We start from the raw sequence: 57125 nt of genomic DNA, 5'->3' as shown, positions 1-57125 counted from the left end.
TCAATCTGGTTCCGCCGCTGCCGGCACGCAGCGGCGGCCATGTGCAGGCGGGCGTGGATGTTCTGAAGGGCACGCCGCAGAAGAACGCCGACGTGCGCCTGGATCTGGTCGCCAGCGAAGCCGACGCGGGACTGTCGGTGATCGCCCAGCGCAACTGGAACAGCGGCATCGACTACAACGGCGACGGCTATACCGAGATCACCCGCAAGAACCTCAAGGTCGGTGGCCTGCAGGCCTGGTATGCGCCCACTCCGGGCACGCGCCTGCGGTTGGACCTGCAGGTGACCGATGAGAGCCGTCGCGGTGGCAACCGCCTGGACCAGCCCGAACACCTGGCCAACATCGCCGAATCGCTGGACACGAACTACCGCCGCGGCAGCCTGTCATGGGACCAGGAGGTAAGCGGCGACGTCGACTTCCGCCTGGCGTATGCCTTCGCCGACATCGACCGCGACAGCTTCTATGGCGGACTCGGCGACGTGGTCACCGATCCGTCCGCACCCGGCTACGATCCTTCGCAACTGGACCCGAACGTACCGGGCAGCGCCGCATCACGCTCATGGCGCCAGTACGGTCGCACCCACAACCCGCTGCACTACATCGACAGCCAGTTGAACTGGCGGCTGGGTGCACACACGCTGGCGTTCGGCGTTCAGTACAAGCATGAGGGCCTGCGTGACGACAATCGCGATGGTGCCGGCCAGCGCCTGGCCGTGCTCGAGGATGCAACCTTCCACAACCTCGGCGCGTTCGTGCAGGACGAATGGAGCGTACGCGAGGACGTCGACCTGGTGCTGGGCGCGCGCGTGGACAAGAGTTCGGAACTGGACAGCGCCGTGTTCTCACCGCGTATCGCCCTGGCCTGGCAGGCCACGCCACGGCTGAAATGGCGAGCGGGCATCGCCACCGGCTTCCGTGCGCCGGAAATCTTCGTCGAGGATGTCCACGTCGATACCCTCGGCGGCGAGCAGGTGCGCGTGCGCAACACCCGTGGCCTGAAGGAGGAGCGCGCGCTGACCACCCTGTTCGGGTTCGACTGGCGCTCCGACCCGGCCGACCCGGTATGGAGCTGGGATGCCACCGCGTCCTACGCACGCATCCGCGATACCTTCGCGCTGGGCGAGATCCAGCGCGGCGATGATGGCCAGCTGACGCAGCTGCGCTACAACGCCTCCGGCTCGAACGTGCTGGGCGTGGAAACCAACCTCGGCTGGCAGCCCTCCCCGCAGTGGCGGCTGACTGCCGGCGCATCGTGGTACCGCTCGCAGTTCCGCGAGCCGCAGCGCATCTTCGACGACACCGCCGACGGCGGCGTCACCGTCATCGACAGCCGCGACTATCTGAAAACCCCGCGCTGGACCGGCCTGGCCCAACTCAGCTGGATGCCGGCCGAGCCCTGGGAGACGTTCCTGGCGCTGCGCCACACCGGATCGATGCCGGTGCTCAACAACCGGCTGGGCGAGCTGCATCGCACCCGCGCCTTCCTGGTCACCGACCTGGGCGCGCGCTGGCATCGCCATCTGGGTGCGCAGGCACAGCAGGAAGTGTCGGTGGCGGCGGGGGTCAAGAACGTGTTCGACCAGCGGCAGAAGGATCTGGAAAGCGGCGCGCTGCGCGACAGCGATTACGTGTACGGTCCTCGCTTCGCCCGCTCGTGGTACGTCAACCTGCGCTATGCGTTCTAGCTGGCTGCCCGCGCTGTTGCTGGCACTGGCATGGCCGGCAGTGGCTGCCGACCTGCATGCGCAGGTCTCCGCCTCGCTGATGCGGCCCGAGCCACGTGCCCTGCGCCCGATGCAGTGGTCGCCACCGCCAACGCTGATCGCGCTGTACTTCGGCGCCGACTGGTGCGCGCCCTGCCACGCTTTCGTGCCGACCCTGCGCGGCGTGCGCGACGCGCTGCGCGAGGCCGGCGCCGATACCGAAGTGGTGTATGTCAGCCTGGATGAAAGCGAGGCGGCGTTGCGGCGCTACATGCACCTGCAGCAGATGCCGTGGCCGGTGCTGGACCCGCGTCGTGCGCAGCGCATGCCAGCGCTGCAGGCATTGGCGGGCCCGGCCCCGCCCAACCTGGTGCTGATCGATGCGCAGGGCACGGTGCTGGCCAATGGTTGGCAGGGGCGCCATTACCGCGGGCTGCAACCGGTATTGCAGGAATGGTGGAAGCGGGCATGTGCGCAACAGCAGGCGCACTGCCCCGATGACGGCGTTCAACCCCGGTAGCGCCGGGCCATGCCCGGCGAAATGCGTGAGGCGGCAACGCGTCCGCCGGGCATGGCCCGSCGCTACCGTTCGGCGGAACCGCCCTCGGCCTTGCGCACGAATGCGTCGAACAGCGCCAGTGTCTGTTCGCTGACGTGGTGCTCGATGCCCTCGGCATCACGTCGCGCGGTATCCGGGTCCACGCCCAGCGCCAGCAGGAAGCGCTCCACGGTCTGGTGGCGTTGGCGGCTGGCATGGGCCAGCGCCTCGCCCTCCGGGGTCAGGAACACGCCGCGGTACGGGCGCTGCACCACCCAGCCATCGCGGGCCAGCCGGCGCAGCATCTTCGCCACGGTCGGCTGGGCCACACCGAGGCGGGTGGCGATGTCGACCTGGCGGGCCTCGCCGCCGTCGGCCAGCAGGTCGGAGATCAGCTCGACATAATCCTCCACCAGCTCCATCCGGTGTGCTTCGCGCACTTGCCGGAAGCTCTCGACCTGGCGCTCGGCCTCGATCAAGGGGGTGCTTTTCAGCGATGTCGAATCGTCCGTCTTGCCCACGCGTGTGCCTGTCCTGCAGTTGTCATCCGGGTGCGAACCTGAATTCTGGACCAGTGACGCAGTAAAGACGATTGTTTCACATTGCTATGCGATATAGCAGTGGCTATATTGGCAGCCATGAACACTGTCGCGCCCACCGACTCTCCGGCCTCCACCGCGGCCAGCCTGGGTGCGCTCAACGCGTCGATCGCCGTACCCGAAAAGGGCCACTGGTGGTTCCGGCTGCTGGCCTTCCTGGGCCCCGGCTACATGGTGTCGGTGGGTTACATGGATCCGGGCAACTGGGCGACCGATCTCGCAGGTGGCTCACGCTTCGGCTATCTGCTGCTGTCGGTCATCCTGATCTCCAACCTGATGGCGGTGATCCTGCAGGCGCTGTCGGCACGGCTGGGCATCGCCACCGGCATGGACCTGGCGCAGGCCTGCCGTGCGCGCTACCCCAAGCCGGTGAACCTGGCGCTATGGGCGTTGTGCGAAGCGGCGATCATCGCCTGCGACCTGGCCGAAGTGATCGGCACGGCCATCGCGCTGAAACTGTTGTTCGATCTGCCGCTGCTGTGGGGCGCGGTGATCACCGCGCTGGACACGCTGCTGGTGCTGCTGTTGATGAACCGCGGTTTCCGCGCGCTGGAAGCCTTCGTGATCGCACTGCTGCTGGTGATCTTCGGCTGCTTCATGGTGCAGATCGCGCTGGCCGCGCCGCCGGTGATGCAGGTGCTGGGCGGTTTCATTCCGCGCGCGCAGGTGGTCACCGATCCGCATGCGCTGTACATCGCCATCGGCATCATCGGTGCAACGGTGATGCCGCACAACCTGTACCTGCATTCTTCCATCGTGCAGACCCGTGCCTATCCACGCACCGATGAAGGCCGTCGCAGCGCGCTGCGCTGGGCGGTGACCGACAGCACCTTTGCCTTGACCCTGGCGCTGTTCATCAACGCCAGCATCCTGATCCTGGCGGCGGCGGTATTCCATGCCAACGGCCGCTTCGATGTGGAAGACATCGAGCAGGCGCACCAGTTGCTGGCACCGATGCTGGGCGTCGGCCTGGCCTCGACATTGTTCGCAGTGGCACTGCTTGCTTCCGGCTTGAACTCCACGGTGACCGCGACACTGGCCGGGCAGATCGTGATGGAAGGGTTCCTGCGCCTGCGCCTGCCGCCGTGGCTGCGGCGGCTGATCACCCGCGCGCTGGCGATCATTCCGGTGGTGGTGGTCATCATGCTGTTCGGCGACCAGGGCGCGGTGAAGCTTCTGGTGCTGAGCCAGGTGGTGCTGTCCATGCAGCTGCCGTTCGCGATCATCCCGCTGGTACGCATCGTGACCGACAAGGTGACGATGGGCGCGCTGGTGGCGCCGCGCTGGCTCGGCGGCATCGCCTGGGTGATCGCGCTGGTGATCGTGGTGCTGAACGTGAAGCTGCTGGTGGATACGTTCGCAGCCGGTTGATCCGCGCGGTGGGAATCCGCCGGGCATTGCCCGGCGCTACCGCTGGCGACCTGCAGTAGATCCACGCCATGCGTGGATGTGGCATTACCGGCGCTACAGGAACTCCGCGATGGCCGCTTCGATCTGCTGCGGCGACTGGAAACCCGGCATGCGCATGCGCTCGTCACCGTCCAGGAACAGCGACAACGTAGGGGTCTGCCGCAGGCCCAGCTCGCGGAAGAACGCCTCGCCCACCACCTCCAGCTGCACCCGCAGCAGGGTCGTGCCCTGCCCTGCAGTGCCGCTGGCCACCCGCTGCAGCGACATGTCCAGCATCCGGCAGCCCGGGCACTGGTCCTTGTGGAAGTCCACCAGCACGCGTGGATGGTCGGCCAGCAACTGCTGGAACTGCTCAGGCGTGGTGGCGTCGATGATCTGCATCGGTGGTACTCCAGTAGTGATCCAGGACCGCATCGGTCCAGGTATCGATGGCCGCGGCATGCCGCCGGCCATGTGGCATCTGTTCGATCTCCAGCGGCGGGTAGCCACTGTGGAAATAGCGGATCAGCCGGTGCACCGCACCGCAGTAGTACTCCTGCCCCCACTGCGTTTCACCGGTGCCGAACACCGCCACCTGCCGCGGCCGCTGGCCGCGCTCGGCGATGCCTGCCACCCAGGCCTTCATCTCCGACGGTGTGCGCCCGGCGTTGTCGGTCCAGCAGCCCAGCAGCACCAGGTCAGCCTCGTCCACCGGCAACGGCGGGGCCTGGCGCAGGTCGTCGGCCTCCTGCCAGTGCACGGCGTGGCCTGCGGCCCGGCAACGCGCGGCGATGTGGCGGCCGAGCTCACGGGTGTTGCCGCTGAGCGACGCCACCACGATCAGGATGCGCAGCGCCGGGCCGCGCTCAGAGGTCGTCGAAGCCGTTGTCGACGTTGGTCTTCTTGTAGCTTGCATTGCGCATCTCGAAGAAGTCGGTCTTGGTCTCGGTGAAGTTGTCGGCGTAGGCCTTGATCCACGGCATCACGTTGTCGGCGGTGTCGCTGTACAGGCGCTCGATGCCGAGCATGCCGGCCATCTTGTTGGCGCGGTACTTCACGTAGCGCACCATCTCGTCCACGTCGATGCCATCGATGCCATCCAGCACCTCCGCCGACCACTGGGTTTCCAGTTCAATGGCGTGTTCGAACGACTGGTGCACGTAGGCGGTCAGCTCGTTGGTCTGCAGTTCCGGGTTCTCGCCGATGATGGCGCGGATCAGCTCGCTGATGAACTTGGTGTGGGCCAGTTCGTCACGGTTGATGAAGCTGATGATCTTGCCGGTGCCGTTCATGCGGTTCTGCCGCACCATGTTGTAGAAGTACGCGAAGCCGGAATAGAAGTTGATGCCTTCCAGGATCGAGGACTGGATCAACGACTTCAGCAGGGTTTCGGCGGTCTTCTCGCGCATGAAATCGTCATAGGCCCCCATGATCGGCGCGTTGCGCTTGATGATGGTGGGATGGGTGCGGGCGATCTCGAAGATGCGGTTCTGGTTGGGCAGGTCGGTGATCGAGGCCAGCACGTAGCTGTAGCTCTCGTTGTGGATCACCTCCTGCTGGCCGATGATCGCCGCGTTGGCGTGCGCGGCCGGATCGGTGATGTACTCGGCGACGTTGTAGATGAAGCGCGTCTGCGGCGAATCCAGCGTGGCCAGCAGGCCGATGATGGAATCGTAGGCGTTCTTCTCGCGCGCGTTGAGCTCGCCGTACTGGCGTGCATCCACCTTCATGTCCACTTCGTCGGGGATCCAGAAGTTGGTCGACAGCTCCTTGTAGGCGCGATAGAACGACGGGTACGGAATGTCGTTCCAGTTGAGGATGCCGCTGGTGCGGCCGTTGATGATGCCGGTGCTGCGGTTGGGGTGGCGCGGTTCGAGGATCTTGATGCGGTCCAGGGGTGTTGCCATGGTCTTTCCTGCAGAGGTAGCGCCGGGCCATGCCCGGCGGAAGGTAAGGTGCGGTGGCCGCGCGCTGCGCTCGCCGGGCCTGGCCCGGCGCTACCGCGGTTGGAGCGCAGCGATCAGCTCGAGCACCACTCGCATTCGCTGATGTCGATGTCGTTGGAGCGCACGTAGTAGGTGGTCTTCAACCCTTCCCGCCAGGCACTCAGGTGCAGCTCCAGCAGGGTGCTGGCGCGGATCGTGCTGGGCACGTACAGGTTGAAGCTGATCGACTGGTCCACATGGCGCTGGCGGCGTGCGTTCTGCCGCACGCTGGCGAACTGGTCGACCTTGTAGGCACCCTTCTCGTAGTACGGCCAGGTGTCCAGCGACAGGCCAGGCGCGGCCACCGGTCGCCGGAAGTCCTTCTTTTCCTCGTAGTAGAACGCGCTGTAGATCGGGTCGATCGACGCGGTGGAGCCGGCGATCTGCGCGGTGCTCATGTTCGGCGCCACCGCCAGCAGCCAGCCATTGCGCAGGCCGTTGGTCGCTACCTCGCGCGCAAGACTGTCCCAGGCCGCGCCACTGTAATCGCGGTCACGGAAATAGTTGCCGTTGTGCCAGTCGCTGCCGGCGAACATCGGATAGCTGCCCTTCTCCTTGGCCAGCTGCGCGCTGGCCTGGATGGTCAGGAAGTTGATGCGCTCGAACAGGCGATCGGACAGTTCCTCGGCCTCGGGCGATTCCCAATGGATCGCCTGCTGTGCCAGCAGGTGATGCCAGCCGAACGTGCCCAGGCCGATGGCGCGATACTTGCGGTTGGTGATGGTGGCCTGCGGCACCGGCAGCGCATTGAGATCGATCACGTTGTCGAGCATGCGTACCTGGATCGGAATCAACCGTTCCAGCACATCCTTGGCCAGCAGATCCTCGGGGGCGGTGATGGCACGGCCGAGGTTGATCGACGACAGGTTGCAGACCACGAAGTCGCCCGCGCGGCGGGTGGTGACGATCTGGTCGCCGCTGACGATCTCCTGGATCATCCGCGTCGGGCTCATGTTCTGCAGGATCTCGGTGCAAAGGTTGCTGGAATAGACCATGCCCGCATGCTTGTTCGGGTTCTTCCGGTTCACTTCGTCGCGGTAGAACAGGAACGGGTTGCCGGTTTCCAGCTGGCTGAGCATGATCCGCTTGAACAGGTCGATCGCCTTCACCGTGCGACGGCTGATGCGTTCGTCGGCCACCAGCTCGGCGTAGCGGTCACGGAAACTGCCCTGCCCTCGCTTCTCGTCGTAGAAATCCTGCAGGTACCAGCCCTTGGCCTGCTTCACCTCGTGCGGATCGAACAGGTACCAGTCGGCACGGCGCTCGACGGCCTCCATGAACAGGTCCGGCACGCAGATGGCGGTGAACACATCATGCGCACGCAGGCGCTGGTCGCCGTTGTTCAGGCGCAGGTCCATGAACGCCTCGATGTCGCGGTGCCAGATGTCCAGGTACACCGCCACTGCACCCTTGCGCTGGCCGAGCTGGTCGACCGACACCGCCGTGTTGTTGAGCTGCTTGATCCACGGCACCACGCCGCCGGACGAGTTGGGCACGCCGCGGATCGGCGCGCCACTGCTGCGCACGTACCCCAGGTACGCACCCACGCCCCCACCGTGCTTGGACACGCGGGCGATATCGGTGTTGGAGTCATAGATGCCCTGCAGGCTGTCGTCCACCGTGTCGATGAAGCAGCTCGACAGCTGGCCGCCGACCTTGCCGGCATTGGCCAGGGTCGGCGTGGCCACGGTCATGTACAGGTTGGACAACGCCCAGTACGCCTCGCCCACCAGCTGCATGCGGCGCACGCGGCCGCTCTCACCAGCCCCGCCCTCGTTCTGCATCAGGTACAGGGCAATGGTCAGCCAACGTTCCTGCGGCAGCTCATACACCTCGCGGCTGCGATCGGTAGCCAGGTAGCGCGTGGCCAGCAGGTACAGCCCGTTGTAGGCGAACAGACGATCGCGCTCGGGGTCGATCATCTCGCCGGCCTGCTGCAGCTCTTCCTTCGAATAGCAGCGCAGGATGTCATTGCTGTAGATGCCGCGGTCGGCCAGGCTTTCCTGCAGGCCCACGTAGGAACCGTACTTCAGGCTGACATCGTAGAAGCGGTTGCGGCTGGCGCGCTTGTAAAGCCGGCGCAGATACAGGCGTGCAGCGAACTGTTCCCACTGCGGCGCGACAAGGTCGACGCGCGATTCCGCTTCGCGGATCAGCAGATCCACCAGATCATCGGCACTGATGCTGGGCTTGCGTTCGACCATCGCCAGCACCACGCGGCGATAGTCGGCCACATCCAGCTGCGGCAGGTCGGCGTGGGTGGTGTCGATGCTGCGCAGCAGGCGCGCCGCATCGAACGGCAGGCGACGATTGCCGGCTTCCTTGGTGATCCAGGTCGGCACGCGCTCGCCGCTGGCGCGCATGGCGTCGCCGGCGCCGGCCAGGTCGGCCACGCGGAAGGTACTGTCGGTCATGGTGGTGGAACTCCAGGCTCGTGCGCGCGTCGGCGTCCGATGCCATGGCGGCCCTGCACGCGATACCGGCGCACGGGGCGAACGGGTGAAGTGCCAAGGGGCGGGAACACAGGTCGTCGGCATCTGCCTGCGCCTGCGGCCGGTATCCGGGCCGTGGGGGCGACCTGCGTCCGCACGGTGGCGGCCGCGTCGACACGGCAAGCCTTCAGGGGCGGGCCGCGGGACGTTTGCTGCATGTCCGGCGGCGGCGGCTGACCGGGAGTGACAGCCACAACATAGTGGGGATATTCCGAGCCGTCAACACAAGATGCGGTGATCGCGCGCCAACGCGACCATCGGTCGCAGGATGCCGTGTTGCACGTGCGCGGCCTTGTCGACGCTGAGCGCATCCCCAGTTCGGTACAACTTCAACTTTCATTGGAACACCGCCCATGCGCGCTGCCCTGTACTCCTCCTTCGGCGATCCAGCCCAGGTCCTCGCCGTTGCCGATGCCCCCCTGCCCGAACCCGGTCCCGGCGAAGTACGCATCCGCACCGTGCTGGCCTCGATCCACAACCACGATCTGCTGACCGTGCGTGGCCTGTATGGCTACAAGCCGACGCTGCCGGCGATCGGCGGCAGCGAAGCACTGGGCGTGGTCGATGCGCTCGGCGAAGGCGTCGACGGCCTGCAGATCGGCCAGCGGGTTGCCGCCGCCTCGGTGCACGGCACCTGGGCCGAAGCGTTCATCGCACCGGCGCGGATGGTGATCCCGATGCCGGACGCGATCGCCGATGAAATGGCCGCACAGCTGATCGCCATGCCGCTGAGCGCGTTGATGCTGCTGGAATTCCTGCACGTCGAGCAGGGCCAGTGGATCGTGCAGAACACCGCCAACGGTGCCGTCGGCAAATCGCTGGCGATGCTCGCAAAGGCGCGCGGCGTGCACGTGGCCAACCTGGTGCGCAATGCCGAGGCCGTGGCGCAACTGCAGGCACTGGGCATCGATCACGTGTTCGATACCTCGGTGGACGGCTGGAAGGACCGCGTGCGCGAAGCCACCGGGCAAGCGCAGGCCGCTGCTGCAGTCGATTCCATCGGTGGCGATGCCAGCGGCGACCTGGTCGACCTGCTCGGCCACCACGGCACCCTGGTCTCTTTCGGTGTGATGAGCGGCGAGCCGATGCGCATTCCCGCCGGCGGCCTGATCTACAAGGAAGCCACGGTGAAGGGCTTCTGGGGCAGCAAGGTCAGCCAGGCAATGGCGGTGGAAGACAAGCGGCGGTTGGTGGGTGAACTGCTGAAGCGTGCGGCCGGGGGTGAACTGACCCTGCCGGTGGAGCAGATCTTCGCATTGGACGACATCGCCCAGGCGGCGAAAGCCGGCGCCGGTTCGGGCCGCAATGGCAAGGTGCTGCTGCGCGCCTGATGCCCACGGGGTCGGATCCCTTTCCGAAAGGGAAGGGCTCTGACCCTGCAGGAGCGTGCGGACCAACGGTCCGCACCCACCGAGATGGTCTGCCCCACCAAGGCCGCCGACTTTCGTTAAGAACCTGTGATGTATAACTGAATGCGCTTTCGTCATTGGAAGGCGCACTCACCCGCGTGCGGTACTGGCGGCTCCTCCACCGTTTGGCGTAGTCGCTTCCATGTATCGCACCACCCTGCTTTCCAGCGCGGTCGCGCTGGTCCTCGTCGCTGGCACCGCCAGCGCCGCTGAAACCGCCGACACCGGCAAGGACAGCACCACCCTCGGCACCGTGCTGGTGACCGGCTCGAACATCAAGCGCAGCGACACCGCCGGCCCCAACCCGGTGCAGGTCGTCACCCGCGAGCAGATCCTGCAGACCGGCCGCTCCACCCTTACCGACGTGCTGCGCAACCTGTCGGCCAACGCCGGCAACAGTTTCGACGAGCAGTACACCGGCAGCTTCGCTGCGGGATCGGCCTCGATCGGCCTGCGCGGGCTGTCACCGAAGAACACGCTGGTACTGGTCAACGGCTACCGCGTGGCCAACTTCGGTTTCGCGCTCAACACCCAGGACACCTTCGTCGACCTCAATGCGCTGCCGATCAGCGCGGTCGAGCGCATCGAAGTGCTGAAGGATGGCGCCTCGGCGGTGTACGGCTCGGACGCCATCGCCGGCGTCATCAACATCATCCTGCGTCGCGACTTCCAGGGCGTGGAAGTCGGCGGTGGTTTCGGCACCGCCACCCAGGGCGGCCTGAACGAGCGCAAGGCCAACCTGCTGGCCGGCTTCGGTGACCTCGAGCAGCAAGGCTGGAACGTGCTGTTCGGGCTGGACCTGCTCAAGCGCGACCGCCTCGACGCCGACCAGCGCGCGTACACCCGCGACGGCGATTTCCGCGACAAGCCCGGTGGCCGCCTCGCCGGCTGGTCCACCGCCGGTGGCAACTGGCTGTCCAATCCGCGCGCACCGCAGCCGTTCTCGCCCTGCCCCGAGGGCAGCGAGCTGCGTCCCTACAGCGACTTCGGCAGCACCCTGCCCGGCCAGGCCTGCGCCTTCAACGCGCAGCCGTTCAAGACCCTGCAGCCCGGCGCCGAGCGCCTGCAGGCATCGTTGAGCGCGACCTATCGCTTCAGTGACAGCGTCGAAGCCTTCGCCGACGTGCTGTACAGCCACAACAAGGCCGACCAGATCTTCAGCGCCCCGCTGACGGTCGGCCCGGGCCTGCGTGCCTACAATCCCGCCACCGGTACGCTGACCGATATCGCCGCTGTCCTGCCGGTCGGCCATCCGAACAATCCGGGCAGCACGCCACTGCCGTTCGAGTACACCTTCTTCGATCTCGGCCCGCGCCTGAAGGACAATACCCAGGTGTTCTACCGCGCCCTGGCCGGCGTGCGTGGCACCGGTGAACGCTGGGACTGGGAAGTGGCCGCACTGACCTCGCAGAGTGCGCAGCGCGAGTACGTGGACAACTTCGTTGACCGCTACGCCTTCCAGCAGATCCTGCGCGACGGCAGCTACAACTTCCTCGATCCGTCCAGCACGCCGGGCGCACTGGACGATCTGCGCCTGCAGACCAAGCGCCCGGGCTGGTACAAGCTGCACTCGCTCAACGTCAAGGCATCGACCTCGTTGTGGGAACTGCCGGCGGGTGCGATCGGCTTCGCCTGGGGCGCGGAATTCCGCAAGGAATCGCTGGACGCGCGCACCAGCGCGCAGGTGCTGTCCGGTACCGAACTGCGCCCGGCGATCAACATCGTCGACGGCGAGCGCCAGGTCAGTGCCGCCTATGCCGAGTTCAGCGTGCCGCTGCATCGCACGCTGGAGCTGCAGGTGGCGGGCCGCGGTGACCACTACGATGACTTCGGCAAGGCATTCTCGCCGAAGTTCGCGCTGCGCTGGCAACCGCTGGACAGCCTGCTGCTGCGTGGCTCGTTCTCGCGTGGTTTCCGTGCACCGTCGCTGCCGGAGATCGCACCGGGGCAGACCATCAGCTACGGCTCGGTGGTCGACCCGTTCGATCCGCTGCAGCCCGGCGGCAGCCGCGGCGTGACCAACCTGCGCACCGGCAATCCGGACCTGAAGGCCGAGCGCTCGCGCAACCTCAACGTCGGCGCCGTGTGGTCACCCGATGCCGATTCCAGCATCGGCCTGGACTGGTACCGCATCGAACAGGACAACCTGGTCAAGCCGGACAGCGCGCAGTTCATCGTCGACAACCCGGGCCTGTTCCCCGGTCGCGTGCAGCGCGATGCGCAGGGCCGCATCCAGATCATCACCAACCAGTACGCCAACCAAGGCGAGCTGACCACCTCGGGCATCGACCTGGAAGCCAACCGTACCTTCCGCACCGACGGCTGGGGCAACTTCACCCTGGCTGGCAGCTGGACCCACCTGCTCAGCTTCAAGCAGCCGCTGGTGGCCGGCCAGGCGCCCTATGACGGCGCCGGCAACAACCGCCATGGCGCGCTGCCACGCACCCGCGGCACCACTTCGTTGAACTGGGCGGTGGGCGACTGGAGCAGCACGCTGAGCCTGCAGTACGTGAGCGGCTATGACCAGCGCGTAGCCACGGCCACCAGCAATCCGGGCCTGCGCGATCGGGTCAAGCCGTACCACCAGCTGGACCTGTACGTGGCCTATGAAGGCATTCCGAAGACCACGCTGTCGCTGTCTGTGCTGAACCTGACCGACAAGGACCCGCCGTTCGATCCGGCCGGCGGTTCCAACGGCTTCGACATCAGCCAGTACAACCTGCGCGGGCAGTTCGTTTCGCTGGGCGCGCGCTACCGGTTCTGATTGAACAGGAGGGTGCGGACCAACGGTCCGCACCCTCCAAAGGCAAGGGCCATGCCCGGCGTGGCTGCATCAACGGCTCAGGTGCAGGAACTGCAGGTGCCGTTCGTACTGGCTGATGATGTCGTTGATGATCTGCTTGCGGCTGTAGCCGACCAGGTCGTAGTCCTGGCTACCCTCGTACAGATGCACTTCGGCGCGGTAGTAGCGCTGGTTGCGCAGCTGCTGCGCGGCGAAGGACGGGGTCAGGTAGCCACTGAGGATCACCCGGTACTGGAAGTCCTGCTGCTCGCCGTGGTTGACCGACAGCTCCATGTCGCCCGCTTCGAACCGCGTCTGCACGTCCCAGCCCTGCTCGCGCAGCTGCTCGGCCACCGCCTCCATCGCCGGCTTCACCGTGTCATCCATGAAGCGGTACACCTGGTCGCGTACCGGGAAGTGCATGGCCTGGGTCAGGCGCTGGCGCCAGCCCTGGTGGTGGCGGTCATCGCCGATCAGCGGCGATGGCCTGAACTGCTGCGCGCGCTTGCGGTGCGACTCGTCACTGAAGGCGCGGGTCAGGCCCCACATCATCAACAGCAGCACCGCCGAGAACGGCAACGAGGCCAGCACCACCGCTGATTTCAGGGCATCGATGCTGCCGGCCAGCAGCAGGCCGGCGGTCAGCACCGCGATCACCGTGCCCCAGAACACGCGCAGCCAGCGCGGGCCATCGTCCTCCGGCGCACCGCCATGCGAGGACAGCGTGGACAGCACCACCGCCCCGGAATCGGCCGACGTCACGAAGAAGATGAAGCTGACCAGCACGGTCACCCCGATCACCGCCTTGCTCCACGGGTAGCCATCCAGCAACGCATACAGCACCGTCGGTGGGTCATCCACCGCCAGCTGCGCCAACTGCTGCTGGCCATGGTGCAGCACCTGGTCCAGCGCGCTGTTGCCGAAGATCGACAGCCACGCCAGGGTGAAGCCGAGCGGGATCAGCAATACGCCGAACACGAACTCGCGGATGGTGCGGCCGCGCGAGATGCGCGCGATGAACAGGCCGACGAACGGCGCCCAGCCGATCCACCAGGCCCAGTAGAACACCGTCCAGCCGCCCAGCCATTCCGGCCGGCCGCCATAGGCGTATACGTCGAAACTCTTGCCCACCACGCTGCCCAGGTAGTCGCCCAGGTTCTGCATCAGCGTGCTGAGCAGGTACTGCGTGGGACCGGCGCACAGCATGAACAGCACCAGCGCAATCGCCAGCAGCATGTTGATGTTGGCCATCCAGCGCACGCCCTTCTCCACGCCGGACACGGCCACCGCGACCGCCGCGCCCATCATCGCCACCACCAGCAGGATCTGCACCATGTTCGAGTGCGGCACGTTGAACAGGTGCGACAGCCCAGCGTTGAGATGCAGCACGCCAAAGCCCATGTCCGCGCCGATGCCGAACACGGTGGCGACGATGCCCAGGGCGTCGACGGTATAGCCGATGGGGCCATTGATGCGCTTGCCGATCAGCGGATACAGCGCCGAGCGCAATGCCAAAGGCAGGTTGTGCCGGTAGGCGAAATAGGCCATCGCCATCGCCGCCAGCGCGAACACACCCCAGCCATGCAGCCCCCAGTGCAGGAACAGCAGCTGCATGGCCTGGCGCGCACCGGCCTCGCCCGCGGCCGGATCACCCTGCGGCGGCTGCAGGTAGTGGGTCAGCGGCTCGGAAACGCAGAAGAAGAACAGGGTGATGCTGATGCCTGCTGCGAACAGCATGCCGGCCCAGGAGAGGTAGCTGAACTCCGGTTCGTCATGGTCGGCACCGAGCTTGATGCCGCCGTACTTGGACAGCGCCACGCCGACCACGAACACCAGGTACAGGGTCATCGCCAGCAGGTAGTACCAGCCGACGTTGAGCGCGGCCCAGTCCTGCGCCTTGACCAGCAGGCGACCGGCGCCGATCGGATACAGGCTGACGAACAGTGCGAAGGCAACGACAACGATCGCCGCGAAGGCGAAGACGGGCCGCAGGGTTCGCACCGGCTGATGTTGAGGCTCCAGTGCTTCCATGGGCAGCCATCTCCGGATCGATCAAAGAGTGAGCCGACCGATTCTGGCTGAATCGCAGTGGACACAGGATGAAGTCGTGGCATCGCGCAGGCACGATCGGCTGGATTTCCGTGCTACGCGCGCGCCTGCAGACCGGCGGGCGTGCCGGGCGGCGTTGTCACTTTGGTCCGATTACGAGACGCCGCGTCCGGCACCGACGATTCACCCCATCACATGCACGGCGCACAGCTTGTTGCCGTCGGGATCACGCAGGTATGCCAGGTACAATTGGCGCCCGGCCTTGTGCCGCACGCCGGCCGGGTCTTCCACCGCGGTACCGCCGTGGGCGACCCCCGCTTCCTGCCAGGCATGCACCGCCTGCGGGTCTGCCAGCGCAAAGCCGATGGTGCCGCCGTTGGCATGGCACGCCGCCTCGCCATCGATGGGCGGGATGACCATGAACATCCGTCCATCCTTGATATAGACCAGCTTGCCCTCGTCATCGAACGCGCCTGCGCGACCGCCGATGGCAGTGAACAAGGCATCGTAGAAGCGGCGGGAAGCCGCCATGTCGTTGGTTCCGACGGTGACGTGACTGAACATGCGGGCACTCCGTTGCGGGAAAGCCCCAGTGTCGGCCACCTCACTGATCGCCGCAATCAAGCCGGGATCACGCCGTACTGAGCAGCAGCACGGCCGCCGTGACCAGGCCGATGCCGATCCAACCAATCGGGCGCAGGCGGTTGCCGAACAGCAGGCGACCGCAGGTGGCCGTACCGATCACGCCGATCGCGCCCCACATCGCATAGGCGGTCGCCAGGTCCCTGTAGCGCACGGCCTGGCCCAGCAGGGCGAAGGCGATCCAGACCAGCACGATGGCGCCGACACCCCAACGCCAGCGACGGAAGCCATCGGACTTGGCCACCATCATGTTGGCGGCCACATCGATCAGCGCCGAGCAGATCACGAAAAACAAGGCCATCATGTTCATCAGTGCGCCTCCCCGACGGTGACACAGACGATGCCGACCACCGCCAGCACCAGACCGGCCAGCTGCTGCAGCGACAGGCTCTCGCCGAACACGCTGATGCCGACCACGGTCAGCAGGGTCAGGCCGAGGCCTTCCCACACCGCATAGGCCACGCCGACGGCGATGCGGCGCACCGACAGCGCCAGGAAGTAATAGGACAGCGCCAGCGCGGCGGCCATCACCAGATAGCCGGTCCAGCCGCCATCGCGGGCGGCATGGGCCATGAAGGACGTGCCGACCACTTCGGCGACGATCGCCACAGTCAGGCAGGCCCAGGCGACGAAGGCGCCACGGGCGGGAACAGTACGGGACATGTGAAGCTCCTTGCGGGACGGGGGCCGCGCCCCGTCATCAGTAGATCCACGCCGTGCGTGGATGATCCGGAACGCCCCCGCAGACAGGGGCGATGGCGGCCAGTATCATCGCCTTTTACGGTGGTATCAAAATTGATTCCATCGACAGGAGCGATGGATCAATGCCCTATTCTCCCGAATCCCTGCAGGCCTTCGTCGAGGCCGCCGCGCTGGGCTCGTTCTCGGCGGCCGCCCGCCGGCTGCGCAAGACCCAGTCCACGGTCAGCACTGCCATTGCCCATCTGGAAGCGGACCTCGGCATGGTTCTGTTCGACCGCAGCGGCCGCTATCCGCAGCTGACCGACGCCGGCCGGCAGGTGCTGGGCCACGCGCAGGAAATCCTTGCCGCCGACGCGCGCCTGCAGCAACTGAGCGTGCGCCTGGCCGCACCCGTGGAGCCACGCCTGACCGTGGTGTTCTCCGATGTCTACCAGCTCGATCCGGCGCAACGTGTGCTGCAGCGGTTTGCCGAGGCATTTCCCGAGATCGAGCTGGAATGGCTGGATGCCGAGGGTCGGGACGTGCTGGAACTGGTGGATGGTGGGCGCGCCGGGCTGGGACTGCTGCCGCGCCAGGCGCAGTACCCCGATGCGCTGGTGGCCCAGCCGTTGGCCCACCACAGCGAACTGGCGGTGTACGTGGCCAGCGACCATCCGCTGGCGCAGGCCGGCGTGCGTGCGGCGGCGCAACTGGCCCGGCATCGGCAGGTGCGGCTGAGTGCGCAGGTCGACCACGCACCGCCGATCAGCGGGCCGGCATGGACCGCGTCGGACTACCTGATGGTGATGGAGATGGCCGAGGACGGCATCGGCTGGGCCGAACTGCCGCGTGCGCTGGTGCAGCGCTACGACCGGGGCCGCCTGCTGGAACTGCGCGTGCCGGGCATCCCCTTGCCCCGTGGTTGCCGGCCAGCGGCCGGCACTACCGATCAACGATGGGCGAGCGCGTAATCGAGCGCCGAGCACACCGCCGCCACCTGCGCGTCGTTGCACTGCTGCGGCGTCGCGCGGGGGCTGTCCGGGTAGACCTCGGTGGTGGTGGTGTACTTCGCCCCGGTGATGCCGGCGCACAGGCCCAGCGGCACCAGCGCGTACTCGATCACACCATGCGCGACCACTGGCGAACCGATGATCTCGCCCTTGTCGTCGGCCGGTGCGATATGGGTCACCTTCTCCACTTCGGCGACCACGGCCTGCTGGAAGGCCGGCTGCGGATTCCCGCTGTCGTCCACCAGGTAGAAGCCATCGGGAATCAGGCCCGGTTCGAACGGCTTGCCATCGCGCGCGGCGAGTGCGGGACGGAACTCGCTCTCGTCGCTGTCGGTGGTTTCGTGCAGGTCGATGTGCAGCACGAACTGGCCCTTCAGCGGTGCGATCAGTTCGATCAGCGCCGTCGATTCGCGGGCCGGGCCGTCCGCGCGGAAATTGCGGTTCGGGTCGATCGCATCGAAGTTCCAACGGTTGATGCGCTCGAAGCCCCACGGATTCACGCACGGCGCGACCAGAAGGTTGGCCTTGCCGGCGTAGTGGGCGGCATGTTTTTCGAGGAACTCCAGCGCGCCCATTACGCCACTGGTCTCGTAGCCATGCACGCCGCCGGTCACCAGCGCGGCCGGCAACGCCGGGTTCCAGTCGCGGCTGCGCAGGGCGAACAGGGTGTAGGTCTCGCCTGCATAGTCGAGCTGGCCGTAGGCCACCTTGTCGAAGTGCCCGGCCAGTGCATCGATGCGCGGCAGCACCTCCTCGTCGTAACGGCGCAGACGCTGCTGGCGCGCACGCCACTGCTCCCTTTCCGCAACGCCCCACGGCTGGCCAGGGGTACCGACGGGGTAGAAAGCAGCAGTGGACATGGCAGTTCTCAGCGGGTCAGGAGGCAATCGGCCACTTTACCACCGGGCCAAAGCGCTGAACGGCGGACCGATTCCAATGGCGAATGGAATCAGCAATAATTCTCATTTACGACCTTCCACGCCCCGCACCGATGCCTATCCCTGCCCAGCAACCGGCCCGCCTGCCCCTGGCTGCCGCCCTCGCCCTGTGCGTGTTTCCGGCCGCCAGCGCGCTCGCGCAGGACAGCGCCACCACGCTCGACAGCATCCAGGTGTCGGGCAGTTGGTTGGGCACCGGCCTGCACGACAGCGTCAAGAGCTTCGCTGGCGCGCGTACCGTGGTCGATCGCCAGCGCATCGAGGCCAGCGGCGCCGCCAGCCTGGGCGATGCCATGCGCCGCATTCCCGGCGTGCAGGTCACCGACAACTCCGGCACCGCTGGCAGCTCGGTCTCGCTCAACATCGGCGTGCGCGGCCTGACCGGCCGCTACTCGCCGCGCTCGACCGTCCTGCTGGACGGCGTGCCACTGGCGGTTGCGCCGTACGGCCAGCCACAACTCTCCTTCGCCCCGGCCAGCCTGGCCAACATCGAATCGATCGACGTGGTACGCGGCGGCGGTGCGGTGCGCTACGGGCCGCAGAATGTCGGCGGCATCATCAACTTCAGCACCCGCGCGATTCCGACTGCGCCCGGCCTGCACGGCGAGGCCGGCGTGCGCTACAGCGCCTACGATCACGGCGGCGGCGACAGCACCCAGTACAACGCGTTCCTCGGCGGCACCGCCGACAACGGCCTGGGCATGGCCCTGCTCTATTCGGGGCAGGACGGCCGCGGCTGGCGCCAGGGCAGCGATGACCGCTTCGATGATCTGGCGCTGAAGTTCGCCTATGCCATCGACGCACAGCAGGAACTGCGCGCCAAGCTGTCGTACTACGACGTGCGTTCTCTGACTCCGGGCGGCCTGACCCGCGCCCAGTACCAGGCCGATCCGTTCCAGAACACCCGCCCGTCCGACTTCTGGAAGGGCCATCGCACCGGCATCGACCTGGGCTACACCAACACGCTGTCGGAGAACAGCGAGTTCGAGGTGCTGGCGTATTACAACGAAAGCAACCGGGCCAGTTCGCTGATCAACGCGGCCAACACACAGATCACGGTGCAGCCGCGCGACTACCGTGTGCTCGGCATCGAGCCACGCTACACCCAGCGCCTGCACTGGGGCAGCAGCGTGCACGACATCACCGCCGGCTACCGCTTCCTGCGCGAGCGCGGCAACGACCGCAGCTACACCGTTACCCGCCGTACCGGTGCGACCGGCGCGACCACCCGCTTCGACAACGCCACCGATGCGCACTCGTTCTATGTTGATGACCGCATCGCCATCGGTCAGTGGCGGATCACGCCCGGCGTGCGCATGGAGTGGATCGACATGGACCGCCGCCAGGCCGGCGGCGGCGCGACCTTCAGCAGCCGCAACGACAAGGCCCTGCCCTCGCTCAACGTCGCCTACCTGTTGACCCCGCAGCTGACCGTGTTCGGCAACTACACCACCTCGTTCGGACCGGTGCAGAACATCCAGTTGAACTCGCAGAGCGCGACCAATCCGCTGAACCCGGAAATCGCCAGGACCACCGAGCTGGGCGCGCGTTGGCAGGATGGCGCGCTGCGTGCGGAAGTGACCGTGTTCAAGATGCGCTTCGACAACCAGATCCTGCAGGTGCCGGGCATCACCCCGCCCACCTTCCAGAACATCGGCGCCACCGACCACAAGGGCGTGGAAAGCGCGATCGAGTACCGCTTTGCCGAAAGCAGCGCGCTGGCCGGGCTGGAACTGTACGCGAACTACACCTGGACCAAGGCCATCCAGCAGTCCGGCGACAACCGCGGCCTGGATGTGCCGTTCTACGCGCGCGATACCGACAGCGTCGGCGCCCGTTATGCGCTGGCCGGCTGGACCTTCAACGTGTCCAGCACCCACCAGAGCGGCCAGTTCTCCGATGCCGCCAACACCTGGGAAGAAGCCGCCGACGCGCGCGTAGGCCGTGTACCCGGCGTACGCCTGTGGAACGCGCAGGCCGCCTGGCAGCTGCCCTGGCTGGCCGACAGCGAGGTCGCGGTGGGCGTGAACAACCTGGCCGACAAGCGCTGGTACACCCGCAACGTGGATGGCAATGCCGGGCGCATGGTGGCCGCGCCGCGCACGTTCTACGTGCAGGGCCGCTACCGCTTCTGAGCATGGCAACCGCCTGATGCGGTGACGGTAGCGCTCACGGTGGCGGCGTATCATGCCGCCACCATGTCCTCCACCGCTTCGCCATCGCGCCTGCATCTGGCCTTCCAGGGCCTGCGCCTGCGCCTGCGCGGCAGCGACCTGTGGTTCATCGCCCTGGCGCTGGTGGTCGGGCTGATCGCCGGCGGCCTGACCCTGTTGCAGGCTGGGCTGGCACGCACCCTGCAGACGGCGTTGTATGGGCTGGACGAGGGCATGCGCCTGAGCTCGCTGCCCGCTTTGACCTGGACTGCCCTGCTGGTGCTGCCGCTGGGTGGCCTGGGGGTGGGCCTGGTCAGCCTGGCTGCCACGCGCCTGAAACGCCCCCTGCTGGATGCCGTGGAAGCCAATGCACTGCATGGCGGCCGCATGTCGATGCGCGACAACCTGATCGTGTTGACCCAGACCCTGGTCTCCAATGGCTGCGGTGCTTCGGTCGGACTGGAAGCGTCATACACGCAGATGGGCGCCGGCAGCGGTTCGCAGCTGGGGCGGGTGATGCGCCTGCGCCGCAACGACGTGCGCATCCTGGTCGGTGCTGGCGCGGCCGGTGCGATCGCCGCGGCCTTCGGTGCACCGCTGGCCGGGGCCTTCTACGCCTTCGAGATCGTCATCGGTGCCTATACGCCGGCGGCGCTGGCGCCGGTTGCGGTGGCCGCACTGGCCGGCGCCTTCGTTGCCGACCAGGCAGGCGTGGACGCCTATCTGCTGCCGGCGGCATCGACCATCGACGTGCGCGCAGCCGACTATGCGATCTACGGCCTGCTCGGCTGCTGCTGTGCGATGGTCGGCATCGTGGTGATGCGCCTGATCGCCTCCATCGAGGGCACGGTCAAGCGCAGCCCATTGCCGTTGTGGGGGCGCCCGGTGGTGGGCGGCCTGCTGCTGATTCCGCTGGCGCTGGCCAGCCCGCAGGTGCTGTCGTCCGGCCACGGAGCGCTGCACCTGGACCTGACCACCCATCTGCCGCTGATCTGGATCGGCGGGCTGCTGACGCTGAAATGCCTGGCCTCCGGCATTTCGCTGGGCTTCGGTTTCCGCGGCGGACTGTTCTTCGCCTCGCTGTTCATGGGCACCCTGGTCGGCACGCTGTTTGCGGGGCTGCTGGCGATGGCCACCGGCGTCCCGGTGGTCGACGCCACGTCGGCCGCGCTGGCAGGCATGGCTGCACTGGCCGCGGCGGTGGTTGGCGCGCCGATGACCATGGCCATGCTGGTACTGGAAGGCACCCACGACTTCCTGCTGACCAGCGTGGTGATGAGCGCCGTGCTGGTGTCCAGCACCCTGGTGCGGCAGTGGTTCGGCTATTCCTTCTCGACCTGGCGCATGCACCTGCGCGGGGAAACCATCAAGAGCGCGCGTGACATCGGCTGGGTGCACAACCTCAATGCCGGGCGGATGATGCGCAAGGGTGTGGCCACCGCCTCGGCCGACCTCGATGCCGCCGCCTTCCGCCAGCGCTTCCCGCTGGGCTCGGGCAGCCGGGTGATCCTGATCGACAGTGAAGGCCACTACGCTGGCATCGTGCAGATTCCGCGCCTGTTCGGCGACGGCGTGAAGCCCGAGGACGTCGTAGGTACGTTCGCCGAGAACCGCGACGTGGCCCTTGCCACCAGCGCCGACGTGGTGACCGTGATGCAGCGGTTCGACCAGACCCAGGCCGACGAGCTGGCGGTGGTGGCCGACGATGGCCAGGTGCTGGGCGTGGTGTCTGAAGCATTCGTGCGCAAGCGCTATGCGGAGGAACTGGACAAGCGCCAGCGCGAAATGATGGGCGAGCGCGTCGACGAGTAGATCCACGCCACGCGTGGATGATGCCCCCTGCCCCTCCACGCGTGGCGTGGTTCTACTGTCACCTGCGGGAGGTAGACTGCGGCCATGCGCTTCATTGAAACCTTCCAGCCCGGCCCGTTCGCCGACACCGTGGTCAGCCTGCTGGCGGCGTTCGTGCTCGGCACCCTGATCGGCGCCGAACGCCAGTACCGGCAACGCACCGCTGGCCTGCGCACCAACGTGCTGGTGGCTGTCGGCGCTGCCGCCTTCGTTGACCTGGGCATGCGCATCGCCGGCAGCGCCGAGGCCGTGCGGGTCATCTCCTACGTCGTCTCGGGCGTCGGCTTCCTCGGCGCCGGCGTGATCATGAAGGAAGGCATGAACGTGCGCGGCCTGAACACCGCCGCGACGCTGTGGTGCTCGGCTGCCGTGGGCAGCTGCACCGGCGCGGACATGCTGGCCGAAGGCGTGCTGCTGACCGTGCTGATCATCGCCGGCAATACCCTGCTGCGGCCACTGGTGAACGCGATCAACCGCATCCCGATCAACGAAGCCGCCAGCGAAGCGACCTACGAAGTGCGCCTGAGCGTGGATGCCGACGCGGTACCGCGCGTGCGCGAGCGCCTGGTCGATGCGCTGGAAGCCGCGCAGTACCCCGTTGGCGACGTGCAACTGGTGGAGCACGCCGATGCGCCCACTGATGTGATCGCAGTGCTGGTCAGCACCGCGGTCAGCGCCGACGAACTGGACGTGGTGCTGGCGCGGATGGAACAGGTGCCGGGCGTGCTGCATGCCACCTGGGAAGTCAGCACCCGCGATTGAGCGGGTGTCGGCAGTTCATCCGCGCGCTACGTGCTGCTGCGCTCGCAGCAACCTGCGGAACGACACGCAGCGCCGAGCATCCTCGGCGTGTGGACAGGCGGCAGCCCGCCGCAGCCGATCCTGCGCCCGCTGCAATCTGCGGATCTGCAGCTGCAGCGCATCGGCCCGGGCCAGCAATGCCGTGCGATCCAGTGCAAGCCCTGCCCCCTGCGGCATCGCTGCGCCGATCTGCTGCAGCGACAGGCCTGCCGATTGTCCCAGGCCGATCAGTGCCAGCCGTTCCAGCACCTGCTCGTGGTACTGCCGGCGCAGGCCGCGACGCCCCAGTACCTGCAACAGGCCGAGCTGCTCGTAGTAGCGCAGCGTCGAGGCCGGCACGCCACTGCGGCGGACCACCTCACCGATATCCAGTTCCTGCATCGTGCTTGACCTCAAGTGGGCTTCAAGCGCCACCATGGTCGCACTCCCCGCGCAAGGCAAGCCCATGGACGATTCACTCCCGCTCGATCAGAACACGCTCTGGAACGGCGCCGCCGGCGAGAACTGGGTCGCGCAGCAGACCCTGCTGGACGGCCTGTTCCAACCGATGGCCGATGCCCTGCGCGACGAGCTGCCGGTTACCGTCACGGAACTGCTGGACGTGGGCTGCGGCACCGGCGCCAGTACGCTGAGCGCCGCCGCAGCACGCCCTGACGCCCATTGCACGGGCGTGGACATCTCCGCACCGATGCTTGGCCTGGCCCGCCAGCGCGCCGCCGCGATCGCGCGCGGGGTCGACTTCATCGTTGCCGATGCCCAGCGCCATCCCTTCGCAACGGCGCACTACGATTGGATCCAGTCGCGCTTCGGGGTGATGTTCTTCGAGGACACGCAGGCCGCCTTCGCCAACCTGCACCGTGCCGCCCGAACGGGCGCGGGCCTGCGCTGCATCGCCTGGCGCAGCGCGCAGGAGAATCCGTTCATGACCACCGCCGAGCGCGCCCTTGCAGACCAGCTGGTGCTGCCGGCGCGGGTACCCGGTGCACCGGGGCAGTTCGCTTTCGCCGATGGCGAACGGGTGCGCCGGCTGCTGCAGCGTGCCGGATGGCAGGACGTGGACATCGCGCCGCTGGACCTCACCTGCTTCCTCAGCCGTGATGCGCTGGCCAGCTACGTCGGCCAGCTCGGACCTGTGGGTCTGGCCCTGCGTGCGTTGCCGGCCGAACGCGCCGAAGCGCTGCTGCAGCAGGCGCTGACCGCGTTCGCACCGTTCATCGACGGTGACCGTGTGCGGGTGGAAACCGCCTGCTGGATGATCCGCGCCCGCGCATAGCAACAGAAAAGGGGACGGAGGGGATCAAGTCGTTCATGCCCCGGTTGTGCGGGACACGACTTGATCCCCTCCGTCCCCTGTTTCTCTACAAGGCCTCGCCGGCATCGGCCAGGCGCGATTCGATGAGCGCGTACCACTGCTCGAGCATGTCGACCAGCATGTCCAGCTCGGCGTCGGCACGCTGCGCGCGGCCGCTGCGCAGGCACGCCTGTGCTTCCTGCAGCTGGGTGAGGAAGCCGGCAACGGTGTCGGCCTGCAGGATGAGGCCCGGCAGCCGGCGCCCGGGAATGCGCACGACCGCATGGTTGCCGAGCTGGCCGTACACGCTGAGAGTGGCTTCCGTCTTCATGGACAAGGGCAGGAATTGGGCATTCATCAGGTGCACCAGGGAAGAAACCTGCCCACCGGCAGGCGTGGAAAACGGGGGAGACGTTTCCACGTCCTGCCGGCAGAACAGGGGGGACTCGGGATGCCGGGGCACGCCCCGGCGCGGGGATTCAGTGCGACCGGGCCACGCCCGCGATCTGCACCCGGCGATTGGGCGCCAGGCAGGCGATCAGTTCGCGCCGGTTGCGCTGGTCGCACTGCACCAGCGGTTCGGCCGCACCCCGCCCTTCAGCGCTGATGCTCGCCGCGGATACGCCGCCCTGTACCAGCGCCATGCGCACCGCCTCGGCACGTCGCTGCGACAGCGTCTGGTTGTAGGCAGCGCTGCCGATGCGGTCGGTGTAGCCGACCACCTGGATCGACTGCACCTGGCTGGCCTCACGCACCTGCGCCAGTACACCCTGCACGGCCTGCTGGCCGCTGGCACTGAGTACGGCACTGTCGAAGCCGAACAGTGCATCGGCAGCCAGCCGCAGCGGCTGCTCCGGCAAGGGCGCCGGCGCCGGCGGTGGCGGCGGACGCGGCGGGTCGAGGACCGCTGCGCACGATTCAGGCTTCCAGTAGCCGCCCTGGGCGATGCCCTTGTTGTCGAAGCGCACCTGGAACTGGCAGGTGAAGTACTCCGCGCCCTGTGCGGTGCGGAAGTTGAACAGGTAGTTCCACTCGCGCACGCCCCACATGCCTTCGTTGAAGTGCGGGGTGCCGAGCAACGTGTACAGCTGGCGCTTGCTCATGCCCGGTGCGAACCGGCGCAGGTCGGCGATATCCGGATAGATGCCTTCCTTCAGCGATGCCTTGCTGGCCTCCGGGAAGGTGACGGCGGGGCTGTCGGCGGGGCCGTCGGCGGCCGGTGCGTGGCTGCGGCAGGCAACCAGCAGCCCCGCGGCCAGGATCAGGCCCAGCGTGGCGGCGACGCGGCCACTGCGAGCGATGCGATGCGGTTTCATGTCATTCCCCCTGTAGACGTTGCCCGCTGCGCCGGGCCGCGAATGCGACCCGGCGCAGGCGATCACCACTGGATGCCGGCACCGACGGCCACACCGGCCTCGCCGCGGCTGTTGGTGGAACCACTGAACTTGTAGATCCAGCGACCGCCCTCGGAGACACCGGAGATGCCCAAGGCCACGCCGGATTCGCCGTTGTAGCTGCCGGCGGCGATCGAGGCCATGTTGCGGCCGGCTTCGCTGGGCTGCGGCAGCGATGCGGTTGCCATCGCCGAGGCGATACCGGCCGAGGCGCGGTTGTCGGTCTTGCGCAGGTCGCGTTCGAAGCCGCCCATGCGCTCATCGGTGTAGGCCTTGGACCAGTCCAGGGTCTGCGCCATGCCCGACTTCAGCTGGTCGACGTTGACCGCGTCGGTACCGGCGGTGCCGGCAGCGACGTTGCGCACCGTGGTCGGGCCGCTGCTGGTGCTGCCCAGGGTCACGCTGTTGTAGTTGGTGGTGCCGTTGGTGGTGGTGTCATAGCGGATCGTGCCCTGCTGCGAAGCCTGCAGCTGGCGCACGTTGACCGCATCGGTCGCCTGCGAACCATCGGCCACGTTGACCACCTGGCGTTCGGCACCGGCTGCACCCACCGACACCGTATTGGCGCGGTTGGCGACCGAGCCCGCACCCAGCGCCACCGAGTTGTCTGCCTGCGCCTGCGAGCCGTTGCCCAATGCGGTCGAGTTGGCCCCGGCCGCAGTGGAGCCGGCACCGCCCGCGGCGGAGTTGGCGCCGGTGGCGGCCGGATCGGCCAGGTTGTTGCTGTTGTTGGCGCGGAAGCTGCCGGCAACGTTGGTGATGTTCTGGATCTTCTGGTCGGTGTAGGCCTTGGACTGGTCGATGGCGTAGTTCACGCCGTTCTTCAGCTGGCCGACGTTGGTCGCATCATGGTCGTCGGAGCCATCGGCCACGTGGGTGATCTTGCGCTCGCTGCCACTGCTGCCCACCGCCACCTCACCGGACGAGTTGCTGGCGCCGGCCTGGCCATAGGCACCGGTATAGCCGGTCTGCGCACCGACGCTGGCCACCGAACCGGCACCCAGCGCAACACTGTTGCCCGCGCTGGCATTGGCACCGTTGCCGACCGCTACGCTGCCCGCACCGGCTGCGCTGGCCTGCGGGCCGACCGCCAGTGCTTCGGCACCGGTGGCCGTGGCTGCGGCAGCCGTGGAGTTGACCGCCAGGTACGGGCTGCCGCCGCCGCTGCTGATGCGCTGGTTGAGCACCCGCAGCGAGCCGTCCACTGCAGAGAACGCAGCGGTGACGTTGCTGTAGTCGTTGCCGGTGATGGTGCCATCGGTGGCGATGGTGGAGATGTTGAAGGTCGGCGCGGTCCACAGCCCGGTGCTGCCGTTGTACACGGTGCTGCCACCGAAGTAGCTGGCCACCGTCTGGTGCGTGCTGAACAGCTGGTCGCCGGTGATGGCATCGCTGCTGCCCGCCAGGATGCTGCCAGCGGCCACGTTGGTGACTTTCACCGGTGCACCGCCGGTGCCGCTGAGGGTCACGGTATCGACCACGTTGCCACTCCCGTCCACGTCGTACTTCACGGCGCGTGCGTCCAGGTCATCGGTCTGCTCGGCCACATTGGCCAGCGAATTGCTGACCGCGTCGAAGGCCGTGCCGACGTCGTTGTAGCTGCCCTGGCTGACCGTGCCATTGGCGGCGACGTTGTTGAGCGTGTAGGTCGGCGCGGTGACCACGCCATTGGCATCCACTGCAGCGCCGCCGCCGAGGTGGGTGGCCACCGTCTGGTTGGCCGCGAACAACTGCGCACCATTGATTGCTTCACTGCTGGCCGCGCTGATCTGGCCCGGGCCGAGGTTGCGCAGCGTGGTGGCGGTGCCGGACTGGCCGAGCGTCGCACTTGCGTAGTTGACGCTGCCGTCGCCGTTGAGGTCGTAGCGCAGCGCGCCCTCTTCGGAAGCCTGCAACTGACCCAGGTTGACCGCATCGGTGCTGGCGGTGCCGGCGGCGACGTTGGTGACCTGGCGTTCGGCGCCCGCGGCACCGATCGACACGCTGTTGGCACGGTCGGCCAGGCTGCCGGCACCGACCGCGATGCTGTTGGCGGCGGTTGCGCTGGCACCGGCACCGACGGCGATCGCTTCGGCGCCGCTGGCCACGGCGTCGGCACCGGTCGAATTCACCCGCAGGTACCGGGTGCCGGTGTTGCGGATGTCGTTGATCTGGGTGTTGAGGTTGACCAGCGAACCATCCACCGCATCGAAGGCGTCGGTGACGTTGTCATACAGCCCCGGGGCCACGGCGCCACCGGTGGAGATGGTGCTGATCTCGAACAGCGGTGCGGTGAACGTGCTGGTGAGCGGATCGAACGCTGCGCGTCCGCCGAAGAACTTTGCCATCGTGTCGTTGCTGGCGAACAGCTGCGCACCATTGACCGCCTCGCTGCTGGTGGCGTTGACCGCGCCGGCTGCCAGGTTGCCGATGGTGGTGGTGCCGGTGCCATTGCCGAGGGTGACACGGCGGTAGTCGGGGTCGCCTGCACCATCCAGGTCATAGGTGACCGCCGCCGCGCCGACCGCATCGATCTGGCTGATCGCACCCTTCAGCTGGGCCACGTTGACTGCATCGGTGTTGGCGCTGCCGGCTGCCAGGTTGGTGATCTGCCGCTCGCCACCGCCTGCGGTGCCCACCGACACTTCGCCCGCCGACACCTGTGCGGTGGTCAGGCCGTAAGCGCTGTAGCTGGCCTGCGCGCCGCGCAGTGCGGCCGAGCGGTAGCCCAGCGCCACCGAGTTGGCCTGGTTGGAGGTGCTCTCTGCGCCGAGCAGGGTCTGCCCGTTGGCAGTGCCGCTGGCACTGTCGCCGACCACCACCGAGTGCCCCATGCGTGCTGCATAGTCGGCGGTGGGAACGCCGGTCGGATCGCTCGGATCATTGGCGCCCGCGCCCGGGAAGGCGACGTTGGCATCGACCTTGGGCAGTTCATGGCGGGCGTTGGCACCGATCACCACCTCCTTGGAGCCGTTGGCATAGGCGCCATCGCCCATCAGCACCTGGTAGTCCTGCGCTGCGTTGACCGCCCAGCAGGAGATGTCCGCCAGCGCGATGTCCAGGCACTTGGCCGCCCAGGCCGGCGAGTCCGTCGGCAGCAGCAGGCCGAGCAGGCCACCGGGATTGCCGTTGTTGATGTTGTAGATGTAGCTGTCGGAGGTGACGCCACCGATCAGGGTCAGGTGCGAGCTGCCACCGGTGACCGCTCCACCCAGTCCGTTGAGCGTGGTGCCGACCGGCGTTGCATTGACCACCGGCAGGCCGAGCACGTTGACCGTGGAATAGGTCTGCATGACGTTGGCGGTGCTGAGCTTGAGGTTGCCGTTGGACAGGTAACCGGTGCCGCCGAACAGGCTGGCGGTGGTCGGGCCGAGCAGTTCGGTGACACCGCCCACCAGGCCACCGGTACCGATCACCAGGCCCGCGTTCGGGTCGGCAGCGGCGGGCGCCTTCGGGCTGGTCGGCGGAATGGCCGACGGCGAGGTCAGGCCGAGGCTGCCGAGGGTATTGCCGACCAGGCCACCGACGGCGCCGGTCAGGTTGCCGACGGTGCCGTTGAGGTCACCATTGAGCAGGCTGCCGACCGCGCTGCCAACGCCGTTGAGCGCAGTGCCGACGCCGTTGAGCAGGCCGCCCAGGCCAAGCGCGCTGTTCTGCGCGGCGACGGTTGCAGTGCCGGCCAGCTTGAGATTGCGATCGGCGACGATTTCCTCGCCGTCCTTGCCCTGCACCCGTACCTTGCCTGCCACGCCGGTATCGAACGCTGCGGTGATCGCGCGGTCATCGGTGTCACCCGGCAGCTCTTCCTTGGCAGGCAGCGTGACCGCTGCGGTGGCACCGATCTGGCCCTGGCCTTCGATGTGATTGCCGGCCACGACCAGCTGCGCATCGACCTTGCCATCCACGGCCGCCTTCAAGCCGGACGGCGTTACACCCGCTGCCGCGGCAACCTGGGTGCCGGCGTCAATGCTGGCAACCGGCTTGCCGGCGATGCCGACATCGGCCTTTGCTGCCGCGTTGGCAGCCAGACCCAACGGCGCCTGTGCAGCCGGTGCGACGTTCGCGGCAAGCGCGGCATCGACACGGGTAGCGGCTGCAGTGCCAACACCGATGTTGGCGCGCACGTCGGCGCCCAGCACCGGTGCAGGCACCTGGCGCGGCGCGGCGCCGGCCGCCAGCTTGACCTGCACGGTGGCCGGCAGCACGTCGCGCACGACCGGCAATGACGTTGTGCTCAGCTGCAGGCCGACGCGTGCGTTGGCACTGATCGCCGGGTTCGCCTGGGCCTGTCGTGCAGCCGCGGCCAGCGCCACTTCGGCATCGACCTTCACCGGCATCGGCTGGGTGTACTTGGCCGCCAGCGCCTGCAGGTCGCGCAGCGATTGATTGGCCTCTGTCGCCGCCGCAGGTCCGCTGGCCAGCACGCACAGCAGTGCCATGGCCAGGGTGCTGGGCACCAGAAGGCTGGCACGACGGTCGCGCGGTGCGGTACCACCGCTATCGCCGGTGGCCAGTTCCGAGGCCACAACCAGAGCATTGAGCTGGCGGTTCCATACACGCCGGTAGATGCGGTTCATGAGCATTTCCCCCGTAGGCGGACAACTTGAATGTCAGTGGACTTGCCGTTAGGCAGGTGACTGACATTTCGCGCCTTTCAGCGAGGGCTGAGCACTTCATTCCGGCAGGGCAATCGCGCATTCCGGCAAATCCACGGCCGGATTCGGCAGCCACATATGCAAATCCGGCAGGGAGGGCTGGCCGRGCTGTGCCGGCGCGCGCATCAACGTGTCACGCGGCAGTTCGCCGAACACTTTCCGGTAGTTGTCGGCAAAGCGGGAAAGATCCCACAGCCCGCAACTGAGGGCGATGGCCTTGACCGAGCGCCGGTTGGAATCGGCCATCGACAGGCTGCGGCAGGCCGCGCACAGCCGCAGCATCGACAGGTAGCGATTGGGCGAGGTGCCGAACAGATCCTCGAACGCATAGCGCAGGCCACGCTCGCTGACGCCGGCGGCATCGCAGATTTCATTCATGTAGATATTGCGGCGAAGATTGAGGCGCATGAAGTTCTCCGCCCGCTGCGCGATCAGGTAATGCGTGCGGCGGGCGCGGCTGCAACTGGGCCGATCGGCTGGGCCGGCACCGAGCAGCGCCTGGACATGCTCGTGCAGCAGGCGCTCGGTTTCTTCCGGCTGCAGCCCACCACCCTGCCCCAGCTGCGCGTGCAGTTGCTGGTAATGGCGTACCAGCGGCATCGCATCATCGCCAAGGTTGAACAGTGAAAGCGCCTGCCCCGCCGGTGGCGTGCTGCGCAGGCTCAGCTCGGTCAACTTGCGCTGCACGCGCGCGACCGGCACCAGCATCAGCGTCATCTGGGTACCAGGGCTGAGAGTGAATTCACTGATGCCTTCGGGCATCACGGTCAAGGCCATGCCCGGCGTCAGCGGCACGCCATGGCACCAGCTCAATGCATCATCGGTGGTGTGCAGGTAGCCGAGCATTGCCCAGTCCGGCGGCAGCATGAAACGGCCGCGGCAGTGGAAGCCACAGGTGATGCTGCAGAACAGGGCTTCCTCGTGAACGCGCGAAGCAAATGCCGCGCGCGGACCATTGCCATCCAGCAGCAACAGTTCCACGTCGCACACGCGGAGCACGCCGCTCAGCGTGGCCAGGTCGATTGACCTGAGATCGCCGTCGTCGTTGTCTTCCACCCCACCATCGACCATGACAGTGTCGTCCCCCGTTTGGTCTGCCGCACGACCCCGCCCCCACTGCCTGACAGGGCGCACGCCGTTTCCAAGAGCATCGTCCGTTGCCGAGATGGACGCTGCGATGCACGCGCGTCCCTCCCTGAAAATGCAAAACCTTGAATGCGAGTATGCCCGATAATCGGCGGTCGTAAACAGGATGTTTCGACGCTGCGGAATTATCAACTGCGTGAAGAAAATGTGCGCGCCGATGGCATGGTTTTCGCATGCGCGCGGATGGGCATCACATTATCTGCACGACCATGAATCGTTTTGCGCAGGAACGGATTTACGTCACAGATCCGCGCCGCAATATTCAGGCATGCAGCGAATCTGCCGAATTTGCATATAGGTTCCGGTTGCAGGCAACCGCCATTCAGGCAAAGTCGAATACACGGTGATCGGGCACGCAGACAGCGGCCACACCCAGGGGGACAGCATGACCATGCACGTACGAGATACCGTTTCGACCACCGGCCTGGAGCTGGGTGGTCGTGGTTGCGCGGCCGCTGCCCTGCCCGGGAATGATCACCCTGCTTGAGCACAGCGGGATTGCCCGCCGTGCCTCCTCCGCCAGGATGGCGGGGGCCTACGGACGGTCCCGGCGGAGCCGGGCCACCGGCCATGCAGGTGTCCTGCAGCAACTGACAGGTAGAGGGAGACAACCGTCATGAACGCATCGATCCGCAAGTTCCTGAAAGAAGAAGATGGCGTGACCGCGCTCGAATACGGGCTGCTGGCCGCCGTGATCGCCGGCATCCTGATCGTGGTGGGCAGAACCCAGATCACCGCGTTCTTCACCACGTTGTTCACCCGCCTGCAGGCCATTGCCACCGACGCCACCACCACCTAGCCAGCGCGCAGGGTGCAGCACCTGCGGTCGCTTCGATGGCGGCCGCGGTGGTCGATGAGGGGTTCTGCAACTGTCCAGTGACGGACAACGAGGGTGTGCGATGACACTGCTGGGATTGCTGGCCATGGGAGTGTGCCTGCGGATTGCGATCAGCGATCTGTATGCCCGCCGCGTGCCCAACACCTGGCTGCTGGCCGCGTGCGCGATCGCCGTGCCCCTGATCATCGCCGGCCAGTTCAATGCAACGCGCACGGCCTGGGCGCCACACCTGCTGGGCGCAGTCGTTGGCCTGCTGGCATTGCTGCCGTTCTATGCGGTGCGCTGGATGGGCGCCGGCGATGTGAAGTTCTTCGCCGTGCTTGGCCTGCTGCTGGGCTGGAAGGCATTGCTGCCGGTTTGGGTGCTGGCCAGCCTGGCCGCAGGCGCCCACGCCGTGCTGGTGCTGGCCGGTCGGCAGCTGGCCGGTCACCTGCCGCTGCGCCTGCAGATGCAGGTAAACCGCGCCAGCACGCACTTGAATGGCCACGCTGCTCTGCGCGAACTGCATGCCGCGCGCGAGGGGCGACAGGGCATTCCCTACGCAGCCTACCTGGCCTTCGCGGCGATTGGCTGGGTGTTGGCAACCACCTATGGAGGCGTCGCATGAAAGCGTTCGCGCGCCAACGCCAACGCGGCGTGGCCAGCATCGAATTCGCGTTGATGCTGCTGCTCGGCCTGGTGCCGCTGCTGCTGCTCACCTTTTCCGGCGTGCTGATCATGGCCGCGCAGCAGACGCTGGCGACGGCCTCGGCCGAGGGCGCGCGTGCTTCGCTGCGCTTTGGCAACGCCGGCGAGCGGCGCACCGCCGCCTGCCTGGCGGCCCGCCGCTCCATGCAATGGCTGCTGCAGTTTTCCGGGCAGAACCCGGACTGCAGCGGTGGCGGCACCGGCGCTATCGTGGTCTCGCCGCAGGCGCCCTGCGCCGGCCTGGCGACGGTGCAATGCATGACCGTGACGGTGAGCTACGACTATGCGTCCCATCCCTTCCTGCCCGGCACCGCCACGCTCTATGGCTGGGTGATGCAGGCCCCCATCCGCAGCGTCGCGGTCGCCCAGCTGGACCTCGGCAGCAACTGACGATCGGTACAGGAGACGATTTTCATGCTCAAGTTGACCCGCATCGCCGCCATCGCGCTGATCGCGCTCGCCGTGCTGCTGGCCGTGGTCGCCTTTGTGATCGGGCGGAAGCCTGCGGCCTCGGCGGACAACCCGAGCACGATCGTGAAGGCCGATGCGCAGACCTTCAGTGTCGTTGAAGCCACCGCGCGGCTACCCGCCGGCGAGCCGATCAGCGCCAATGGCGTGCGGCTGACACAACGCACCGCGGAAGTGCCGGGGGCCGTTGCCGACCTGGCAGCGGTGGTCGGCAAGGTGCCGGTGCAGGACATCAGCGAAGGCAGCGCGATTGCTGCCAGCCTGCTGGCACAGGGCTTCTCGCTGCAGCTGCGGCCGGGTGAACGGGCATTGGCGGTGCCGGTCGATGAGCTGGTCGCGGCAGGCAACCGCATCCTGCCCGGTGATTTCGTCGACGTCTTCCTCAACCTGCGCAGCGCCGCTACCAGCTACAACGGCCAGCAGGACATCGCACAGACGCGGTTGCTGCTGTCACGCCTGCGCGTGCTCAGCTACGGACAGCAGGACATCGCGGCAGCCCCGACGAGCAGCCAGGGCCAGGCCCCGGCCACGGCAGGCAACGACTCACGTGCAGCCGATATCACCAGCGGTTCCAGCAGCGCCCCCAGCAACGCAAACGGTAGCGATGCCACGCAGCCGGCGCGCACCGCGGTGCTGGCGGTGCCGGTGGCCGACGCCAACCGCCTGCTGCTCGGCGCACAGCAGGGCAAGCTGTTCCTCGCCCTGCGCAATCCCGCCGATACCGGCCTGCCGGATGTGGCGCTGTTCCCACAGGCGCGCGGCGTGCTGGACCCGGTGCGCGGCCTGGACAACGAGCAGCAGCAGGCCCTGCAGCGACCGGAGAACAACGCCTACGCCGGCCTGGATGGCGATGCGCTGGCTGGCCGCGGCAGCAGCGTGCAGCGCAGCGTCCACGAAACGCCGGCGCGTGCACCGGTGCAGCGTCGCTCGACGCCGCGACCGGCGGGCATCGAAATCATCCGCGGCGACACTGCTGCCCCCCGCGGCTCCCTTTGACCCTTGCCGAGAGCGCACATGACTGAACGTCGCCACCGCCTACGCCCCACTGTCCGCCAGCGCTGGCTGGCCCTGCTGCTGGTGCTGCTGGCACCGGGTGCGAGCGTGGCTGCCGACGATCTGTTGCTGCAGACCCGCGAACAGCGGCCATGGACGCTGCCGGCCGACCTGGAACGGGTTGCCATCGCCGACCCCGGCGTAGCTGACATCGTGATGCTGCGCGGCGCACGCCAGGCGCTGCTGGTAGGCAAGGCCCCCGGCACCACCACCCTGCTGCTCTGGCATCGCAAGCAGAGCGAACCGCAGCGCGTGCAGGTGCGGGTGCAGAGTGCCGTGCAGGGCGCCGCCGATGCCGGCTCCAGCGGACTGGTGTTCACCCAGCAGGACCAGCAGGGGCTGCTGCAGGGAAGCAGCGACAGCGTGCTGGCGCACATGCAGGAGCAGAAGACCGCGGTGATGGCGCTCGGCAAGGACGGCAGCCTGGCCGATGCCTCCACCATCAGCAGCGGAGGCGTGGTGCAGGTCGAGGTGAAGGTGGTCGAGTTCAACAAGACCGCGCTGAAGCAGATCGGCATCAACTTCCAGAACCGCAACGGTGGTTTCGCCTATGGATTCGCGCGGCCGGGCGGGCAGCTGCCAGGCAACACCGGCATCCTGCCTGGCATGAAGGAAGGTGAGTCGAGCAACGAAAGCGAGTCACCGATCTCCTCGGCGTTCAGGCTGGTGTTCGGTTCGACCAAGGGCCTGTGGAACGCCGATGTCGACCTGCTGCAGGCCAACGGCATGGCGCGCGTGCTGGCCGAGCCCACTCTCGTCGCGCTGTCCGGGCAGAGTGCCAGCTTCCTGGCCGGTGGCGAACTGCCGATCCTGGAGCCGCAGGGGCTCGGCACGACCACGGTTACCTACAAGCCCTTCGGCATCGGCCTCACCGTTACTCCCACCGTGCTCTCACCGAACCGCATTGCGTTGAAGGTTGCCCCGGAAGCCAGCGACCTGGACTACACCAATGCGATCGCGCTCAACGGCGTGCAGATTCCTTCGATCACCACCCGCCGCGCCGACACCACCGTCGAGCTAGGCGATGGTGAGAGTTTCGTCATCGGCGGCCTGGTCAGCTCCACCGTGGCCTCGACGGTCAACAAGATTCCGCTGCTCGGCGACCTGCCGATCATCGGTACGTTCTTCCGCAACTTCGACTACAAGCGCCAGGACAAGGAACTGGTGATCATCGTCACCCCGCGGTTGGTACAGCCGATTGCCCGCAATACCGAACTGCCGCTACCCGGCGATCGCGAAGCCAAGCCGAACATGCCCGAATGGGGCGCGTGGCTGCTTGGCCCGATCAGCCGCGATCCGGTTCCCGGTTTCTCGCGCTGACCTGCATGACGTCTCCGGTACTACGCCCATGCCCTACGCCACTGCCCTGCCGCTGCACCCGCAAGGACCACCGATGAACCTGGTCCTGTACGGGATCGACCGTGAACTGCTGCCGCGCCTGGCTGCCAAGCTGCCGCCGGCCACGGCACTGCACTGGCAGGACAGCAGCGAGCCGACCTCGGCCCAGGACCTGCAGCGTGGCCCGCAGAACCTGGTACTGCTGGACTTCCGCCCGGAGCATGCCTCGGCATCGACGGTACTGGCGCAGCAGCTGCAGCAGACCCAACCCGAATTGACTCTGGTGGCCGTGGGCGCCACCAGCGCCGGCCAGGTGGAAGGCGTGGTGATGGCGCTGCGCGCCGGCCTGCGCGATGTACTGGACCTGGACAGTGACAACACCGGCATCGAAGCCGCCCTGCGTCGCGCTTTGTCACCGCGCCCCGCCGCAAGCGCACAGCAGGCGCACAAGGCGCGCCTGATCGTGCTGCTGGGCGTGCGCGCCGGCGTCGGCACCAGCACGTTGGCCGCACACCTGTCGGTGCTCGCACAGCAGACCCGCACCCTGGCCCAGGGCGATGCCGCCGTGCAGGACGGGCTGCTGATGGAGCTGGCGCAGCCGGCCGGCGACCTCGCCCTGTACCTCAACCTGGACAGCCGCTTCCACTACGAAGACGCGCTGCGCAATGCCAGCCGCATCGATGCCACCCTGGCCCGCACGGCGATGGCCCGGCACACCAGCGGACTGGTCCTGCTCGACCGTGCCAGCGGCAGCGACGCACTGCCGCCCTCCGATCCTGGTGCGCTGCTGCAACGACTGCGCGGCGTGTTTTCCAGCGTACTGTGCGATGCCGGCGGCTGCCCGCTGCGGCAGCTGCCGCCGCTGCTGCTGGACCAGGCCGATGAAATCTGGCTGGTGGCCGACGCATCGATCGCCACCCTGGTGTCGCTGGATCACGCCCTGAAGCACCTTTCCGGCCAGCGCGAGCGCGAGAAGCGACTGCAGCTGGTGATCAACCGCCACGACGACAACAGTGGCATGAGCCCCGAACAGATCGCGCGCCGCTTCGAGCTGCCGCTGCTGGCCACCCTGCCCGAGCGGTCGCGGGTACGCGCCTCCGCCAGCCATGGCCATCTGCTGCTGCAGGATGCGCCGCGCGACCCGTACCTGCGTGCCCTCGCCCCGCTGGTGCAACGCCTGGATCCGGCTGCCTGCCCGGTCCAGGCGCACGGCCTGCGGGAAAGACTTGCCCTTGCCCTGGGTGGATCGCAATGGAAGACAAAGTGACCCCGTTCCCGCACGTTGTCGCCCGCAGCACGGTGCCGGAGCATGCACCGGGCAGCCTGCCGTTCGCACAGACCGAGCAGTACCAGAAGGTGCTGTCGGCCGCGCACGAGCATCTGCTCAACAGCATCGAAGACGAGCGCATCGACATCGATTCCTGGGCCCCCGACACCATCGCCCGCTGGGTGGAAGTGCAGACGGTCAGTTTCATCCAGGAATGGCGCATCCCCATCAACGAAGAAGAAATGCAGGTGGTGGCCGAAGGCCTGGTCAAGGAGCTGACCGGTTTCGGCCCGCTCGATGACCTGCTGCATGACCCCACCATCGAAGACATCCTGATCAATGGCTTCAAGGATGTGCATGTCTCCCAGGGCGGGCAGCTCAAACGCGCACCTCAGCGCTTCACCGATGACACCCACCTGCTGCGCATCCTGCGCCGCATCATCGCCCCGCTCGGCCGCCGCCTGGATGATTCCAATCCGATGGTCGATGCACGCCTGCCCAATGGTGGCCGCCTCAACGCGATCATCTCGCCACTGGCGGTGGACGGGCCGATGGTGTCCATCCGCAAGTTCCGCAAGGATCCGTTCACCCCCGACGAACTGCTGGCGAAGGGCACCTTCGATGCGCCGATGCAGGCGCTGCTGAAGGCGATGGTGCTGGGCCGCTGCAACATCCTGGTGTCAGGTGGCACCAGCTCGGGCAAGACCTCGCTGCTCAATGCGCTGGCCAGCTATGTGCCGGCCAACGAACGCGTCATCACCGTGGAAGACACCGCCGAGCTCTCGCTCAACCACCCGCATGTGGTGCGCCTGGAGAGCCGCATCGGTGGCGCCGAAGGCCAGGGCGCGGTCAGCATCCGCGACTTGGTGCGCAACAGCCTGCGCATGCGCCCGGACCGCATCGTGGTCGGCGAAGTGCGTGGCGCCGAGGTGCTGGAGATGCTGCAGGCGATGAACACCGGCCATGACGGATCGATGGCCACCATCCACGCCAATTCACCGCGCGACTGCCTGTACCGCATCGAGATGCTGGCCGGCTTCGCCGGTTTCCAGGGCAGCGAAGACAGCCTGCGCCGGCAGATCGCCAGTGCCATCGACTTCATCGTGCAGATCTCGCGCCTGGGCAGCGGCCGCCGGGTGCTGGTATCCATTACTGAAATCACCGGCGTCAGCGACAACCTGATCACCACCCAGGAGATGTTCCGCCACGAAGTGCAGATCGATGGCAGCGGCAAGGAAATCGACCGTTGGATCGGCCTCGGCTTCCAGCCACATTCGCACAAGCTGGAGCCGTTCCGGCAGTTGCTGCGCGAATCCCTGTACGGAGACTTCTGAGCATGGGTACCGGCCTGCTGCTGGGTGTGCTGAGCATCGTGTCGGTGCTGCTGGCGCTGGCGGTGTGGCTGTGGGGGACGGCCAGCAGCCGCGAACAGCGCCAGGCCTCGCTGCAGCATGCCGAGCAGCAGCTGGCGCGCGGCACCGGCGCTGCCGCCGCGCCGGCCGATGCAGCACGGCAGGCGACGCTGCCTGCGCCGGGTCGCCGCGCCCTGCCCTGGAACGGGCTGCTGCAGCGTGCCGGCCTGGCACCGGGCTGGAAGCTGCCGCTGCTGATGCTGCTGCCGGGCATCGCCCTGTCCGCGTTCGCGGTGTTGCGCCTGGGCACCTTCTGGATGTTCCCGCTGACCCTGCTGCTGTACCTGCTGGGCTGCTGGCTGTGGCTGATGCGCCGTATCGGCAAGCTGCAGGCGCAGCTGCTGCACCAGCTGCCGGACTTCCTCGACAACCTGGTGCGCCTTACCGCGCTCGGCAACAGCCTGCAGGCCGCCTTCCAGGTCGCGTCGATGCAGACCAACGCGCCGCTGCGCGGCCTGCTCGACACCACGGTGCGCTATGCACGTGGCGGCATGGACCTTGACCGTGCGCTCAACCTGGCCGCACAGCCCTACCGCATGGACGTGCTGAAGGTGCTGGCGGTGGTGATGGGCGTGAGCGTGCGCATCGGTGGCCGTGCCGACCAGATCCTGCAGCGCATGGGCGACTTCATGCGTGACCTGGAACAGGCGCAGCAGGAACTGGCCGCAACCACTTCTGAAACCCGCATGTCGGCGTGGGTACTGGGCCTCCTGCCACCGGCCAGCGCAGTGCTGATGGCGATCTCCAGCCCTGAATTCTTCCAGCCGGTGCTGCACGACCCACTGGGCCACAAGATCCTGCTGATCGCGCTGGCGCTGGAGTTGACCGGCGCCTTCCTGCTGTACCGCCTGGCCAAATCACTATGAACATCCCCGTCCACGCAGGAGGCATCCAATGAGCGCCAGCATCTGGTTCGTGGCTGCCCTGCTGGTGTTGGCCGCCGGCGTGGCCCTGCTGGGGCTTGGCAGCTGGGTGCGCAGCCATCGCGAGGACCGCAGCGAGGCCACGTTGAAAACAGCGCTGCGTCCGCGCGAAAGCGACGACACAGCGGCTGACGCACGCAAGGACTCACTCGGCTGGCTGGAGCAGTTCGGCCGCGGACTGAGCGGCGGACGCCTGGAAGCGGCGCTGCTGGCCGGTGAGGATCGCCTGCTGCTGGACCTGGCCGGCTGGAACACCCGCCGCGGCACCGCCATCTACCTCGGCCTGCGGCTGCTGCTGGCGGTGCTGGTACTGGGTATTGCGCTGACGCTGAGTGACGCCACGGGGTTGTCGAGGATCATGGTGGTGATCGGCGCGCTGGCTGCTGGCCTGCTGCTGCCGAAGTTCGCGCTCAGTGCGTGGGTCAAGCGGCGGCGACGCGCGGTGAACAATGAGCTGCCGCTGTTGATCGACCTGCTGCGCCTGCTGCAGGGCGTGGGCTACAGCATGGATCAGAGCCTGCAGACACTGGGCGACAAGCTGCGCGACGCACTGCCGGTGCTGGGCGGGGAAATCCAGGAAGCGAATGTGTCCTACACCCATGGGCGCACGCGTGCGCAGTCGCTGCGCCGGCTGAGCGATGTGTACGGCGATGACGATCTGTCCAGCCTTGTGCAGTTGATCCTGCAGGTGCACGCCCACGGCGGTGCCGTGCAGGAACCGCTGCGCCAGTTCAGCGTCCGCCTGCGCGAGCAGCGCCGCAATGCGCTGAAGGAAAAGGTCGGCAAGCTCTCGGTGAAGATGACCGTGGTGATGATGCTGACCCTGCTGCCGGCACTGATGCTGGTGCTGGCCGGACCGGCGCTGGTCGCGCTGGCCACTACCTTGTCGAAAATGGGATGACCTTCATGCCTGTCCTGCGCCCTGCCTGCCTGTTGCTTGCCCTGGTTGCCGCTGCTGCCGGCTGCAGTTCCACCACGCCGAAGTACCTGCGTGCGCCGAGCCTGGCCGAGCCGACCCCGGCCCCGCAGGACAGCCGCAACGCCTATCTGGAACTGATCCAGCGGATGCAGCAGCAAGGCGCCTGGTACGCTTCGCTGGCGCACGTGGATGCGTTCCGCCAGCGCTACGGCGATACCCCGGCACTGCGCCTGCTGCAGGCCGACGCACTGCGCCAGACCGGCCAGATCGATGCGGCGCTGGCGCTGTACCGCGAACTCGGCAATGGCCCGCAGGCCGCCGCCGCTGCACACGGCATGGGCCTGATCGCTGCCCTCCGCGACGACGACCAGGGCGGCGAACAGGCGCTGGCACGTGCCACCCAGTTGAGCCCGCTGAACACCGATTACCTCGGCGACCTGGGCTATGCACGGCTTCGTGCCGGCCGCTTCGAACAGGCACGCGAGCCACTGGCCAAGGCGCTGGAACTGTCGCCAGGCAATGCCAAGGCCACCGCCAATCTTGCCCTGTGGGCGCTATTGCGTGGCGACACTGCCACCGTCGAACGGCTGGCCCAACAGGCCAGCTTCAGCGAGGAGACCCGCCGCAGCGTCGAACAGCAGGCGCAGCAGATCCGCGCGCGGCTGCAGCAACGCCAGGCCGCTGCTACTGCTGCAGCGGCGGCAGCGATACGGCCAGTTGCTTCGGTAGCTGCCACCCCCGCCAACGCAGGCCCGCGCCTGGCCGCCGAACCGCGCCGCGATGGTCGCGACGAACGCGACCCACCACGACTGCCGCCCTCGATGCTGGAACGCTTCGGCTCCACCGACCATCCCACCGGGAACACGCCATGACCTCGACGCCGCTGATCCGCTGCCTGCTGCCGGTGCTTGCCGGCTTGTCTTTCGCTGCGGTTGTGCAGGCGCAGACGCCGCAGCAACCGTTGACCGGGCAGATGCTGGGTGGTGCCGCGCCCGCGCCGGCAGCCGCCCCCCTGCACAGCGAGCCGTTGGCTACCGTGGACGTATCGCCGCCACCAGCCGCAGCGCCCATCGCAGCCCCCGCAGCCCCTGAAACCAGGCCTGATTTCGGCGGCACGCAGTTGCAGCCCAACACCTCGCAGATCGGTGACACCACTCGCAGCCTGTTCCGCCTGCAAGCGTCCGGCGAGGTGGCCGGTGCCCGCCTGCCGATCCTCGGCGACCAGGCCACATCCAGCTACGCGCGTTACCTGAAGAGCTTCCAGTACGACATTCCGCAATTCTTCGAAACCGACGTCGCCAAGTCCGCAGGATCCTCCCGATCCGGACGCTGAGGCCCGCCATGAACCGAGCACGCCACATCAGCTTCAGTCGCCCGCGCGGCGGTATGTCGGTCACCATGATGCTGGTGATGATCGCGCTGCTGGCCATGCTCGGCCTGATCGAGATCGGCTTCCTGTTCTGGGCCAAGCGCGATGCGCAGAAGGTGGTCGATCTGGCTGCGCTGGCAGGCGCACAACGGCTGGACCTGTGCCGGCCCGACAACGCCGACAACAGCGCGGCCCGGCAGAACGCGCTTGCACAGAACACCTTCCCTGGGCAGGTGCAGATCCAGTGTGGCAACTGGAATGCCACCCGCGGAACGGCTGACCACTTCAGCCCAAGCGTGGACGCAGGCAATCCACGCAACGCAGTGCGGGTCATTGCCGAACGCGGCGTACTGCCGTTCTTCGGCCAGAACAGCGGGCTGCCCACGTTGCGCGTGCAGGCGGTGGCCAAGCGTTCGGAACCCACCGCCGTGTTTGCAGTGGGTTCGCAGCTGCTGCGCACCAATGGCAACTCCCCCTTGATGGCGACCCTTCGGCTGGTCGGCCTGGACGTCACCAACGCAACAATTCTGTCCTACGACGGCCTGGCACAGGCCACTGTCACCCCGTCGGGGCTGCTGGCGGCACTGGGCATCCCGGTCACCGCCGACCTCAGCGTGGCCGACTTCAACCGGCTGCTGTCGGTCAACCGCATATCACTGGCACAGCTGGTCAATGCCACTGCCACGGTGGTGGGCCGCGAGACCGCTGTCGGCGTACAGCTGCAGGCGCTGTCCAACCTGGTCGGCACGCGGCTGGACATCAACCAGCTGAACATTCTGCTGGGCAGCCAGAACGGCGGCGGCGGCCTGTTCGCGCAGGTGATCTCACCGGACGGCACCATCGGCAGCGCACTGGAATCGAGGGTCAACGTGCTGGATCTTGTCACCGCCGCGATCTCCATCGCCAACGATGGCAATGGCGTGCAGGTGCAGGGCTTGAACCTGCTGGGCATCGACGTCAAGGCCGGCGTGGTGGAGCCGCCGTCGATCGCCATCGGTGGCGTCGGCGCACGCGCGTACAACGCGCAGGTGCGGCTGATGGTGGACGTCGACAGCGACCGCCTGTTCGCGATCGGCCCGCTGCTGAACCTGCTCGGCACCCGCCTGCATCTGCCACTGCACGTGGATGTGGCCAATGCGATGGGGACGCTGACCAGCATCCAGTGCGGTGCGTCACCACCCACGGCCACCATCCAGGTCGATTCCTCGGTGCTGCGCGCCTGCGTCGGCAAGGTCAACGCAGCCGATCGCTTCTCCAAGAGCAACGTCTGCGACGCGACCCTGCAGAACGAGCAGTTGTTGAGGCTGCTGGGGCAGCCGCTGATCAACGACAAGGTCACCCTGCCGGCGCTGACCAGCACGCAGAGCCTGACCCTGGCCGCAGGCCAGACCGGCTCGACCCGGATCAACCCGTTGGCCGTCGGCACCGCCGTGTCAGACCTGGTCAACGAACTGCTGCGGGTGCTGTCAGGCATGCTCAGTTCACCCAAGCAGGGCATGAGCGCCAATGACACCGCCAAGGCTCTGGCAGACCGTTACCTGCAGGCGGCCTTCCCCAGCGGCGGGCGTTACAACGTGGACCAGGTGATTCCATTGCTGCGCGATGGCGATCCGTCACGCAACCTCGCACCGCTGGGCAACTGGACCGTTACCAAGGGCGTACCCAAGCCCTGCCTGATTGGCCTGAGCACCTGCTGGGAAGATGGATCGGTCTGGGCCGGTTACCGCGCCACCGTGACCGGCCAGGGCCTGGGCCTGCTCGACGGCCTGCTGGGCTCGCTGGTCGGCGGCCTGCTGATCAACCGCTGCGACAGCCTGCTGGGCAACCTGATCGACTACAACGGCTGCGTGCGCACCAACCTGGCGTCCTACATCCAGACCGCCCCGGCCGGATTCCTGGATGGGCAGAACGGCGGCGGCGTGACCACCCCCGGCAACAACGTCACCTGCAGTGGCCTGCTGTGTGCGCTGCTGAACCCGGTGCTGGCCGCACTCAAGCCCGTACTCAACAGCGTCGGCACCCTGCTGACCAACACCCTGGCCAGCCTGCTCGGGCTGGAACTGGGCCGCACCGATGTCAGCATGCAGTCGATCCAGTGCAGCTCGGCGCAGCTGGTCTTCTGACCCGCGCGGGCACCGGTTGGCGGCGTCCGCGCCCATGCTAGACTCGCAGCGGGGAACCACTTTCAACTCAACCCACACTACATCCGTGGATGGTCTAGACATGCGAGAAACTTCAGGGGGCACCGTCTTCGCCCGGTATCGGCGCGGCGCAGCACTGCTGGCCGTGGCCATGATGGTGGTGGCGCCGTCGGCGCTGGCCGCACGTGGCGATCGCACTGCCACGGTGGAGCCGGCCAAGGCCGCACCGGTGGTACGCAACACCGTCGACGAACTCAAGCAGTTGATGGATGCGCAGCAGCTCACCGAGCTGCGTACCACCTACAACGGCAACTACGGCGCCAGCCTGCTGTTCAACGCTAATACCCTGACCTACTACGTGGCCCTGTTCCAGGAGAAGAATTTCTGGCGGGTGATCAAGACCGATGCCGTCGACAACGCCGAGCGTGTCTACCGCACCTTCGCGCAGCAGTCCGAACAGCTGGCGCAGGTCTACATCGACACCACCCGGCTGGAAGCCGGCAAACGCTACACCGAGCGCCTGGTGGCCTACAACGAAGAACGCCTGCGCACCCTGCAGCAGGAAATGGAACAGCAGCAGGCGCAGTCGGCGCAGGTCAGCGCAGCGCTGCAGCAGGCCCAGCAGCAGGCGGTCAGCCTGAGCACCGACGTGCAGAGCACCAACAGCCAACTCGATGCGCTGCAGCGCCGGATCCAGATCCTGCAGGCCGAACAGGGCAACCCGGAGCTGAGCCTGCCCAAGCCGGATGCAGCAGCGTCGCCGGCCGCCGCCAGCGACGGCCGCTGAGGCTAACCCGGCTGCAGACCAGAACGGCACCTTCGGGTGCCGTTTTTCGTTGTGCTCAACGACAGGCGTCGCGCACCGCGTCATCCAGCTGCCTGCGCTGCAGGTAGTCGAGCCTGCGCGGCTTGGCCAGTGTTGCCACCTGCCGCTGGCGCGCCCGCTCGCAGCCACGCGGGTCAGCCGTGATCGATATCAGCGCGCCCTGTGCGCGCCCGCGCCGTGGCGTCCGCCTGCTACCGCTGCGGGCAGGCTGCACGACTGCAGGTGTGGGCCCGCGTGCCTTCGACTCGGCACCGGGCACTTCCCAGCGCCACTCCGCGCGCCCCTGGCAGGGCGTCTGCTGGTAGACCGGATGCTCACCTCCGGTGCACTTGTACACGTTGGTCTGTGCCGTCGCGACAGCAGCCAACAGCAGTGCAGGCAGCACTGCCCATCCCGGCATCTTCATGACTGGCCCTCGCGCGTCCGATGGCCATGGTTGCCATCAGCACCGGCCTGCCGCCAGAGCGAGTCGCGTCAGCGCGACGACCACGCCAATCCGGCACAGCCGTGCAATACACATCGCCCATCATGCGCTGTACTGCCGCAGGCGCCGGCCAACCCGCAGGCGTCTTTCCCTCCCTTTCGCCAAGGAACCTGCAATGAGCAATTTCGTGACCGTCAATGATGGCGCCCGCATCTTCTACAAGGACTGGGGCACCGGCCAGCCTGTCGTATTCGCCCATGGCTGGCCACTGTCGTCCGATGCCTGGGACCCGCAGATGCTGTTCATGGGCCAGAACGGCTACCGCGTGATCGCGCATGATCGCCGTAGCCATGGCCGCTCCAGCCAGACCTGGGACGGCAACAACATGGACACCTACGCCGATGACCTGGCTGCCGTTCTGGATGCGCTGGACGTGAAGGACGCGATCCTGGTCGGCCATTCCACCGGCGGTGGCGAAGTGGCGCACTACATCGGCCGCCATGGCAGCAAGCGCGTGGCCAAGGTGGTGCTGGTCGGCGCGGTGCCGCCGCTGATGCTGAAGACCGAAGGCAATCCGGCCGGCACCCCGCTGGAAGTGTTCGACGGCATCCGCAAGGGCACCGGTGGCGATCGTTCGCAGTTCTTCAAGGATCTGGCCACGCCGTTCTTCGGTGCCAATCGTGATGGCAACAGCGTCACCGAAGGCATGCGTGATTCGTTCTGGCTGCAGGGCATGCTGGGCGGCGTGAAAGGCCAGTACGACTGCATCCACGAATTCTCGGAGGTGGACTACACCGACGATCTGAAGAAGATCGACGTGCCGGCTCTGGTGGTGCATGGCGATGACGACCAGATCGTGCCCTTCGATGCTTCGGCCAAGCTGTCCTCGCAGATCATCCGCAACGCAGAACTGAAGGTGTACGCCGGTGCACCGCACGGCCTCACCCTGACCCATGCCGATCAGTTCAACGCCGACCTGCTGGCATTCGCACGCAGATGACGTATCGCGGCGGCGCCCGTGCGCCGCCGCTCCTGCCCTGGAGCCGGCCAGCGGCCAGCTCCATCACGGGACCATCAGATATCGCTGTGGTGATGCGGCGCCGGCGCCGGCAATGGATCATGGCCGCCAACGAAGTGACGCACCACCGGCGCGCGCTCGCCGCGATGCAGCGCGCGCAGCGCCTCCTGGATCGCCTTGTCGTCGGCGGTGATGCGTTCATGCTGGCGCAGGTGCTCCAACCACGATGCTGCGACGAAATACTCCAGATGGATGCCCGGGGTTGCCACATCCTCGACCACGCCCCAGACCACGGCGCCATCGCGTCGACGGATCGTTCCCAGCGTGCGCATCTGCGCCTGGAACGCGGCGCGGTCGGCGGCATCGATGCGATATTCGATGGTCACCAGCACCGGCCCCCGATCATTCGACACCGGCACCGACAGTTCCGGTGCGGGCCAGTGCCCGGCCGGGCTCAGGTTCAGATCTTCGGCGCCTGCAATGCGTACCCGCCACACCAGCAGGCCGCCGATGACCGCACCTGCAGCAGCCACCAGCAGTGCCAGCTCGGGCGATGTGCGCTGCGCCAGTGCGCCCCAGCTCAGGCCACCGGCCGCCATGCCGGCCGAGAACACCATGATGTACAGGGCAAGCGCACGCGCCCTCACCCAGGCCGGCACCGCCGTCTGTGCTGCGATCTGCAACGAGGACAGTACGGTGATCCAGGCAAAGCCATTGACCAGCATCACCAGCGGCAACACGTACCAGCTGCGGGTCAGCGCCAGGCCGGCCAGGCTTGCCGCCAGCGACAAGGTGGCCAGCAGCACCAGCAGGTCGCGATCAAGCCTGGCCCGCAGCTTCGGCAGCAGCAGCGCACCGCCCACCGCACCGATGCCGATGCAACCCAGCAGCACGCCGTACTGCCCCGCTCCGCCCTGCATCTGCCCGCGCACCACCACCGGCAGCATCGCGTTCATCGCCGCGGCGAAGAAGAAGAAGCCGGCCGATTTGATCAGTACCGCCTGCAGGCGGCCGGCACGGCTGGCATAGCGCAGGCCCGCCTTGAGGCCAGCGCCGAACCCTTCGGGAGGCAGGCTGGACGCCTTCGGATCACGCTTCCAGCCCCACACCACGAACAGCATGGCGGCAAAGGTGATGGCGTTGAACCCGAAGGCCCACACCGCACCCAGCTGGGCCACGATCACCCCGCCGATGGCCGGCCCGATGGAACGGGCGATGTTGATGCCGATGGAGTTGAGTGCCACGGCCGAGGCCAGCATCGGCTGCGGAACCAGCTCGGAGACGATCGCGGCCTGTGCCGGCATCGCCATCGCCGCACCGCAGCCCATGCAGAAGGTCAGCAGCACCAGCAGCTGCGGCGTCAGCAGGTCCAATGCCGTGAGCACGGCGGTCGCTGCCGCCACCAGCAGCATCCAGCCCTGGGTGAACAGCAGGTACTTGCGGCGGTCGACGATGTCGGCCAGGGTCCCGGCCGCCAGCGCCAACAGCACGATCGGCACGGTGGTGGCCGACTGCACCAGCGCGACCATCAGCGCCGAACCGGTGCGTTCGGCCATCACCCAGGCCGCAGCCACGTCGTTGACCCAGGTGCCGATGTTGCTGGCCAGGATCGCCAGCCAGATCGAGCGGAACATGCGGATCTTCAACGGCGACCATGCGCCATCGACCTGCGGGGAGTGTTGTGACGCCGATGCGTTCACCATTGCCAAGCTCCAACGATTGAGGCGAACAGCGTGTCCCGGCCGCCGGCCTGCGTCAGTGCAGGACCCGCGTCGACCCAGGCCAGCTGCAGCTGCCATTGCCAGTGGTCATTGACCTGCCAGCGGGTTTCGGATTTGTACTGGGTACCGATGCGGCGTGCGCCTCCGGCACTGCCGGGCAACGCTGCCAACGGTGCCGGCGTGGTATAGACCGCATCGGCGCGCCGATGCTTCCAGGCCAGCTGCACACCCAGCTCGGTGGTCACCGCCTCATGCAGGCGCAGTGCCAGTGTCGGTTGCAGATCCATCAGGTTGGCCGGTGCCAACAGGCTGGCTTCGCTGAAATAGGCGGACTTGGGAAACAACGCATTGAACGTACCCAGACGACCATCACCCGGGTCTGCGTCGCCGCTGGCAATGTCGGCCTTCAGGCCAAGCCGCGGTTGCAGCGGCAGCGCGCTCCAGCGCCAACCGGTATCGGTGGCGAGGGTCCAGGCGCGGATGTCCAGATCGCTGGTCACCGCCCGCAGTTCACCGCCCTGTGCCACCAGTTCGGCATTCCAGTCCAGCGCACCCGACTGGCCGAACCAGCGCGCGCCCAGGGTCTGCCGCCGCTCGGTGCCGCTGCCCACGGCGAAGCGCGCGCCCTCGCGACGATAGTCGAGCAGGTAAAGGTCCCACTGGCTGATGCCAGCACCCTTGGACGTGGTCGCATACGCGCCGAGCAGGTGTGCACCGCGCTCACTGCGGTCATCGAAAGCACCCGGGCGGTTCTCGACCGGGCGCAGCGCCATCAGGTCCAGTGCGCCCAGCCTGCCCTGCCACCCCACCCGCGCACCATCGAAGGCCAGGCGGATGTTCGGCCCGTCGCGCACCGACAACAGGCGCGAGCTGCCATAGCCCGCTTCCTGCCGTCCCAGCTGCACGTGCATGCCAGCGCCGGACCAGCGCCAGTACGCCTGCTGCACGTCCAGCGCGCCGCGATCGGTACGACCTGGGCCACCGGCCTTGCCGCGCTCGGCATGCGTACCCAGCTGCAGCTTCGCCTGCCAACCACCCTGCGCGAAGGAGGCAGAAGCCAGCGCACGCAGCAGGCCGTAGCCATCGTCGCCAGCACCGACGCCAAACCGGGTCGGGGCGTAGTACATGCCACGCAGGCGCAGCGATGCATCCCACTGCAACTGGCCGTCGCCAATCGTGGTACAGGCACCACCGTCGCAGGCCAGCGCCAACGACGGCAACACCAGCGATGCCAAGGTCAGAACGCGAAGCACGAACACCCCATCGCGCCCCAGAACGCGGTCAGGTCGTCGGTTGGCGCCGGATGACGAACCGCGTGGCCATGCGCACCGTGGGTGCTGCAGGCCACACCATGGTGGTGATGACGGTGCGCCGCAGCCAACCCGGTCGCCCCGCCACCGACGTGGTAACCACCGAAGCGGTTCACCGGCGACCAGTCCGGCATCGCCGGAGGCAGCTGCGGCGCCAACCCGGCGTAGTCGCCGTCGCCATGCACGATGCGGCCACCCACCACGGTCAGCAGGCTGGTGATGTCGGCGATCTGCTGCTCATCGACGCGGAAGAAGTCGGACGACAGCAGGATGAAGTCGGCCAGCTGGCCCACCTTCAGCGTGCCCTTCACCGCTTCGTCGCCGGAGAACCAGGCGCTGCCCTGTGTCCACAGGCGCAGGGCCTGCTCGCGCTCCAGCAGGTTCTCATCACCGTACAGGGCCAGGCCGCCGACGGTGCGTCCCGTCACCAGCCACGACAGCGCCACCCACGGGTTGTAGCTGGCCACGCGGGTAGCATCGGTGCCGGCGCCGACCGGCACGCCCTCGGCCAGCATCCGCTTCACCGGTGGCGTGTGCCGCGCCGCCTGCACGCCATAGCGCTGCACGAATGCCTCGCCCTGGTAGGCCATGCGGTGCTGCACGGCGATGCCGCCGTTCAGTGCGCGGATACGCTCGATGTTGCGCGGGGTGATGGTCTCGGCATGGTCGATGAACCAGTGCAGGCCATCGAACGGCACCTCACGGTTGACCTGCTCGTAGACGTCGAGGATGCGGCTGATGCTTTCGTCGTAGGTCGCATGGATGCGGAACGGCCAGCGCTTCTCCACCAGCAGCTTCACCACATCGTGCAGCTCCGGCTCAAGTTCCGGTGGCAGTTCCGGGCGCGGCTCGTTGAACAGTTCAAAGTCGGCTGCGGAGAACACCAGCATCTCGCCGGCACCATTGTGGCGCAGCAGGTCATCGCCCTGGCGCGGTTGCAGCATCTCGCTCCAGCCGCGGAAATCGCTGACCTCGCTGCCCTTGTTCTGGGTGAACAGGTTGTAGGCGATGCGCACGGTCAGCTGATCATCGCGATGCAGCTGCTCGATGACCTGGTAGTCCTCGGGGTAGTTCTGGAAACCGCCTCCGGCGTCGATCACCGAGGTGATGCCCAGGCGGTTCAGCTCGCGCATGAATTGGCGGGTTGAATTGGCCTGGTATTCGACCGGCAGCTTCGGCCCCTTGGCCAGGGTCGCATACAGGATCAATGCATTCGGCTTGGCCAGCAGCAGGCCGGTCGGGTTGCCCAGCGAATCGCGCACGATCTGCCCGCCGGGCGGGTCCGGCGTTTCCCTGGTATAGCCACAGGCACGCAGCGCGGCGCGATTGAGCAGCGCGCGGTCGTACAGGTGCAGCAGGAACACCGGCGTATCCGGAGCGATGTCGTTCAGCTCCTGCAGGCTCGGCAGGCGCTTTTCGGTGAACTGGGTCGCGGTGAATCCACCGACCACGCGCACCCACTGCGGCGCGGGCGTACGGTCAACCTGCGCCTTCAGCATGGCCATCGCATCGGCCAGTGAACGCAGGCCATCCCAGCGCAGTTCCAGGTTGTAGTTCAGGCCACCGCGGATCAGGTGGGTGTGGCTGTCATTGAGGCCGGGCACGATGCGCCGCCCCTGCGCATCGACGATCGTGGCTTCGCTGCCCCAACCGCGCATGATGTCCTCGTCGCTTCCCACGGCAACGATACGGCCGTTCTGCACGGCCAGTGCCTGCGCATGCGGCTGCTGCGGATCAAGCGTGGTGATGCGTGCGTTGCGGATGACCAGTGTGCTCATGCGACGCTCCTTGGAAGGGGATTGGATGGCCGAGGCGGTACCGCCAGCCAGGCCCAGCGCCAGCGCGGCACTGGTGGCCAGCACCACATTGCGGCGGCCAGGATCGAGAGGTTCGTTGTTCACGCGATGTCTCCAGAAAGAAGCAGACCGTCCACCGCCCATGCACCGGGCCCGGCCAGGGCGATGGCCAGCAGTGCCAGCGTCCACAACAACGGATACTCGGCACCGCCGCGCATCCAGAACCACCCGTTGCGCAGCGCCAGCAGGGCGGTGAAGGCGATGAAGGCGGCAGCGACAAGCGCGGCGATCCGGGCCTGCCAGCCCAGCATCACAGCGCTACCGGCCACCACCTGCAGCAGCGCCAGCAGCAGTGGCAGCGGCGCCGACGACGGCAGACCGAAGCCACGCAGTTCGCCGGCAAAACCTGCCAGGCCTGGCCCGTTGAACCAGCCGAACAACTTGCCCAGCGCATGCGGCAGCAGGAATCCTCCCGCCGCCACCCGCAGGATCAACAAGGCCAGGTCGAGGCCATGGCCATCGCGCACGCTCAGTGCCCGCCTTCCTGCGCGCCGAACATGGTCTTGGCGTACTGGATGCCGACGCCATAGCCACCCGCATGGTCACGGGCGATGCCGGTGGTCAGGTCGTAGGTTTCAGCACGCGCCCAGTCGCGCTGCAGTTCCAGCAGGTACTGCACGCTGGTGATCGGCACGGCACCGGCCTGCACCATGCGGGCGATCGCACGTTCGTGCGCCTCTTCGCTCACATCGCCGCAGGCATCGGTGATCACGTAGACCTCAAACCCCTGCTCCAGCGCCGACAGCGCCGGGCCGACGATGCACACACTGGTCCACAAGCCGGCGAGCACCAGCCGACGCTTGCCGATGCGGTTCACCTCATCGATCACCGGCTGGTCTTCCCAGGTGTTCATCGACGTGCGATCGAACACCGCCTGGCCGGGGAAGATCGCCGGCAGCTCCGGGAACATCGGGCCGGAGAACGACTTCTCGGCCACCGTGGTCAGCAGCACCGGCACGTTGAAACCTTTGGCACCCTTGCTGATCAACGACACGTTGTTGCGCAGCGCGGAGATGTCGATGGTGTGGGTGGCAAATGCCATCTGCGACTGGTAGTCGATCAGTATCAGGGCGTGGTCGGCCGGTGACAGCAGTGCTTTGGCGGGGGTGGCGGTGGCGAGGCTCATGGGTGGACTCCGGTGGAGGAAACAACAGGGGGCTGGGAACGTGCCGCGCCATCGGCCAGGTACTGGCCGGGACTGCAGCCGGTCTCGGCGCGGAAGCTGCGGACGAAGTGGCTCTGGTCGAAGAAGCCAAGATGCTGGGCCAGGCAGGTCATCGACTGCGCGGCCGTCGGCAGCAGCTGCGTGGCGCGTTCGATGCGGCGACGGCGCACGTAGCGCAGCGGGCTGGCGCCGGTACCCATGCGGAACAACCGCACCAGATGGAACCGGCTTACGCAGGCAACGGCAGCCAGCTCGGTCACCCGCAGCGGCTGCGACAGGTGCTCGTCGATGTAGCGCAGCGCACGCTGCAGGGCAGCCGACTGGTGCGGTGCCAACGTGGTTGCGGACAGGGCAGGAGGCTGGACGGTAGCCATGAAGGAGCGCCGCGACGGGAGCACCCATGGTGTGCCGCCGGCTGCGATCGCCCTACCCCCGTCGGTCGAGGCCGGCGCTCACCCATTCGGGGGAGGCCGGCGCTGCAGCAGGCGGCGGCCGAACAACCGCGCATCCAGCGAATACGCGCCCGGCCCCAGCATGAGCAGGGCCAACGGCAGCAGCAGCCAGGGCAGCGCCGCGCCCTGCCCGTACAACCCCGGCACCGCCAGCAGCACCGCCAGCGGGGTCAGCAGCCCGGGCAGCAGCAGGCCGATCGCCGCCAGGCACATCAGTCCCGGCACACCGGCCGGGCTTCCGCCCGCCAACAGCCCTCCTGCCACGCACAGGCGCAGCCACAGCAATCCCAGTCCGGGGCCGCGGTCAGGGAACATCACATACAAGCGCTGCATCGCCGGGCTCCGTCATCCATCACGGCGTGATAGCGGACACCGAAGCGGTACGCCTACCCCGAACGGGTCACCCCGGCCTGCCCCGCACCTGCCAGAATGACCACATGCGTGGCCGCCCCTTCCCCTTCCTGCGTCGCCTGCCGGCGCTGCTGTCGTGCCTGCTGTTGTTGACTGCCCTGCCCGTCTTCGCCGTGCAGCAACCCGCAGTGAGCGATGGCATGCCCGGCTATCAGCACACCGCCTGGCGCGTCGGCCAGGGCGCCCCGGGGGATATCTGGGATATCGTCCAGGACCGCCAGGGCATGTTGTGGCTGGCGACGGGTTCGGGCCTGTACCGCTTCGACGGCCGGCGTTTCGAGCGGCAGGCCGCACCGGCAGGCACCCGTTTTCCCTCCACCAACATGGTTACCCTCGGCCTCGATGGCGGCGATGGTGGCCTGTGGATCGGCTACTTCCAGGCAGGCATCAGCCAGTTCACGCAGGAACGCCTGCGCAGCTTCGGCCGCCCGCAGGGCGTGCCGGTGGGTGTGGTCCCCCGCTTCGCGCATGACCGCAACGGCCGCCTGTGGGCTGCCGTCAATGGTGGCCTGCGCTGGTTCGATGGACGTCGCTGGCAGCAGCCGCCGGCTTCCTTCGGCCTGCCGCAGAGACGCGTGCAATGGGTGCTGCAGGACCGCCACGGCACGTTCTGGGTGCTGGCGGACCTGCAGATATGGCGTCGCCCTCCTGGCGCGGCCCGCTTCGAAGCCACCGGCATCGCGGTCTCGCAGATGGCCTCGCTGGTCGAGAGCCCGCGCGGCGAAGTCTGGCTGGCCGACCGCGTGCGCGGCACGTCGCCGCTGGCCAACGCGCATGGCCTGTTGCCCGCCGAGGAACGTGAAGCACGGCGGCTGCCCGGGCTGATCGCCTCGCGTCTGCAGTTCACGGCCGACGGGGCCCTGTGGGCCACGCTCAGCCCGCACGGTGGCGTGGCCCGGGTCACCTTCGACGGCCAACAGGCTGTGCGCATGGAGCGCTTCGATGCCGCGCAGGGCCTTACCGCGACGTCGGCAGTGCCGGTCCTTGCCGATCGCGAAGGCAACATCTGGGTAGGCACCAACCTCGGCCTCAACCGCTTCCGTGCGCACAGCGTGCAGACCTTGTCCGTGGGCCCTACCGATCCGTACCGGTCATTGGTACGCGCCATTGATGGCCGGGTGTATGGCTATGGCGAAGACCTGAAGCTGTTCGACCTGCGGCGTCCGCTGCTGGGCGGCAGCGCTGCGCAGTTGCAGGCCGCGGCACGGCAGGCACCCACTCCGGTGTGGCAGTTCGACTGGATCAATCTGGCGCGTACCGTCAGCGGCCACACCACCCTCATACCGCTGCCGGCACCGTTCACCGGGCAGCCACTGCACGCCCTGCTGTTTGCCGATGCGGACCAGGCCTGGGCCTGCGCCGGCGAACGCGCGGTGCTGCACTACACGGACAACCGCTGGCGTCGCGAAACCCGGCTTCCCGAGCAGGCCTGTTCGTCGCTGGCGCGTACCGATGACGGTGCGCTGCTGCTGGGCTACGCCGATGGCACCCTGCGCCGCCTGCACGGCGCTACGGTCAACTCCTACGGCGCCACCGAAGGTCTGTCGGTAGGCCCGGTAACCGCGTTGCTCCAGCACAAGGATCTGCTGCTGGTCGCCGGCGAGGCCGGCCTGGCCGCGCGTTTCGGCAACGGCCGCTTCCTGCCGGTGCGCACCGACATGGCCGGCGTGCTGGAAGGCATCACCGGCATGGTCGCCGATGCGAACGGGCTGCTCTGGCTCAATGGCAGCCGCGGCCTGGTGCGGTTGCAGGTTGCCACCCTGCGCAGCGCGCTGCGCAACGAACAGGCGATAGCCCCCCGCCTGTTCGACGCGGTTGACGGCATGCCGGGCATCGCCCTGCAGAGCGGCCCCATCCCCACTGCGGTACTGGCGGCTGATGGTCTGCTGTGGCTTGCCACCAATCAAGGCCTGGCGTGGCTGGACACGCGGCAGTCGCACATCAACACCATGGCGCCTGGCGTGCGCATCGGTGACGTGCTGTATGGCAGTACCCAGGCCCCGTTGCAGGAGGGACTGCGCCTGCCGGCCGGCACTACCCAGCTGCAGATCGACTATGTCGCGCTGTCGCTGGCGCGGCCGGAGCGCAACCGCTACCGCTACCGACTGTCCGGCGTGGACGACGCTTGGCAGGAGGCCGGCGCGAGCACGCGCGCCTATTACACCAACCTCGCACCGGGCCATTACCGCTTCGAGGTGGAAGCAGCCAACGAAGATGGCATCTGGAGCAGCACGCCAGCCAGCCGCAGCTTCCACATCGCACCGACGTTCCTGCAGACCGCCTGGTTCAAACTGTTGTGCGTCTGCGTGGTGATGGCTGCGCTGGCGCTGGCCGTGCGGGTCCGCAGCCGGCAGCTGGCGGCATTGTTCCGCGCCCGCCTGCAGGAACGCAACGGCGAGCGCGAGCGCATTGCGCGCGATCTGCACGACACCCTGCTGCAGGGCAGCCAGGGACTCATCCTGCGCCTGCACGCCATCAGCCAGTCGGCACAGACACCAGAGCCGGTACGCACCCAGCTGGAATCGGCGATGCTGCTGGCCGAGCGCAATCTGGCCGAAGGCCGGGAACGGGTCAACGCGCTGCGCGACGCACCGTTTGCCGGCCGCGATCTCGCCTCTGCGCTGGCCGACGTGCATGCCGAATATGCAGGCCAAGGCACCAATCCACTGCGTTTGACCATGGAAGGCACCCCGCCGCCGCTGCAGGCCGAAGCCGCCGAGGAAGTGTTCCTGATCGGGCGCGAGGCCATCCGCAACGCGCTGCGGCATGCGCAGGCCAGTGCCATCGAAGTGGAACTGTCCTACGGCACGCGCTGCTTCCTGCTGCATGTGCGCGACGATGGCGTCGGCATCGCCAATGACAATGCCGGCGGCGGACACTGGGGCATGCAGGGCATGCGCGAGCGCGCACAACGGCTGGGTGCGGAGCTGCAGTTGTGGACACGCCCCGGCCTGGGTACCGAAGTCGCACTGTCCGTGCCGGCGCGTCGCTTGTATCACCGACATCCATCGCGCTGGCGTTGGCCCTGGAGCAGAACCTCCCATGACTGAATCCCTTCCTCCCATCGGCGTGCTGGTGGTTGATGACCATCCGCTGTTGCGCGATGGCCTGGCCGCACTGCTCGGCGCACATGCCGACCTGCGCCTGCTCGGCGAAGCAGCCGACGGCGAGGAAGCCCTTGCCCGCTACCAGCAGCTGCGCCCGGATGTGGTGCTGATGGACCTGCAGATGCCACGCATGGATGGCGTGGAAGCAATCGTGCGGATCCGCGCGATCGATCCCCGCGCACGCATCATCGTGCTGACAACCTACAGCGGCGACGTGCGCGCCGTGCGCGCGCTGCAGGCCGGTGCCAGCGCCTACCTGCTGAAGGACATGCTGCGCCACGAACTGGTGGCCACCATCCGCACCGTGGCCAGTGGCCGCCGCGCACCGATCCCGGCGGAAGTGGCGGCCAGCATCGCCGCGCACGTGGTGGAAGACCGGCTGTCGCCACGCGAAACCGAAGTGCTGCGCCACGTGGCCGGCGGCCTGTCGAACAAGCGCATCGGCGAACGCATGCAGATTTCCGAGCAGACGGTGAAGGCACACATGAAGAGCCTGATGGAAAAACTGGGCGTTGGCGACCGGACGCACGCAGTAACCCAGGCACTGCGTCGCGGAATCATCAGCCTGGATGACACCGGTCAGGAGTGAAGGGGCTTCGGCCGGGTTGCGCCCGGCACCCGCAGAGGCCGAAGCAACAGCAACAGCCGAAGCAACAGCAACAGCAACAGCAAAAGCCTGCATTCCTTGGGATGGCGGGGAGGGGACAGATGGCGGGGGACGCTGCAAGTACGTCCATGTAAGCTCGGTCGCGCCATCCATGGCGCTCACGCCCCCGCCATCTGTCCCCTCCCCGCCTCCGACAATTTCCCGCGATCTGTCGGAATGTCATGGCCTGCTCTTGGTGGGTGTCGACCTTGGTCGACACGTAGATCCACGCCATGCGTGGATGCTCTTCGATCAATTGTCGAAATATTCGATTTCGATTGGATTTG

General features: G+C 67.3%; 48 protein-coding genes and 1 pseudogene (1 of these 49 running past the window's edge). 26 read left to right on the top strand and 23 right to left on the bottom strand.

Going from position 1 to position 57125, the window contains the following annotated elements; all coding sequences use genetic code 11:
• Together AC1DCU_RS03630 and AC1DCU_RS03625 are read left to right on the top strand one after the other, a co-directional pair.
• A protein-coding gene (locus AC1DCU_RS03630) for a TonB-dependent receptor plug domain-containing protein (protein WP_032975315.1) crosses the window boundary here: on the top strand, window positions 1-1685 show its 3' portion. Its footprint begins 475 nt before the window's first position; 1685 of the gene's 2160 nt are visible here — the last part of the coding sequence; its start codon lies off the left edge, out of view; it ends in the stop codon at window positions 1683-1685.
• Window positions 1675-2223, top strand: a complete 549-nt coding sequence (locus AC1DCU_RS03625) for a thioredoxin-like domain-containing protein (protein ID WP_025878572.1) — start codon at window positions 1675-1677, stop codon at window positions 2221-2223. The genes AC1DCU_RS03630 and AC1DCU_RS03625 overlap by 11 nt, the downstream gene beginning before the upstream one ends.
• A gap of 62 nt (window positions 2224-2285) precedes the next feature.
• Here AC1DCU_RS03625 and mntR read toward each other — a convergent pair whose 3' ends face one another.
• Window positions 2286-2762: a manganese-binding transcriptional regulator MntR gene (gene mntR / locus AC1DCU_RS03620; RefSeq protein WP_025878571.1), complete on the bottom strand. Its 477-nt coding sequence runs from the start codon at window positions 2760-2762 to the stop codon at window positions 2286-2288.
• Window positions 2763-2879: 117 nt separating this feature from the next.
• On the opposite strand from mntR, the gene AC1DCU_RS03615 reads away from it, so the two are divergent.
• Window positions 2880-4211: an Nramp family divalent metal transporter gene (locus AC1DCU_RS03615; RefSeq protein ID WP_025878570.1), complete on the top strand. Its 1332-nt coding sequence runs from the start codon at window positions 2880-2882 to the stop codon at window positions 4209-4211.
• Window positions 4212-4304: 93 nt separating this feature from the next.
• Here AC1DCU_RS03615 and AC1DCU_RS03610 read toward each other — a convergent pair whose 3' ends face one another.
• From AC1DCU_RS03610 to AC1DCU_RS03595, 4 genes are all read right to left on the bottom strand, one after another.
• Window positions 4305-4631: a thioredoxin family protein gene (locus tag AC1DCU_RS03610; protein ID WP_032975313.1), complete on the bottom strand. Its 327-nt coding sequence runs from the start codon at window positions 4629-4631 to the stop codon at window positions 4305-4307.
• Window positions 4603-5082: a flavodoxin gene (locus AC1DCU_RS03605; RefSeq protein WP_032975359.1), complete on the bottom strand. Its 480-nt coding sequence runs from the start codon at window positions 5080-5082 to the stop codon at window positions 4603-4605. Before AC1DCU_RS03605 ends, AC1DCU_RS03610 begins: the two co-directional genes overlap by 29 nt.
• A 13-nt stretch (window positions 5083-5095) precedes the next feature.
• Entirely contained in the window at window positions 5096-6136 is a 1041-nt protein-coding gene (locus AC1DCU_RS03600) for a ribonucleotide-diphosphate reductase subunit beta (RefSeq protein WP_032975312.1), read from the bottom strand.
• Between the two features lie 113 nt (window positions 6137-6249).
• Complete coding sequence (locus AC1DCU_RS03595) at window positions 6250-8577, bottom strand: ribonucleoside-diphosphate reductase subunit alpha (RefSeq protein ID WP_442252175.1); 2328 nt, start codon at window positions 8575-8577, stop codon at window positions 6250-6252.
• Window positions 8578-9059: 482 nt separating this feature from the next.
• Here AC1DCU_RS03595 and AC1DCU_RS03590 point away from each other — a divergent pair, with 482 nt between their 5' ends.
• The gene (locus tag AC1DCU_RS03590) at window positions 9060-10037 is read left to right on the top strand and encodes a zinc-binding dehydrogenase (RefSeq protein ID WP_032975309.1); all 978 of its coding nucleotides are present in this window, start codon (window positions 9060-9062) and stop codon (window positions 10035-10037) included.
• 220 nt (window positions 10038-10257) lie between these two features.
• Window positions 10258-12879: a TonB-dependent receptor gene (locus AC1DCU_RS03585; protein ID WP_442252169.1), complete on the top strand. Its 2622-nt coding sequence runs from the start codon at window positions 10258-10260 to the stop codon at window positions 12877-12879.
• Between the two features lie 69 nt (window positions 12880-12948).
• Here the strand turns inward: AC1DCU_RS03585 and betT are convergent, their stop codons facing one another.
• From betT to AC1DCU_RS03565, 4 genes are all read right to left on the bottom strand, one after another.
• The gene (gene betT / locus AC1DCU_RS03580) at window positions 12949-14928 is read right to left on the bottom strand and encodes a choline BCCT transporter BetT (protein ID WP_025878562.1); all 1980 of its coding nucleotides are present in this window, start codon (window positions 14926-14928) and stop codon (window positions 12949-12951) included.
• A 201-nt stretch (window positions 14929-15129) separates the two neighbouring features.
• Window positions 15130-15510 (bottom strand): VOC family protein, encoded by a 381-nt coding sequence (locus tag AC1DCU_RS03575; RefSeq protein WP_442252171.1) that lies wholly within the window; start codon window positions 15508-15510, stop codon window positions 15130-15132.
• A 67-nt stretch (window positions 15511-15577) separates the two neighbouring features.
• Window positions 15578-15898 carry a DMT family transporter gene (locus AC1DCU_RS03570; RefSeq protein WP_442252172.1) on the bottom strand — a complete coding sequence of 107 codons (321 nt, stop codon included), beginning with the start codon at window positions 15896-15898 and terminating at the stop codon, window positions 15578-15580.
• Window positions 15898-16251, bottom strand: a complete 354-nt coding sequence (locus AC1DCU_RS03565; RefSeq protein ID WP_442252173.1) for an SMR family transporter — start codon at window positions 16249-16251, stop codon at window positions 15898-15900. Before AC1DCU_RS03565 ends, AC1DCU_RS03570 begins: the two co-directional genes overlap by 1 nt.
• Window positions 16252-16412: 161 nt before the next feature.
• Here AC1DCU_RS03565 and AC1DCU_RS03560 point away from each other — a divergent pair, with 161 nt between their 5' ends.
• Window positions 16413-17240, top strand: coding sequence for a LysR family transcriptional regulator (locus AC1DCU_RS03560; RefSeq protein ID WP_478014121.1), 828 nt, complete (start codon window positions 16413-16415; stop codon window positions 17238-17240).
• Here AC1DCU_RS03560 and AC1DCU_RS03555 read toward each other — a convergent pair.
• Window positions 17219-18139 carry a M14 family metallopeptidase gene (locus AC1DCU_RS03555; RefSeq protein ID WP_025878557.1) on the bottom strand — a complete coding sequence of 307 codons (921 nt, stop codon included), beginning with the start codon at window positions 18137-18139 and terminating at the stop codon, window positions 17219-17221. The two genes, AC1DCU_RS03560 and AC1DCU_RS03555, sit on opposite strands and share 22 nt — an antisense overlap.
• 131 nt (window positions 18140-18270) lie before the next feature.
• Here AC1DCU_RS03555 and AC1DCU_RS03550 point away from each other — a divergent pair, with 131 nt between their 5' ends.
• The 3 genes from AC1DCU_RS03550 (at window position 18271) to AC1DCU_RS03540 (ending at window position 22983) form a co-directional block, all read left to right on the top strand.
• Window positions 18271-20352, top strand: coding sequence for a TonB-dependent receptor family protein (locus tag AC1DCU_RS03550; protein WP_442251854.1), 2082 nt, complete (start codon window positions 18271-18273; stop codon window positions 20350-20352).
• 63 nt (window positions 20353-20415) lie between these two features.
• A complete protein-coding gene (locus AC1DCU_RS03545; RefSeq protein WP_442251855.1) occupies window positions 20416-22182 on the top strand; it encodes a chloride channel protein in 1767 nt (588 codons plus the stop codon).
• 84 nt (window positions 22183-22266) lie between these two features.
• Entirely contained in the window at window positions 22267-22983 is a 717-nt protein-coding gene (locus AC1DCU_RS03540) for an MgtC/SapB family protein (protein WP_025878554.1), read from the top strand.
• Between the two features lie 15 nt (window positions 22984-22998).
• Here the strand turns inward: AC1DCU_RS03540 and AC1DCU_RS03535 are convergent, their stop codons facing one another.
• Entirely contained in the window at window positions 22999-23403 is a 405-nt protein-coding gene (locus AC1DCU_RS03535; RefSeq protein ID WP_442251867.1) for a MerR family transcriptional regulator, read from the bottom strand.
• Between the two features lie 64 nt (window positions 23404-23467).
• Between AC1DCU_RS03535 and AC1DCU_RS03530 the strand changes: the two genes are divergently transcribed.
• A complete protein-coding gene (locus AC1DCU_RS03530) occupies window positions 23468-24295 on the top strand; it encodes a class I SAM-dependent methyltransferase (protein WP_442251856.1) in 828 nt (275 codons plus the stop codon).
• Between the two features lie 85 nt (window positions 24296-24380).
• Here the strand turns inward: AC1DCU_RS03530 and AC1DCU_RS03525 are convergent, their stop codons facing one another.
• The 4 genes and pseudogenes from AC1DCU_RS03525 to AC1DCU_RS03510 all read right to left on the bottom strand — a co-directional run.
• The gene (locus AC1DCU_RS03525) at window positions 24381-24671 is read right to left on the bottom strand and encodes a DUF6959 family protein (RefSeq protein WP_170929478.1); all 291 of its coding nucleotides are present in this window, start codon (window positions 24669-24671) and stop codon (window positions 24381-24383) included.
• A 121-nt stretch (window positions 24672-24792) separates the two neighbouring features.
• Window positions 24793-25629, bottom strand: coding sequence for an outer membrane protein assembly factor BamE (locus AC1DCU_RS03520; RefSeq protein WP_442251858.1), 837 nt, complete (start codon window positions 25627-25629; stop codon window positions 24793-24795).
• 62 nt (window positions 25630-25691) lie between these two features.
• Complete coding sequence (locus AC1DCU_RS03515; RefSeq protein ID WP_282279899.1) at window positions 25692-30263, bottom strand: YadA-like family protein; 4572 nt, start codon at window positions 30261-30263, stop codon at window positions 25692-25694.
• Window positions 30264-30434: 171 nt separating this feature from the next.
• Window positions 30435-31412 (bottom strand): annotated as a pseudogene (locus tag AC1DCU_RS03510) (AraC family transcriptional regulator); the annotation flags it as partial.
• 691 nt (window positions 31413-32103) lie between these two features.
• On the opposite strand from AC1DCU_RS03510, the gene AC1DCU_RS03505 reads away from it, so the two are divergent.
• From AC1DCU_RS03505 to AC1DCU_RS03445, 13 genes are all read left to right on the top strand, one after another.
• The gene (locus tag AC1DCU_RS03505; protein WP_025878547.1) at window positions 32104-32286 is read left to right on the top strand and encodes a Flp family type IVb pilin; all 183 of its coding nucleotides are present in this window, start codon (window positions 32104-32106) and stop codon (window positions 32284-32286) included.
• Between the two features lie 100 nt (window positions 32287-32386).
• Entirely contained in the window at window positions 32387-32932 is a 546-nt protein-coding gene (locus AC1DCU_RS03500) for an A24 family peptidase (protein ID WP_032975294.1), read from the top strand.
• Complete coding sequence (locus tag AC1DCU_RS03495; RefSeq protein ID WP_025878545.1) at window positions 32929-33402, top strand: TadE/TadG family type IV pilus assembly protein; 474 nt, start codon at window positions 32929-32931, stop codon at window positions 33400-33402. Before AC1DCU_RS03500 ends, AC1DCU_RS03495 begins: the two co-directional genes overlap by 4 nt.
• Before the next feature lie 24 nt (window positions 33403-33426).
• Window positions 33427-34476, top strand: a complete 1050-nt coding sequence (cpaB, locus tag AC1DCU_RS03490) for a Flp pilus assembly protein CpaB (RefSeq protein ID WP_025878544.1) — start codon at window positions 33427-33429, stop codon at window positions 34474-34476.
• Window positions 34477-34494: 18 nt separating this feature from the next.
• Entirely contained in the window at window positions 34495-35853 is a 1359-nt protein-coding gene (locus AC1DCU_RS03485) for a type II and III secretion system protein family protein (RefSeq protein ID WP_025878543.1), read from the top strand.
• Window positions 35854-35881: 28 nt separating this feature from the next.
• Window positions 35882-37138: a CpaE/TadZ family protein gene (locus AC1DCU_RS03480; RefSeq protein ID WP_025878542.1), complete on the top strand. Its 1257-nt coding sequence runs from the start codon at window positions 35882-35884 to the stop codon at window positions 37136-37138.
• Entirely contained in the window at window positions 37123-38472 is a 1350-nt protein-coding gene (locus tag AC1DCU_RS03475; protein WP_025878541.1) for a TadA family conjugal transfer-associated ATPase, read from the top strand. Before AC1DCU_RS03480 ends, AC1DCU_RS03475 begins: the two co-directional genes overlap by 16 nt.
• A gap of 2 nt (window positions 38473-38474) precedes the next feature.
• Window positions 38475-39416, top strand: coding sequence for a type II secretion system F family protein (locus tag AC1DCU_RS03470; RefSeq protein ID WP_442251860.1), 942 nt, complete (start codon window positions 38475-38477; stop codon window positions 39414-39416).
• A gap of 28 nt (window positions 39417-39444) precedes the next feature.
• Window positions 39445-40374 (top strand): type II secretion system F family protein, encoded by a 930-nt coding sequence (locus AC1DCU_RS03465; RefSeq protein WP_033831344.1) that lies wholly within the window; start codon window positions 39445-39447, stop codon window positions 40372-40374.
• A 5-nt stretch (window positions 40375-40379) separates the two neighbouring features.
• Complete coding sequence (locus tag AC1DCU_RS03460; protein ID WP_080148883.1) at window positions 40380-41264, top strand: tetratricopeptide repeat protein; 885 nt, start codon at window positions 40380-40382, stop codon at window positions 41262-41264.
• Window positions 41261-41725: a DUF3613 domain-containing protein gene (locus AC1DCU_RS03455; RefSeq protein ID WP_032975289.1), complete on the top strand. Its 465-nt coding sequence runs from the start codon at window positions 41261-41263 to the stop codon at window positions 41723-41725. The genes AC1DCU_RS03460 and AC1DCU_RS03455 overlap by 4 nt, the downstream gene beginning before the upstream one ends.
• Window positions 41726-41733: 8 nt before the next feature.
• Complete coding sequence (locus AC1DCU_RS03450) at window positions 41734-43884, top strand: TadG family pilus assembly protein (protein WP_099784489.1); 2151 nt, start codon at window positions 41734-41736, stop codon at window positions 43882-43884.
• Window positions 43885-43984: 100 nt separating this feature from the next.
• The gene (locus tag AC1DCU_RS03445; protein ID WP_282279373.1) at window positions 43985-44689 is read left to right on the top strand and encodes a DUF2968 domain-containing protein; all 705 of its coding nucleotides are present in this window, start codon (window positions 43985-43987) and stop codon (window positions 44687-44689) included.
• Window positions 44690-44744: 55 nt separating this feature from the next.
• On the opposite strand, the gene AC1DCU_RS03440 is transcribed toward AC1DCU_RS03445, so the two are convergent.
• Window positions 44745-45134 carry a hypothetical protein gene (locus tag AC1DCU_RS03440; RefSeq protein WP_442251862.1) on the bottom strand — a complete coding sequence of 130 codons (390 nt, stop codon included), beginning with the start codon at window positions 45132-45134 and terminating at the stop codon, window positions 44745-44747.
• 193 nt (window positions 45135-45327) lie between these two features.
• Between AC1DCU_RS03440 and AC1DCU_RS03435 the strand changes: the two genes are divergently transcribed.
• Complete coding sequence (locus AC1DCU_RS03435) at window positions 45328-46152, top strand: alpha/beta fold hydrolase (RefSeq protein ID WP_025878533.1); 825 nt, start codon at window positions 45328-45330, stop codon at window positions 46150-46152.
• 74 nt (window positions 46153-46226) lie between these two features.
• Here the strand turns inward: AC1DCU_RS03435 and AC1DCU_RS03430 are convergent, their stop codons facing one another.
• The 7 genes from AC1DCU_RS03430 to AC1DCU_RS03400 form a co-directional block, all read right to left on the bottom strand.
• Window positions 46227-47873, bottom strand: a complete 1647-nt coding sequence (locus AC1DCU_RS03430; RefSeq protein ID WP_442251863.1) for an MFS transporter — start codon at window positions 47871-47873, stop codon at window positions 46227-46229.
• Window positions 47867-49150 carry an alginate export family protein gene (locus AC1DCU_RS03425; protein ID WP_442251864.1) on the bottom strand — a complete coding sequence of 428 codons (1284 nt, stop codon included), beginning with the start codon at window positions 49148-49150 and terminating at the stop codon, window positions 47867-47869. Before AC1DCU_RS03425 ends, AC1DCU_RS03430 begins: the two co-directional genes overlap by 7 nt.
• Window positions 49129-50979, bottom strand: a complete 1851-nt coding sequence (locus AC1DCU_RS03420; protein WP_442251868.1) for an amidohydrolase — start codon at window positions 50977-50979, stop codon at window positions 49129-49131. Before AC1DCU_RS03420 ends, AC1DCU_RS03425 begins: the two co-directional genes overlap by 22 nt.
• A 119-nt stretch (window positions 50980-51098) precedes the next feature.
• Window positions 51099-51524, bottom strand: coding sequence for a DoxX family protein (locus AC1DCU_RS03415; protein WP_025878529.1), 426 nt, complete (start codon window positions 51522-51524; stop codon window positions 51099-51101).
• A 2-nt stretch (window positions 51525-51526) separates the two neighbouring features.
• A complete protein-coding gene (locus AC1DCU_RS03410; protein ID WP_032975283.1) occupies window positions 51527-52183 on the bottom strand; it encodes a hydrolase in 657 nt (218 codons plus the stop codon).
• On the bottom strand, window positions 52180-52596 hold the full coding sequence (locus AC1DCU_RS03405; RefSeq protein WP_025878527.1) for a helix-turn-helix domain-containing protein: 417 nt from the start codon (window positions 52594-52596) through the stop codon (window positions 52180-52182). The genes AC1DCU_RS03410 and AC1DCU_RS03405 overlap by 4 nt, the downstream gene beginning before the upstream one ends.
• 78 nt (window positions 52597-52674) lie before the next feature.
• Entirely contained in the window at window positions 52675-53007 is a 333-nt protein-coding gene (locus AC1DCU_RS03400; RefSeq protein ID WP_032975282.1) for a hypothetical protein, read from the bottom strand.
• 104 nt (window positions 53008-53111) lie between these two features.
• Between AC1DCU_RS03400 and AC1DCU_RS03395 the strand changes: the two genes are divergently transcribed.
• Complete coding sequence (locus AC1DCU_RS03395) at window positions 53112-56135, top strand: sensor histidine kinase (protein WP_442251865.1); 3024 nt, start codon at window positions 53112-53114, stop codon at window positions 56133-56135.
• Complete coding sequence (locus tag AC1DCU_RS03390; RefSeq protein WP_442251866.1) at window positions 56128-56781, top strand: response regulator; 654 nt, start codon at window positions 56128-56130, stop codon at window positions 56779-56781. Before AC1DCU_RS03395 ends, AC1DCU_RS03390 begins: the two co-directional genes overlap by 8 nt.
• Window positions 56782-57125: the final 344 nt, after the last annotated feature.

It is taken from the genome of Stenotrophomonas sp. 10L48, from assembly GCF_056395105.1.
The sequence above is the reverse complement of the archived record's forward strand: the minus strand, read 5'-3'. Positions and strand labels throughout refer to the sequence as shown.

Bases quoted from the DNA above. Each gene is read 5' to 3' on its own strand.
- AC1DCU_RS03400 (WP_032975282.1), bottom strand. From the start codon at position 53,007: ATGCAGCGCTTGTATGTGATGTTCCCTGACCGCGGCCCCGGACTGGGA.
- AC1DCU_RS03530 (WP_442251856.1), top strand. From the start codon at position 23,468: ATGGACGATTCACTCCCGCTCGATCAGAACACGCTCTGGAACGGCGCC.
- AC1DCU_RS03480 (WP_025878542.1), top strand. From the start codon at position 35,882: ATGCCCTACGCCACTGCCCTGCCGCTGCACCCGCAAGGACCACCGATG.
- AC1DCU_RS03395 (WP_442251865.1), top strand. From the start codon at position 53,112: ATGCGTGGCCGCCCCTTCCCCTTCCTGCGTCGCCTGCCGGCGCTGCTG.
- AC1DCU_RS03445 (WP_282279373.1), top strand. From the start codon at position 43,985: ATGCGAGAAACTTCAGGGGGCACCGTCTTCGCCCGGTATCGGCGCGGC.
- AC1DCU_RS03435 (WP_025878533.1), top strand. From the start codon at position 45,328: ATGAGCAATTTCGTGACCGTCAATGATGGCGCCCGCATCTTCTACAAG.
- AC1DCU_RS03625 (WP_025878572.1), top strand. From the start codon at position 1,675: ATGCGTTCTAGCTGGCTGCCCGCGCTGTTGCTGGCACTGGCATGGCCG.
- AC1DCU_RS03540 (WP_025878554.1), top strand. From the start codon at position 22,267: ATGCGCTTCATTGAAACCTTCCAGCCCGGCCCGTTCGCCGACACCGTG.
- AC1DCU_RS03485 (WP_025878543.1), top strand. From the start codon at position 34,495: ATGACTGAACGTCGCCACCGCCTACGCCCCACTGTCCGCCAGCGCTGG.
- AC1DCU_RS03570 (WP_442252172.1), bottom strand. From the start codon at position 15,898: ATGAACATGATGGCCTTGTTTTTCGTGATCTGCTCGGCGCTGATCGAT.
- AC1DCU_RS03575 (WP_442252171.1), bottom strand. From the start codon at position 15,510: ATGTTCAGTCACGTCACCGTCGGAACCAACGACATGGCGGCTTCCCGC.
- AC1DCU_RS03600 (WP_032975312.1), bottom strand. From the start codon at position 6,136: ATGGCAACACCCCTGGACCGCATCAAGATCCTCGAACCGCGCCACCCC.
- AC1DCU_RS03420 (WP_442251868.1), bottom strand. From the start codon at position 50,979: ATGAGCACACTGGTCATCCGCAACGCACGCATCACCACGCTTGATCCG.
- AC1DCU_RS03390 (WP_442251866.1), top strand. From the start codon at position 56,128: ATGACTGAATCCCTTCCTCCCATCGGCGTGCTGGTGGTTGATGACCAT.
- AC1DCU_RS03460 (WP_080148883.1), top strand. From the start codon at position 40,380: ATGCCTGTCCTGCGCCCTGCCTGCCTGTTGCTTGCCCTGGTTGCCGCT.
- AC1DCU_RS03475 (WP_025878541.1), top strand. From the start codon at position 37,123: ATGGAAGACAAAGTGACCCCGTTCCCGCACGTTGTCGCCCGCAGCACG.
- AC1DCU_RS03525 (WP_170929478.1), bottom strand. From the start codon at position 24,671: ATGAATGCCCAATTCCTGCCCTTGTCCATGAAGACGGAAGCCACTCTC.
- AC1DCU_RS03550 (WP_442251854.1), top strand. From the start codon at position 18,271: ATGCCTATCCCTGCCCAGCAACCGGCCCGCCTGCCCCTGGCTGCCGCC.
- AC1DCU_RS03515 (WP_282279899.1), bottom strand. From the start codon at position 30,263: ATGAACCGCATCTACCGGCGTGTATGGAACCGCCAGCTCAATGCTCTG.
- AC1DCU_RS03470 (WP_442251860.1), top strand. From the start codon at position 38,475: ATGGGTACCGGCCTGCTGCTGGGTGTGCTGAGCATCGTGTCGGTGCTG.
- AC1DCU_RS03545 (WP_442251855.1), top strand. From the start codon at position 20,416: ATGTCCTCCACCGCTTCGCCATCGCGCCTGCATCTGGCCTTCCAGGGC.
- AC1DCU_RS03590 (WP_032975309.1), top strand. From the start codon at position 9,060: ATGCGCGCTGCCCTGTACTCCTCCTTCGGCGATCCAGCCCAGGTCCTC.
- betT (WP_025878562.1), bottom strand. From the start codon at position 14,928: ATGGAAGCACTGGAGCCTCAACATCAGCCGGTGCGAACCCTGCGGCCC.
- AC1DCU_RS03555 (WP_025878557.1), bottom strand. From the start codon at position 18,139: ATGTCCACTGCTGCTTTCTACCCCGTCGGTACCCCTGGCCAGCCGTGG.
- AC1DCU_RS03440 (WP_442251862.1), bottom strand. From the start codon at position 45,134: ATGAAGATGCCGGGATGGGCAGTGCTGCCTGCACTGCTGTTGGCTGCT.
- AC1DCU_RS03500 (WP_032975294.1), top strand. From the start codon at position 32,387: ATGACACTGCTGGGATTGCTGGCCATGGGAGTGTGCCTGCGGATTGCG.
- AC1DCU_RS03595 (WP_442252175.1), bottom strand. From the start codon at position 8,577: ATGCGCGCCAGCGGCGAGCGCGTGCCGACCTGGATCACCAAGGAAGCC.
- AC1DCU_RS03495 (WP_025878545.1), top strand. From the start codon at position 32,929: ATGAAAGCGTTCGCGCGCCAACGCCAACGCGGCGTGGCCAGCATCGAA.
- AC1DCU_RS03610 (WP_032975313.1), bottom strand. From the start codon at position 4,631: ATGCAGATCATCGACGCCACCACGCCTGAGCAGTTCCAGCAGTTGCTG.
- AC1DCU_RS03465 (WP_033831344.1), top strand. From the start codon at position 39,445: ATGAGCGCCAGCATCTGGTTCGTGGCTGCCCTGCTGGTGTTGGCCGCC.
- AC1DCU_RS03565 (WP_442252173.1), bottom strand. From the start codon at position 16,251: ATGTCCCGTACTGTTCCCGCCCGTGGCGCCTTCGTCGCCTGGGCCTGC.
- AC1DCU_RS03450 (WP_099784489.1), top strand. From the start codon at position 41,734: ATGAACCGAGCACGCCACATCAGCTTCAGTCGCCCGCGCGGCGGTATG.
- AC1DCU_RS03615 (WP_025878570.1), top strand. From the start codon at position 2,880: ATGAACACTGTCGCGCCCACCGACTCTCCGGCCTCCACCGCGGCCAGC.
- AC1DCU_RS03505 (WP_025878547.1), top strand. From the start codon at position 32,104: ATGAACGCATCGATCCGCAAGTTCCTGAAAGAAGAAGATGGCGTGACC.
- AC1DCU_RS03410 (WP_032975283.1), bottom strand. From the start codon at position 52,183: ATGAGCCTCGCCACCGCCACCCCCGCCAAAGCACTGCTGTCACCGGCC.
- AC1DCU_RS03430 (WP_442251863.1), bottom strand. From the start codon at position 47,873: ATGGTGAACGCATCGGCGTCACAACACTCCCCGCAGGTCGATGGCGCA.
- AC1DCU_RS03560 (WP_478014121.1), top strand. From the start codon at position 16,413: ATGCCCTATTCTCCCGAATCCCTGCAGGCCTTCGTCGAGGCCGCCGCG.
- AC1DCU_RS03520 (WP_442251858.1), bottom strand. From the start codon at position 25,629: ATGAAACCGCATCGCATCGCTCGCAGTGGCCGCGTCGCCGCCACGCTG.
- cpaB (WP_025878544.1), top strand. From the start codon at position 33,427: ATGCTCAAGTTGACCCGCATCGCCGCCATCGCGCTGATCGCGCTCGCC.
- AC1DCU_RS03405 (WP_025878527.1), bottom strand. From the start codon at position 52,596: ATGGCTACCGTCCAGCCTCCTGCCCTGTCCGCAACCACGTTGGCACCG.
- AC1DCU_RS03535 (WP_442251867.1), bottom strand. From the start codon at position 23,403: ATGCAGGAACTGGATATCGGTGAGGTGGTCCGCCGCAGTGGCGTGCCG.
- AC1DCU_RS03455 (WP_032975289.1), top strand. From the start codon at position 41,261: ATGACCTCGACGCCGCTGATCCGCTGCCTGCTGCCGGTGCTTGCCGGC.
- AC1DCU_RS03585 (WP_442252169.1), top strand. From the start codon at position 10,258: ATGTATCGCACCACCCTGCTTTCCAGCGCGGTCGCGCTGGTCCTCGTC.